52 protein-coding genes (1 of these 52 running past the window's edge) are annotated in these 57,671 nt (G+C 32.7%); 36 read left to right on the forward strand and 16 right to left on the reverse strand.

What is annotated here, in order from left to right; translation table 11 throughout:
• The first annotated feature begins 169 nt into the window (after positions 1-169).
• The gene (locus Q5I06_RS04115; RefSeq protein WP_305516891.1) at positions 170-1,855 is read left to right on the forward strand and encodes an AAA domain-containing protein; all 1,686 of its coding nucleotides are present in this window, start codon (positions 170-172) and stop codon (positions 1,853-1,855) included.
• Here Q5I06_RS04115 and hypD read toward each other — a convergent pair.
• The 4 genes from hypD to pgeF all read right to left on the reverse strand — a co-directional run bounded on the left by hypD (position 1,850) and on the right by pgeF (position 4,810).
• Positions 1,850-2,968 (reverse strand): hydrogenase formation protein HypD, encoded by a 1,119-nt coding sequence (gene hypD, locus Q5I06_RS04120; RefSeq protein WP_370690920.1) that lies wholly within the window; start codon positions 2,966-2,968, stop codon positions 1,850-1,852. The genes Q5I06_RS04115 and hypD overlap by 6 nt on opposite strands.
• Positions 2,969-2,991: 23 nt before the next feature.
• On the reverse strand, positions 2,992-3,252 hold the full coding sequence (locus tag Q5I06_RS04125; protein ID WP_305516889.1) for a HypC/HybG/HupF family hydrogenase formation chaperone: 261 nt from the start codon (positions 3,250-3,252) through the stop codon (positions 2,992-2,994).
• Between the two features lie 12 nt (positions 3,253-3,264).
• Positions 3,265-3,990, reverse strand: coding sequence for a hydrogenase nickel incorporation protein HypB (hypB, locus tag Q5I06_RS04130; protein ID WP_305516888.1), 726 nt, complete (start codon positions 3,988-3,990; stop codon positions 3,265-3,267).
• Positions 3,991-4,051: 61 nt separating this feature from the next.
• On the reverse strand, positions 4,052-4,810 hold the full coding sequence (gene pgeF, locus Q5I06_RS04135; RefSeq protein WP_305516887.1) for a peptidoglycan editing factor PgeF: 759 nt from the start codon (positions 4,808-4,810) through the stop codon (positions 4,052-4,054).
• 191 nt (positions 4,811-5,001) lie between these two features.
• Here pgeF and Q5I06_RS04140 point away from each other — a divergent pair, with 191 nt between their 5' ends.
• From Q5I06_RS04140 to rplT, 9 genes are all read left to right on the forward strand, one after another.
• On the forward strand, positions 5,002-6,078 hold the full coding sequence (locus Q5I06_RS04140) for a hypothetical protein (protein WP_305516886.1): 1,077 nt from the start codon (positions 5,002-5,004) through the stop codon (positions 6,076-6,078).
• Positions 6,065-6,454: a diacylglycerol kinase gene (locus Q5I06_RS04145; protein ID WP_305516885.1), complete on the forward strand. Its 390-nt coding sequence runs from the start codon at positions 6,065-6,067 to the stop codon at positions 6,452-6,454. The genes Q5I06_RS04140 and Q5I06_RS04145 overlap by 14 nt, the downstream gene beginning before the upstream one ends.
• Before the next feature lie 61 nt (positions 6,455-6,515).
• Positions 6,516-8,996 carry a DNA gyrase subunit A gene (gene gyrA / locus Q5I06_RS04150; protein ID WP_305516884.1) on the forward strand — a complete coding sequence of 827 codons (2,481 nt, stop codon included), beginning with the start codon at positions 6,516-6,518 and terminating at the stop codon, positions 8,994-8,996.
• Complete coding sequence (locus Q5I06_RS04155; protein ID WP_305516883.1) at positions 8,996-9,664, forward strand: hypothetical protein; 669 nt, start codon at positions 8,996-8,998, stop codon at positions 9,662-9,664. Before gyrA ends, Q5I06_RS04155 begins: the two co-directional genes overlap by 1 nt.
• Entirely contained in the window at positions 9,661-10,983 is a 1,323-nt protein-coding gene (locus Q5I06_RS04160; RefSeq protein WP_305516882.1) for a sigma-54-dependent transcriptional regulator, read from the forward strand. Before Q5I06_RS04155 ends, Q5I06_RS04160 begins: the two co-directional genes overlap by 4 nt.
• Before the next feature lie 118 nt (positions 10,984-11,101).
• On the forward strand, positions 11,102-12,913 hold the full coding sequence (gene thrS / locus Q5I06_RS04165) for a threonine--tRNA ligase (RefSeq protein WP_305516881.1): 1,812 nt from the start codon (positions 11,102-11,104) through the stop codon (positions 12,911-12,913).
• Positions 12,910-13,425, forward strand: a complete 516-nt coding sequence (gene infC, locus Q5I06_RS04170; RefSeq protein ID WP_305516880.1) for a translation initiation factor IF-3 — start codon at positions 12,910-12,912, stop codon at positions 13,423-13,425. Before thrS ends, infC begins: the two co-directional genes overlap by 4 nt.
• Before the next feature lie 37 nt (positions 13,426-13,462).
• Positions 13,463-13,657, forward strand: coding sequence for a 50S ribosomal protein L35 (gene rpmI / locus Q5I06_RS04175; RefSeq protein ID WP_305516879.1), 195 nt, complete (start codon positions 13,463-13,465; stop codon positions 13,655-13,657).
• Between the two features lie 86 nt (positions 13,658-13,743).
• Entirely contained in the window at positions 13,744-14,094 is a 351-nt protein-coding gene (rplT, locus tag Q5I06_RS04180; protein WP_305516878.1) for a 50S ribosomal protein L20, read from the forward strand.
• Positions 14,095-14,192: 98 nt separating this feature from the next.
• Here the strand turns inward: rplT and Q5I06_RS04185 are convergent, their stop codons facing one another.
• Complete coding sequence (locus Q5I06_RS04185) at positions 14,193-14,738, reverse strand: DUF4149 domain-containing protein (RefSeq protein ID WP_305516877.1); 546 nt, start codon at positions 14,736-14,738, stop codon at positions 14,193-14,195.
• Between the two features lie 47 nt (positions 14,739-14,785).
• Here Q5I06_RS04185 and yaaA point away from each other — a divergent pair, with 47 nt between their 5' ends.
• Positions 14,786-15,532, forward strand: coding sequence for a peroxide stress protein YaaA (yaaA, locus tag Q5I06_RS04190; protein ID WP_305516876.1), 747 nt, complete (start codon positions 14,786-14,788; stop codon positions 15,530-15,532).
• Here yaaA and Q5I06_RS04195 read toward each other — a convergent pair.
• The 5 genes from Q5I06_RS04195 to Q5I06_RS04215 all read right to left on the reverse strand — a co-directional run bounded on the left by Q5I06_RS04195 (position 15,522) and on the right by Q5I06_RS04215 (position 22,439).
• Complete coding sequence (locus Q5I06_RS04195; RefSeq protein ID WP_305516875.1) at positions 15,522-16,418, reverse strand: DMT family transporter; 897 nt, start codon at positions 16,416-16,418, stop codon at positions 15,522-15,524. The genes yaaA and Q5I06_RS04195 overlap by 11 nt on opposite strands.
• A complete protein-coding gene (locus Q5I06_RS04200; RefSeq protein ID WP_305516874.1) occupies positions 16,415-17,245 on the reverse strand; it encodes a ferritin-like domain-containing protein in 831 nt (276 codons plus the stop codon). The genes Q5I06_RS04195 and Q5I06_RS04200 overlap by 4 nt, the downstream gene beginning before the upstream one ends.
• A gap of 66 nt (positions 17,246-17,311) precedes the next feature.
• Positions 17,312-19,342, reverse strand: a complete 2,031-nt coding sequence (locus Q5I06_RS04205; RefSeq protein WP_305516873.1) for a dynamin family protein — start codon at positions 19,340-19,342, stop codon at positions 17,312-17,314.
• Positions 19,339-21,669 (reverse strand): dynamin family protein, encoded by a 2,331-nt coding sequence (locus Q5I06_RS04210; RefSeq protein ID WP_305516872.1) that lies wholly within the window; start codon positions 21,667-21,669, stop codon positions 19,339-19,341. The genes Q5I06_RS04205 and Q5I06_RS04210 overlap by 4 nt, the downstream gene beginning before the upstream one ends.
• Before the next feature lie 266 nt (positions 21,670-21,935).
• Positions 21,936-22,439 carry a peptidylprolyl isomerase gene (locus Q5I06_RS04215; RefSeq protein ID WP_305516871.1) on the reverse strand — a complete coding sequence of 168 codons (504 nt, stop codon included), beginning with the start codon at positions 22,437-22,439 and terminating at the stop codon, positions 21,936-21,938.
• Between the two features lie 111 nt (positions 22,440-22,550).
• Here Q5I06_RS04215 and Q5I06_RS04220 point away from each other — a divergent pair, with 111 nt between their 5' ends.
• Positions 22,551-23,441, forward strand: coding sequence for a hypothetical protein (locus Q5I06_RS04220; RefSeq protein ID WP_305516870.1), 891 nt, complete (start codon positions 22,551-22,553; stop codon positions 23,439-23,441).
• 84 nt (positions 23,442-23,525) lie between these two features.
• Here Q5I06_RS04220 and Q5I06_RS04225 read toward each other — a convergent pair whose 3' ends face one another.
• The 4 genes from Q5I06_RS04225 to thrC form a co-directional block, all read right to left on the reverse strand.
• Entirely contained in the window at positions 23,526-24,575 is a 1,050-nt protein-coding gene (locus tag Q5I06_RS04225; protein WP_305516869.1) for a hypothetical protein, read from the reverse strand.
• Complete coding sequence (gene selB / locus Q5I06_RS04230; RefSeq protein WP_305516868.1) at positions 24,572-26,452, reverse strand: selenocysteine-specific translation elongation factor; 1,881 nt, start codon at positions 26,450-26,452, stop codon at positions 24,572-24,574. Before selB ends, Q5I06_RS04225 begins: the two co-directional genes overlap by 4 nt.
• On the reverse strand, positions 26,442-27,797 hold the full coding sequence (selA, locus tag Q5I06_RS04235) for an L-seryl-tRNA(Sec) selenium transferase (RefSeq protein ID WP_305516867.1): 1,356 nt from the start codon (positions 27,795-27,797) through the stop codon (positions 26,442-26,444). Before selA ends, selB begins: the two co-directional genes overlap by 11 nt.
• 935 nt (positions 27,798-28,732) lie before the next feature.
• On the reverse strand, positions 28,733-30,196 hold the full coding sequence (gene thrC, locus Q5I06_RS04240) for a threonine synthase (protein WP_305516866.1): 1,464 nt from the start codon (positions 30,194-30,196) through the stop codon (positions 28,733-28,735).
• Between the two features lie 92 nt (positions 30,197-30,288).
• Between thrC and Q5I06_RS04245 the strand changes: the two genes are divergently transcribed.
• The 21 genes from Q5I06_RS04245 to Q5I06_RS04345 all read left to right on the forward strand — a co-directional run bounded on the left by Q5I06_RS04245 (position 30,289) and on the right by Q5I06_RS04345 (position 53,563).
• Positions 30,289-30,489: a hypothetical protein gene (locus Q5I06_RS04245; RefSeq protein ID WP_305516865.1), complete on the forward strand. Its 201-nt coding sequence runs from the start codon at positions 30,289-30,291 to the stop codon at positions 30,487-30,489.
• Between the two features lie 8 nt (positions 30,490-30,497).
• Entirely contained in the window at positions 30,498-31,520 is a 1,023-nt protein-coding gene (locus Q5I06_RS04250; RefSeq protein ID WP_305516864.1) for an oxidoreductase, read from the forward strand.
• Positions 31,521-31,627: 107 nt separating this feature from the next.
• The gene (locus Q5I06_RS04255; RefSeq protein ID WP_305516863.1) at positions 31,628-32,005 is read left to right on the forward strand and encodes a hypothetical protein; all 378 of its coding nucleotides are present in this window, start codon (positions 31,628-31,630) and stop codon (positions 32,003-32,005) included.
• A gap of 14 nt (positions 32,006-32,019) precedes the next feature.
• On the forward strand, positions 32,020-32,688 hold the full coding sequence (locus Q5I06_RS04260) for a response regulator transcription factor (RefSeq protein ID WP_305516862.1): 669 nt from the start codon (positions 32,020-32,022) through the stop codon (positions 32,686-32,688).
• A complete protein-coding gene (locus Q5I06_RS04265) occupies positions 32,679-33,887 on the forward strand; it encodes an ArsS family sensor histidine kinase (RefSeq protein WP_305516861.1) in 1,209 nt (402 codons plus the stop codon). The genes Q5I06_RS04260 and Q5I06_RS04265 overlap by 10 nt, the downstream gene beginning before the upstream one ends.
• A gap of 108 nt (positions 33,888-33,995) precedes the next feature.
• The gene (locus Q5I06_RS04270; protein WP_305516860.1) at positions 33,996-36,602 is read left to right on the forward strand and encodes a PAS domain S-box protein; all 2,607 of its coding nucleotides are present in this window, start codon (positions 33,996-33,998) and stop codon (positions 36,600-36,602) included.
• A 4-nt stretch (positions 36,603-36,606) separates the two neighbouring features.
• Positions 36,607-36,984: a winged helix-turn-helix domain-containing protein gene (locus Q5I06_RS04275; protein WP_305516859.1), complete on the forward strand. Its 378-nt coding sequence runs from the start codon at positions 36,607-36,609 to the stop codon at positions 36,982-36,984.
• Between the two features lie 52 nt (positions 36,985-37,036).
• Positions 37,037-37,774, forward strand: coding sequence for a molybdate ABC transporter substrate-binding protein (gene modA / locus Q5I06_RS04280; protein ID WP_305516858.1), 738 nt, complete (start codon positions 37,037-37,039; stop codon positions 37,772-37,774).
• Positions 37,767-38,156: a hypothetical protein gene (locus Q5I06_RS04285; RefSeq protein WP_305516857.1), complete on the forward strand. Its 390-nt coding sequence runs from the start codon at positions 37,767-37,769 to the stop codon at positions 38,154-38,156. The genes modA and Q5I06_RS04285 overlap by 8 nt, the downstream gene beginning before the upstream one ends.
• Positions 38,149-38,832: a molybdate ABC transporter permease subunit gene (gene modB / locus Q5I06_RS04290; protein WP_305516896.1), complete on the forward strand. Its 684-nt coding sequence runs from the start codon at positions 38,149-38,151 to the stop codon at positions 38,830-38,832. Before Q5I06_RS04285 ends, modB begins: the two co-directional genes overlap by 8 nt.
• On the forward strand, positions 38,829-39,695 hold the full coding sequence (locus tag Q5I06_RS04295) for an ATP-binding cassette domain-containing protein (protein WP_305516856.1): 867 nt from the start codon (positions 38,829-38,831) through the stop codon (positions 39,693-39,695). Before modB ends, Q5I06_RS04295 begins: the two co-directional genes overlap by 4 nt.
• 55 nt (positions 39,696-39,750) lie before the next feature.
• A complete protein-coding gene (locus Q5I06_RS04300) occupies positions 39,751-40,401 on the forward strand; it encodes an LPP20 family lipoprotein (protein WP_305516855.1) in 651 nt (216 codons plus the stop codon).
• Positions 40,402-40,403: 2 nt separating this feature from the next.
• A complete protein-coding gene (locus Q5I06_RS04305) occupies positions 40,404-40,991 on the forward strand; it encodes an HP0838 family lipoprotein (protein WP_305516854.1) in 588 nt (195 codons plus the stop codon).
• A gap of 120 nt (positions 40,992-41,111) precedes the next feature.
• Positions 41,112-42,791 carry an OmpP1/FadL family transporter gene (locus tag Q5I06_RS04310; protein WP_305516853.1) on the forward strand — a complete coding sequence of 560 codons (1,680 nt, stop codon included), beginning with the start codon at positions 41,112-41,114 and terminating at the stop codon, positions 42,789-42,791.
• A gap of 17 nt (positions 42,792-42,808) precedes the next feature.
• A complete protein-coding gene (gene pseB, locus Q5I06_RS04315) occupies positions 42,809-43,807 on the forward strand; it encodes a UDP-N-acetylglucosamine 4,6-dehydratase (inverting) (RefSeq protein WP_305516895.1) in 999 nt (332 codons plus the stop codon).
• Between the two features lie 24 nt (positions 43,808-43,831).
• Positions 43,832-45,094 (forward strand): bifunctional phosphopantothenoylcysteine decarboxylase/phosphopantothenate--cysteine ligase CoaBC, encoded by a 1,263-nt coding sequence (gene coaBC / locus Q5I06_RS04320; protein ID WP_305516852.1) that lies wholly within the window; start codon positions 43,832-43,834, stop codon positions 45,092-45,094.
• Positions 45,088-45,843 (forward strand): hypothetical protein, encoded by a 756-nt coding sequence (locus Q5I06_RS04325; protein WP_305516851.1) that lies wholly within the window; start codon positions 45,088-45,090, stop codon positions 45,841-45,843. The genes coaBC and Q5I06_RS04325 overlap by 7 nt, the downstream gene beginning before the upstream one ends.
• A gap of 46 nt (positions 45,844-45,889) precedes the next feature.
• A complete protein-coding gene (locus Q5I06_RS04330) occupies positions 45,890-48,817 on the forward strand; it encodes a restriction endonuclease (protein WP_305516850.1) in 2,928 nt (975 codons plus the stop codon).
• Positions 48,801-50,711: a site-specific DNA-methyltransferase gene (locus tag Q5I06_RS04335; RefSeq protein WP_305516849.1), complete on the forward strand. Its 1,911-nt coding sequence runs from the start codon at positions 48,801-48,803 to the stop codon at positions 50,709-50,711. Before Q5I06_RS04330 ends, Q5I06_RS04335 begins: the two co-directional genes overlap by 17 nt.
• A gap of 167 nt (positions 50,712-50,878) precedes the next feature.
• Complete coding sequence (locus Q5I06_RS04340) at positions 50,879-52,219, forward strand: sodium-dependent transporter (RefSeq protein WP_305516848.1); 1,341 nt, start codon at positions 50,879-50,881, stop codon at positions 52,217-52,219.
• Positions 52,220-52,228: 9 nt separating this feature from the next.
• Entirely contained in the window at positions 52,229-53,563 is a 1,335-nt protein-coding gene (locus tag Q5I06_RS04345) for a sodium-dependent transporter (RefSeq protein WP_305516847.1), read from the forward strand.
• 7 nt (positions 53,564-53,570) lie between these two features.
• On the opposite strand, the gene Q5I06_RS04350 is transcribed toward Q5I06_RS04345, so the two are convergent.
• Both Q5I06_RS04350 and Q5I06_RS04355 read right to left on the reverse strand, forming a co-directional pair.
• On the reverse strand, positions 53,571-54,320 hold the full coding sequence (locus Q5I06_RS04350) for an SDR family oxidoreductase (RefSeq protein WP_305516846.1): 750 nt from the start codon (positions 54,318-54,320) through the stop codon (positions 53,571-53,573).
• 189 nt (positions 54,321-54,509) lie between these two features.
• Positions 54,510-55,340 carry a CvfB family protein gene (locus tag Q5I06_RS04355; protein WP_305516845.1) on the reverse strand — a complete coding sequence of 277 codons (831 nt, stop codon included), beginning with the start codon at positions 55,338-55,340 and terminating at the stop codon, positions 54,510-54,512.
• 91 nt (positions 55,341-55,431) lie between these two features.
• Between Q5I06_RS04355 and Q5I06_RS04360 the strand changes: the two genes are divergently transcribed.
• The 3 genes from Q5I06_RS04360 to Q5I06_RS04370 all read left to right on the forward strand — a co-directional run.
• A complete protein-coding gene (locus Q5I06_RS04360) occupies positions 55,432-56,634 on the forward strand; it encodes an EpsG family protein (RefSeq protein WP_305516844.1) in 1,203 nt (400 codons plus the stop codon).
• A 10-nt stretch (positions 56,635-56,644) separates the two neighbouring features.
• The gene (locus Q5I06_RS04365; protein WP_305516843.1) at positions 56,645-57,400 is read left to right on the forward strand and encodes a GumC domain-containing protein; all 756 of its coding nucleotides are present in this window, start codon (positions 56,645-56,647) and stop codon (positions 57,398-57,400) included.
• Between the two features lie 128 nt (positions 57,401-57,528).
• Positions 57,529-57,671: the 5' portion of a motility associated factor glycosyltransferase family protein gene (locus Q5I06_RS04370; protein WP_305516842.1), read on the forward strand. The gene runs 1,804 nt beyond the window's last position; the window shows 143 of its 1,947 coding nt (coding positions 1-143); it begins with the start codon at positions 57,529-57,531; the stop codon falls past the right edge of the window.

The raw sequence follows: 57,671 nt of genomic DNA on the forward strand, positions 1-57,671 counted from the left end.
ATATTTAGAATATTATTTTAGATATAAATACAGATAGAACAGCTATTGATAGGTAGTTTTTGGAGATTTGATAGGATAGTTTTTATCACAATCTTTATTTTGATGTATTTTTATCTCTAATATACTTCCTTTGTTTTTATGGAAGATTTGGGATAAATTGGGTATCTTTATGATAAAAAAAGATGTAGCAATGAGAGATATTCTAATAAAATCTAGTCAGATTTATTACCAATTTTTAGCCCAAAATGATCTAGGACTTGAAAATATAAAGATTGTAGATTTTAGTATTTCTGGAAACGAAGTTTATTTTTCTCTAAAAAGCAAATTGTTTAATGTTGAAAGTCTCATTTTAAGGATTGGTAAGAGTGATTTTTTTATAGGAAATGATAATGTAGGAGCGAAATATTATGATGAAAAATTAAATATTTTGTGTCTAGAGGTTGATGAAAGCATATGTGCTAACCTTAAAAAAATAAAAAAACAAGAAATCTCTCTTTTAAGTGATTTAAAATTTTTAGTTAAAAGTGTAGAGGATTTTTTTTCGCAAGGCAGTAAAATTTCACTACCAAATCAAATCAATGAACTTAAGCCTAGTATTTCAAAAGAAGCAACTTTGGAGCAGGGTTTTGCGATTGAGAATATTTTTTCTCATCCTATTTCCTACGTTTGGGGACCTCCAGGTAGTGGTAAAACGCAAGTTGTTTTATTTGAATCTCTTTTAAATTTTATTTATGCTGGAAAAAAGATCTGTGTTCTTGCTCCTACAAATAATGCGTTAGAACAGGTTTTGAAAACTCTCATCAAAAAATTTGACAAACTTGGGTTAAATCGAGAAAAAATATTACGTTTAGGGATGCCAACAAACTCATTTTTGACTGATTATATAGAGGTTTGTGATCCAAATATTTTGAAAAAAACCACCCCATCGAATCTTTTTAACTTTGATATTAATACGAAAGATAGACTCAAGGAATCTTTGCTTGTTGGAATGACTGTAGATGGTTTTATCCGTAAATACAGAGCATTAGATATAAAATTTGAGCATATTTTCTTAGATGAATGTGCTTTTACTCCTCTTATCAAAGCTTGTGCATTGTGTGTAGATAATACGCCACTTACATTTTTAGGAGATCATAAGCAATTGAGTCCAATTTGCGAAATGCCACAAAAAGATATCGCTATAGGAGATAATTTTTATGCTAATTTGTGGAATTTATCCGCTCTTAATCTAGAAGAATTTATTTCAGGTGATGCTTTAGATAAGAGTAATCCAATTTTTAGTAAAACACAATATCAAGAAGTTTTTTTTAAAAATATCTGCGTTCTTAAATTGACTAAAACTCATCGGTATGGAGATAATCTAGCAAAAATCTTAGATGAATATATTTATAAAAATGGACTAAGAGGAACTGATGAACATACTGAACTCTTTTATATAGATAGTAAGTCTAGCACAAAAGATGAAAAGCATACTAATATTTCTGAAGCTAGGAGCATATTAGAACTATCTAGGCTTCTTCGAGGTACAGATTACGCTATTCTTACACCATTTGTTAGGCAAAGAAAATATATGATTGAGATCGGGATACCTAGAGATAGAGTTTGGACAATTCATGGTTCGCAAGGTCAAGAGTTTGATACAGTTGTTTTCTCTCCTGTTGGTTTGCATTACCATCTTACCGATTCTTATAATTTCAAAGCATTACATGCATTGAATGTTGCTGTGAGTAGAATCAAAAAACGATTGATTATTGTGTGTGATTATGAATTTTGGAAAATGCAGCAAGGACAATTTCTGAAAAATATTCTTGATATTTCTAAACCATTTGATAAGGTAATACGTTTAAGTTTATGAACTGATTTCGCCATATTTATAATAAGCTGCACAAGCACCCTCTGAACTCACCATGCAGCTTCCTAGAGGATTTGTAGGTGTGCAAGATCTTCCAAACACTTTGCATTCAGGAGGTCTAGCAATTCCTCTTAGAATATCACCGCAGCGACAGGCTTTGTTGTCTTGGACTGAAGTTTTACTTAAGATACCATCAAATAGTATTTCGGCGTCAAAATACGCATATTCTTCTTTTAGCTTTAGAGCAGAATGTGGAATATTCCCCAATCCTCGCCATTGGAACTCCTCTCTTGGAGTCATAAATTTTTCTATTAGTTTTTGAGCCTTTGTATTACCTTCCATATTTACAATACGAGAATATTGTATCTCAATTTTAGGTTCATTATGGATGACCTGCAGAACTAGTTTTAAAATGCTTTCCATCATATCCACAGGCTCAAAACCGCTTACGACGGTGGGAATTTGGTGGTGTTCTAAAATAGGTTGATAAATTTTAGCTCCGGCGATAACGCTGACATGAGAGGGTGCAATCAAGGCATTGATTTGACAATCCTTGTGTGAAAGAATTGCTTCTAAGGGAGGAGGAACTAAAACATGATTGATATGAAAAAAAAGATTTTTTATTTTCAGATCATAAACCCGTTGCAATAAAGAAGCAGTCATTGGAGTGGTCGTTTCAAATCCAATTGCAAAAAAAACTATTTTTTTGTTAGGATTTTTAGATGCAATTTCTATGGCTTGTAATGGAGAATAAATAAAACGAACATCCTTTCCATTAGAACGAGCATCTTGAAGGCTTCCCCTTGAGCCTGGAACCTTCATCATATCTCCAAGTGTAAGCAAAATCGTATCTTGAGCACATGCGATATCATATGCTTGATCAATTCTATTCTTGGGCATAATACATACAGGACATCCTGGACCGTGTATAAATTCTATATTTTTGGGCAATAATCTGCCCAATCCATAACGCATCAATGTGTGTGTATGTCCTCCACAAACTTCCATGATATGAAGTTTATTTGGCAACTTAGAAGCTATATTTTTAATTTGTCGAGACAGTGCTAAGATAGTTTGTTTATCCCTAAAGGAGTCGATAAATAAGGAGTCATTAATCATGATGATTTCTTTTTGTATATTTATACTCGATATTCTTCATCAACATATTCATCTTCCATTGATTCTATCATTTGTTGGTATAGTTTGATAGATTCCAAAGCATCTTCTTCATCTATTTTGCTCATTATATAACCAATATGCAGAAGAACATATTCTCCAATACTAACTTCTTCATCCATTAGATCCAAACTCGCCTCACGTTGAACGCCTAGTGTTTCTAATGTTGCTGAATTGGTTTCTTTATTGATAGCAACAACCTTGGAGGGAATAGCTAAACACATTTTATCTTCCTTTTAAAACGAGTGTTTGGAATAATATCCTTGTTTTTTATTGTTTATAATAAAATCTTTGAATTTTTCAAGACTTTTTTTGTCTTTGCTATTAGTTAGAAAGATTGGAACATCGGGTTTAAGTTTTGCCATATCTTCTTGAACTTGTGAAACTCTAAAGCCAAAGTAATCAATCATATCGGATTTGCTGATAACCACAACATCTGCACATAAAAACATAGTAGGATATTTCAGAACTTTATCATCACCTTCAGGAACAGAAAGCAAAACAATATTAAGTGCTGCTCCTAAATCATAACTAGCTGGACAAACCAAGTTTCCAACATTTTCGATTACGAGATAATCTGCATTCTGTGTTGCTCCTTTATTTTTGAGTTTTTCGTAAGCTTTTTCGACCATACTTGCTTCAAGATGACAAGCTTCCCCCGTAGCGATTTGTTCGGCAAAAACCCCTTTTTTTATAAGCCTATCTGCATCACGATTTGTTTGAAGATCTCCTTCTACAACACAGAATTTGAAATCATTAAATTCAGATAAACTTTCTAATAAAGTTGTTTTTCCACTTCCTGGAGAACTCATTAAATTGATGGTATAAAGCCCCTCATTTTTGTATTTTTCTCGTAATTGTTTTGCTTTGAGATCGTTTTTGCTTAAAATCTTTTCTACGATCTGAACATTTTTTTTATTTAAATTTGGATTATTTTGCAGTGATTGCTCTCGTGTATTCATTTATGCCACCTTCTGTCAGTTTATAATGCCTATTATACTTTTTGCATTTAAATATTTAGAATCACACCAAAGTTGCAAGAAGTCCAAATCTCCCTGTAGTATGATCTCTTCGATAGGAAAATAAGTCCATCTCACAACAAGAGCAGATTGGTAAAACCTCTATATTCTTAGATGAAATATTAGATTGTGTGAGTTGATCATTGAGTAATGCAATCAAGTCAAGTCTGTATTTTGAGTTATCTTTAATGATATAAGATTTTTTGAAAGACATAGCAAGATTTTCACTGACCTCATAGCAACATTTTCTAATGGAAGCCCCCACAAATACAAGCATATTTTTGGTTGTTGCTCCATATGTTTGAATCATCTTATCAATAGTTTTAGGAATAATAGATTTTACTAGACCTTCTCTTCCTGCGTGGATTAATCCAAAACATCGGATGTTTTGATCATAGATTAATATAGGATTGCAATCTGCTATCATAACCATACAAGTTACATTTTCATTTGCACATATCATCGCATCTGCAGTTCCCACAAAACCATGCTTATAATCTTTTTTCTCTATATCTAGGATAATATCACTATGTATTTGATCTATCCACAAAAGCTTTTTATCACTGTGGAAGATATTTTGAATAATTTTTCTATTTTTATGGACATGAGATATTTTATCTCCTACATGATAGGCAAGATTCAAGCTATCATAAGGTTGAAGACTTTTGCCTCCATATCTTGAGGTTAGGGCAAAATTAATATTTGTATTTTTAAACAAGGGGCTGTTTGCACTTGAATAAAAGATGGCTTGATTGTCAGACATTTAGAAATTCCTTTAAAATGGATGATTTATTTAGATTTATTTTAGCATCAAAACAATAAGTGCAAAACCAATAGAGCAAAAAGTTTTAAAACCAAACAAGACTTGAAGTTTGGGTATTTTGGATATTTGACAAGAAAAACTCTTATAATTTGCTATAATTTTTTTAGATAATACTTAGATCAAGGATGTTTATGAAAAAAATCGTAGTTATTTTACTGTCTTTAGGGGCTTTGCTTATCTTGATATTACTTGGTGTGGGGTATAAGCTTAGCTCTGAGTTTAGATCTAAATTGCAGATGAGCTTGAATGATTCGATGATAAAAATAAATGATGAATTCAGTAAAAATAATACCGAAGTTAAATTTCAACCTTTTGTATGTTCTGGTCTAATAGGCTATGAGTGTGTGAGTAAGAATATTGAGATTATCCAAAAAAATACTCAAGAAAAATTGATTGGGTTCAGTGAAGCCACATTAAGCTTAGAAGGTCTCAGAAGGGATAGCCTAGAGTTTTCTCTTAGTTTTCCTAACCTTTCTTTGGATTTTATTGATAAAGAGCTTAAAGAAGACGATAAACATAAAGTTTATGATATTTTTAAACCAAGATCTTTGGTTTGTAATCAGAAAAATAGAGTTTTGGACAAAAAAACTGGAGAAATACAAGCACAAACAAAATGTAATATTACAACTAGCGTTGCTTCCTATGAGATAAATGGTATTGAGAGGATAAAGAGTGAAAAGTTTGTTGATAAGGCGATTCTAAAATCACTTCTTCAATACTATTCATTCGCATTTGATCTAAAAAAAGAATCCATAAGAAAACCACCCATGTTTTATGAGGCTATTGATAGCATCTCCTATCAGATCAATTCCAAAAATCTTAAAGAATTTTTATATCCAATTGTCCAGCAGTATTATCAACAAAAACATCAAAGTTCCCATGAGGAATTTAGTGATAAAACTTATGAGTTTGTAATTGAAAACTTTAAAAATCTCACAGGTTTAATACTGGGAGCTACGGGATTTTTGGGTAGTCCTTATCAAGATGGCATACTTCAGTTTGTTGATGGCATTGGGAGGATGGCTACAGGAAATGCTTCAGGGGTAAAGATATCACTAGTTCCAAAACAAGAAAAAGCACCTTATTTTAATTTGTCTTCAGATATGTTGCTTAACATTGAGCATCAAGGGACGCAACAAAAAATATTTGCAAAAATATTTAACAACTATGATTTAAAAACACAAATCATTCCTTATGAAACAAAATAGAAATAGTAAAAAAGGCAGAGGCGGTCTAAAAAGAGTTTTAAATGCTTTATTTTATTCTAGAGACGGTTTTTTGAGTGCTTGGATAGATGAAGCTGCTTTCAGACAAGTTTTTATTTTGGCAATTTTTTGTATTTTTGGAACTTTTTTTATTTCTTCATCTTGGGAAGATAGAATGTTGTTAATTATACCACCTGTGCTTTCTGTTGTGGTAGAACTCATAAATACCGCGATTGAAAATGCGATTGATTTTACAAGCTTAAAATCTCACCCTCTAGCAAAAAAGGCTAAGGATATGGGAAGTACCGCACAATTTGTAGTGTTGGTTTTTTGGGTCTGTGTTTGGGGGAGTTTCTTGTGGTGTAAATATGTCGTTTGAGAGATTAAGCAAAAATAAGTTAAAATGTCTAGGAAGTAATCAGAAATAAAACGGAGTAGTGATGGATAATTTGTTGGATAATACAAGCGTAGTGGATGTAAAGATTGATGATTCTGTCAAGGAGAGTTACCTTGATTATTCAATGAGTGTTATTATCGGACGTGCCTTGCCTGATGCAAAAGATGGATTAAAACCTGTTCATAGGCGAATTCTTTATGCGATGAGTGAGCTTGGATTAACCTCAAGAGTGGCTTATAAAAAAAGTGCAAGGATTGTAGGGGATGTTATTGGTAAATATCATCCGCATGGAGATACTGCTGTATATGATGCACTCGTAAGAATGGCGCAGGATTTTTCAATGAGGCTTGAGCTTGTTGATGGACAGGGAAACTTTGGTTCTATTGATGGCGATAATGCTGCTGCGATGAGATATACAGAAGCTAGAATGACTCAAGCAAGTGAAGAGATTTTGAGAGATATAGATAAAGATACTGTGGATTTTGTTCCAAATTACGATGACACACTAAAAGAACCCGACGTTTTACCCAGTCGTATTCCAAATCTTTTGGTTAATGGATCAAGTGGCATCGCAGTTGGTATGGCAACTTCAATACCCCCTCATCGGATAGATGAAATCATTGATGCACTCATTTGTGTGATTGACACTCCTGATGCCTCCTTGGAGGAACTGATGGGTTTTGTCAATGGTCCTGATTTTCCAACAGGTGGAATCATATTTGGAAAACAAGGAATTATAGAGGCTTATAGAACAGGGCGAGGCAGGATAAAGGTAAGGGCAAAAGTCCATATTGAAAAAACAAAGACCAAAGATGTGATTGTTATAGATGAAGTTCCTTATCAAACCAATAAGGCAAAGCTAGTTGAGCAAATAAGCGAACTTGCCAAGGATAAAATCATCGAAGGTATTTCAGAAGTCAGAGATGAATCTGATCGCGAGGGAATAAGGGTTGTTATTGAACTAAAAAAAGAAGCAATGAGCGAAATTGTACTTAATCATCTGTATAAATCTACTACAATGGAATCAACTTTTGGAATCATTCTTTTGGCAATCAACAATAAAGAACCAAAAATATTCAGTCTTTCTGAATTGCTCAATCTGTTTATATCTCATCGAAAAACTGTTGTGATCCGCAGGACGATTTTTGAATTGGAAAAAGCCAAGGCAAGAGCTCACATTCTCGAAGGACTCAAAATCGCACTTGATCATATTGAAGAAGTTATTAAACTTATTCGTGCAAGTAAAGATGGTGATGAGGCAAAAAATGGCTTGATGGAAAAGTTTGGACTCTCTGAACTTCAAAGTAAGGCCATTTTAGAAATGAGATTGCAGCGTCTTACAGGTCTTGAAAGAGATAAAATTGAACAAGAGTATGCTGAATTATTGGCACAGATTGAAAAACTTAATGCAATTCTAAAAAGTGAAGATGAGCTCAAACGAATTATAAAAGCTGAACTTTTGGAGGTTAGAGAAAAATTTAGCTCACCTAGAAAGACACAAATAGAAGAAGATTACGATGCAATTGACATAGAAGATTTGATTCCAAATGAGCCAGTGGTAGTAACAATGAGCCATCGTGGCTATGTTAAACGCGTACAGCTTAAAACATATGAAAAACAAAATCGTGGAGGTAAGGGTAAAATATCTGGAAATACTCACGATGATGATTTTATTGAATCGTTTTTTATTGCAAATACTCATGATACGATTATGTTTGTAACAGATAAAGGACAATTGTATTGGCTTAAGGTTTATAGAATACCAGAAGCAGGTAGAACAGCTATAGGAAAGGCTGTTGTGAATCTTATCAATCTCTCAGCAGATGAGAAAATTATGGCAACGATAACAACAACAGACTTTAATAGCGATAAGTCTTTAGTATTTTTTACTAAAAATGGTATTGTAAAACGAACAAATCTCAGTGAATATAGCAATATTAGAAGTGTAGGAGTACGTGCCATCAATCTTGATGATGGAGACGAGCTTGTAACGGCAAAAATAGTAGATAAGGATGTCAAAGAATTATTTATTGCAACATATCAAGGAATGTGTATTCGTTTTGATGTTAATGATGTTAGAGAGATTGGCAGGGTTTCTAGAGGTGTTACTGGTATTCGATTTAAGGCAAATGAAGATTTTGTTATTGGTGCGACAACTATTACTTCAGATACTGATAAACTTCTCACTGTTAGCGAACAAGGTATCGGTAAACAAACTTTAGCGGGTGCATATCGTTTGCAAAGTCGTGGAGGCAAGGGGGTTATTGTTATGAAACTTACCTCAAAAACAGGAAAACTCGTAAGCGTTGTGAATGTTAATGATGAAAATATGGATTTGATGGTGCTCACGACAAGTGGTAAAATGATACGCGTTGCTATTGAAGCTATCAGAGAGGCAGGAAGAAATACTAGTGGAGTAAAAATCATCAATGTTGGGGCTGAAAAAGTTGCTTATGTGAGTCGCTGTCCTAAAGAACTTGTAGATGAAGAAGATATTAACGAGGATAGTTTGGAAACAGAGTAATGCCAAAAAAGTTGGTTTTGTTTGTGATAGGAATGTTAGTTGCAGGTTTGTATGGTTATGATTTACAGACTTGGAAGACTAATCCACCTCCCTTATCACTCGATTCTTTTCCTTTTTTGCCCCAAATATATTCTTTTTCTAGTCCCCAAGAGCCATTTAATCCGCCATTTTTGCCTCCATTGAAAACCTATAATAATGATTATTTGGAGGGAGTTTTACCTCAAGTTTTACCCACAGATTTCTTATCTCCTGAAGCTCTGAATGCGGAAATATCTCCAAAAACTGAAAAAAAGGAATTTTTAATTTCTTATGAGTTATACATAAAAGATGGGATTGCTAAAGGTGAGCGTTATAATATTTCAGAGCCTATCAAAAGTCGTATAAATAGCACTAGATACGAATTTGATTATCAATGCAGAATTGATACTTATATTGGAGATTTTTTGGGAGATGATGATGAGAGTTATGCTTTAAAAGTTATTTTAGAAGCAAAAAAAGATGCTGTCTTAGAGTGTCTTTATAAAAGTGGAGTGAAGGTCAGGGATGATAGTTTTATTAATCATTTACAAGCCACTAGCAAAACAACACTCTTTCTTCCTGCTAGATCGGTTCAAGCATATTTGGATAATAGCTTTTTGATATTAGAAGTTTATAAGGAGAAAAAATGAAGGTTGCCATTGTTGAAGATGATATTAATATGCGCAAAAGCTTGGAATTATTTTTTAGCGATAATGAAGATATTCAGATAGTTAGTTTCAAAAATCCCAAAGATGCCCTAAAAGTGCTTGATGATAGTTTTAATTTAGTGATTACTGATATCAATATGCCACAAATGGATGGATTAGAGTTTTTAAGAACACTTAATGGTCGATATGAAGCGATAGTGATTACAGGAAATGCAACATTAAACAAAGCAATTGATTCTATTAGATTAGGAGTGAAGGATTTTTTCCAAAAACCATTTGAGCCTGAACTTTTATTAGAAGCCATCTATCGAAGTAAAAAACTCATCGAATTTCAAAAAAATCATCAAGAGAGTCCAAATACGATTCAAATTAAAGATAAATCAAAACAAACCACTGATTTTATAGCAACCTCAGAAGCATTGCAAGGGGTCATAAAGGTAGCTCAAAAAGTTTCACTCACTGATGCGAGTGTCTTGCTTTTAGGGCAAAGTGGGGTAGGAAAGGAAGTATTTGCTAAATTTATTCATAAGAATTCTCCAAGAAAACAAGCTCCATTTATAGCTATCAATATGGCAGCAATACCTGATCATTTGTTAGAATCAGAACTTTTTGGTTATGAGAAAGGAGCTTTTACTGACGCAAGCACATCAAAAGCAGGTCTTTTTGAATGTGCAAATGGTGGGAGTGTATTTTTAGATGAAATAGGAGAGATGCCATTGGTTCTTCAAAGTAAATTGCTCAGAGCAATTCAAGAAAAGGAAATTACAAGGCTTGGAAGTGCAAAAAACATAAAAATAGATGTCAGATTTATTTCTGCTACTAATGCAAATCTTGAACAAAAAGTCCAAGACGGTGATTTTCGAGAAGATCTTTTTTTTAGACTTCAAACCGTTCCCATCCATATTCCTCCGCTTAAAGACAGAAAAGAAGAAATTCTTCCTCTTGCGGAATGGAAGCTTAAAAATGTGCTAGAACAATATAATTTTCCAAAGAAAACTTTTTCTCCTGGAGCAAAAAACAAAATGTTAGAATATGAGTGGTATGGAAATATTAGAGAGCTTTTATCTGTAGTTGAGAGGGCTACAATATTAAGCGAAGGAAAGTTTATAGAAGAAGAGGATTTATTTTTAGAAAGCAGAAATCCCAAAAAAAACTCTTCTAAAATAGCTACCCTTGAGATTGATTTAATCAAAGAGGTATATAAAGACTGCCAAGGCGACCTTGTAAAGAGTGCTGAAATATTGGGAATGAATTTGGATATGCTCAAACATAAGATTGCTAAATATGGATTGAATTTTTAGAAATATGTAGATTTGTGGGGATAAAATTCATAAAATTATGTTTAATTTATGTTATAATTAGCGTTTTTTAGAGTTCTCAAATTACTATATAACCCATATCTAGAAGGTAATATTAAATATGTCCGAAGTTATAGGCATAAAACATGATAATAAAATTTTTGATACCCAGACTGCGAAGCAAGAAGGCATTAAAGGTCAAGAGATATACTTTGATAACTCCGCAGATGCACTGTCTATAATCAGGCATTCTTGTGCCCATCTGATGGCACAAGCCATTAAAGAACTCTATAGTGATGCGAAATTTTTCGTCGGTCCTGTTGTAGATGAAGGGTTTTATTATGATTTTAAAACTAGCTCAAAAATTACCGAAGAAGATTTGAATGTTATTGAAAAGAAAATGAAAGAGATTGCAAAAAAAGCTCTTCCAATAACAAAAGAGACTATCACCAAACAAGAAGCGATCCAAAAGTTTTTGGGTGATGAACTTAAGCAGGTGGTAATGAGTAAGATACCCGGAGATAAGTTTGGCGTTTATAGACAAGGTAATTTTGAGGATTTATGTCGTGGGCCACATTTACCAAATACAAAACTCTTGCATAGTTTTAAGCTAACTAAGCTTGCAGGTGCGTATTTGGGTGGTGATGAAAAAGCTGAGATGCTTACTCGGATATATGGTGTAGCATTTGCAGATAAAGAAAACTTAAATACCTATATTCATCAGCTTGAAGAAGCTAAAAAAAGAGATCATAGAAAGCTTGGTCTTGAAATGGGTCTTTTTGGATTTGATGAAGAGATTGGTGCAGGACTTCCAATATGGCTTCCTAAAGGTGCAAGATTGCGTAGGAGAATTGAGGAGTTACTCACTAGGGCATTAATTGTAAGGGAATATGAGCCTGTAAGGGGTCCTGAGATACTCAAGAGTAGTGTCTGGAAAGTTAGTGGTCATTATGATAATTATAAAGAAAATATGTATTTTACCGTGATAGATGATGTGGAGTATGGTATAAAACCTATGAATTGCGTGGGGCATATTAAAGTCTATCAAAGTTCAATAAGAAGTTATCGTGAGCTTCCATTGCGGTTTTATGAATATGGAGTGGTTCATCGCCATGAAAAAAGCGGAGTATTGCACGGACTTTTAAGGGTAAGGGAATTCACTCAAGATGATGCACATATCTTTTGCCAACCTTCTCAAATCAAAGATGAGGTGAGTAATATTATCGATTTTACTCGTAAGATTATGGGAGCATTTGGTTTTAACTATGAAATGGAACTTTCGACCAAACCCTCAAAATCTATCGGTAGTGATGAAGTGTGGCAAGTAGCGACTAATGCCCTAGAAGATGCACTTAAGAGTAATGGTATTGATTATAAAATAGATGTTGGTGGAGGGGCTTTTTATGGTCCTAAGATAGATATTAAAATCACAGATGCTATTGGCAGGAAGTGGCAATGTGGTACGGTGCAGATTGATATGAATTTGCCTGAAAGATTTAATTTGCAATATACCGATAAAGATAATACTTATCGACAGCCAGTTATGATTCACAGGGCTATTTTAGGTTCTTTTGAGCGATTTGTAGCAATTTTGACAGAGCATTTTGGAGGAGAGTTTCCATTTTTTATTGCACCTACTCAGATTGTCTTGATACCTATTTCTGAAGAACAGATTCCTTATGCACAAGAAATTAAGAAGCAGCTTTTAAGCATAGGGGCATATGCTGAAATAATGGATAAGAATGAAACTTTGAATAAAAAAATAAGAAATGCGGAAAAACAAAGGGTTCCTATGATAGCAGTTATAGGAGCTAAAGAGGTTGAAGAGAGAATATTGTCTATTAGAGATAGGCAGTCAAAAACTCAATACCAGATACAAGAAAAGGAGTTTTTAAATATGGTAGAAATCAAAATGAAAGAGGTTAGCTTTTGAGTAAAGAAGAATTATTACTGAACGAAGAGATTGATTTTTCGGAAGTTAGATGTATAGGAGATGATGGAGAGATATTTGGGGTGATTTCTTCATCAGAGGCTCAAAAAATTGCGAATTCTAGAGGTCTTGATCTTGTCTTGATTTCACCCAATGCAACTCCACCTGTATGCAAGGTGATGGATTATGGTAAATACCGTTATCAGGCAGAAAAAAAACTCAAGGAAGCAAAGAAAAAGCAAAAGCAAATTGATATTAAAGAGATAAAACTCTCTACTCAAATTGCTCAAAATGATATCAATTATAAAGTTAAACATGCTAGAGAATTCATAGAAGAAGGCAAACATGTGAAATTCAAGGTAGTTTTAAAGGGTCGTGAAAATAGCGATCCAAAAGTTGGTTTGGTTGTTTTAGATCGGGTTAATGCAATGATGGAAGATATTGCTACACCTGAAAAAGAACCAAAGACTGAAGGTAGATATGTATCTTGGCTTTTTGTGCCTAAGAAAAAATAAACGTAATAGAATTTAATCTTATGAAAGGAGAAAAACAATGCCAAAGATGAAAACAAATCGTGGTGCAGCCAAAAGATTCAAACTAAAAAAGAATCTTATAAAACGTGGAAGTGCTTTTAAAAGTCATATTTTGACAAAAAAAAGTCCGCAACGTAAAGCTAATTTGAATGCACCCAAGTATGTTCATAGTGCGAACATTGATTCTGTAAAAAATATGCTTTGCAAAGCATAAATAATACAGGAAAGTGGCTCTCCTCTTAATAGAGGGAAAGTTTAGTCGATAAGACTTGCACCTAGTAATAGGTTAAGGAGAAAAATATGAGAGTAAAAACAGGTGTTGTTAGAAGAAGAAGACACAAAAAGATTTTAAAACTCGCTAGAGGTTTTTATAGCGGTAGAAGAAAGCATTTTAGGAAAGCCAAAGAACAACTTGAAAGAAGTATGTATTATGCTTTTCGCGACAGAAAACAGAAAAAAAGAGATTTTCGAAGTTTGTGGATTGTAAGAATTAATGCAGCTTGCAGAATTAATGACATCAGTTATTCTAAATTTATGCATGGTCTTAAGTTAGCAAACATTGATTTAGACAGAAAGATTCTTGCAGATATGGCAATGAATGATCCGACTGCATTTGCTAAAATTGTGCAGAGTGCAAAAAAATCCCTCTAATCCCTACAGATGACTATGATTAAATCATAGTCCTTTTTCTTTATATAAGACTTATTATTGTGTGGTATAGATAAGTAAAAGCAAGAATCTAGGAGAATTCAAGCTGTTTTCTTACGTGTCCTTGGCGTAGATACTTTTGTTGTGGTGGGAGACTTTTTGGACAATAAGACAATTCTCCATACAAAAGAAATACTTAATGTAACAAGCAAGATCTTAAAGAGCATTTCGCTTTGGGTATGAATACTTTCAAATTCTGGAGTAGCAGTATAAGCGGCCCCCATATTTTGTGCCTCGAGAATAGCAGGAGTGTAATAAAGTGAAAAAAGAAATATAAGCAAAATACTCAAAATATTGATTCCTAAAAGAATAATGGAGGGTTTAATTGTAGATTTAAATACCGATAATTCATAAATGATAATAATGATCGCTGTAAAATTCAACAAATAATTAAGTTTAATAAAAATTTGTGTCATCAAGATGCCAGAATCATATTGGGTGATACCTAAGCTAGGGAGATAACTGTAAGCATTAAAGATAATAGGGGCAACAACAGCTCCAGAAATTATCATCGCACCAATACAAGCACCTATTAACCAAAGATATATAGCACTGATTAATTGAATAAGGGAAGTCAATTTATTCATTAAAACTCCTGTAAAAATAAGTATAATCATACCAAAAGGAGCATAAAATGAAAATATTATTCAGTCCTTCTGAAGGAAAAAATCTTACAAAAATTATTTCAACAAAAGATAACTTTGAATTTTTAGACGCTTTGCCACTATCCACAGATATTGTAAAAGATAATTTTTTGCAATATTTAGAAATTCTCAAAGAAGATGATAATGTTATTTCTAAACTTTTTGGTACTAAAAGTCTCAAATCAAAATCACTACTTGATGAAATGACTTTATGTTTAAATATCGCAAAATCCAGCACACAGGAAGCGATTAGACTATATCAAGGAGTTGCTTATAAGGCTCTAGATTTTCCAACACTCCCAGATAATGCGCAAAAATACATTCTTGAAAATGTATTAATTTTTAGTAATCTTTTTGGAATGATTAGAGCAGGGGACAAATTGCCTTTTTATAAATATAATCAAAATTTTAAATATGGTGGATTTGGAGTTGCCCAATTCTATAAAAAACTTGCCCCGATGATTGATATATATTTAGAAAATCAAAAAGTACTTGATTTGAGAGCAGAAATTTATATAAAAGCCTATCCTCTCAAATATGAGCATACCCAGATAGAGTTCTTAAAAAATGGTAAAAAAGTGAGCCATTATGCAAAATATTACCGTGGTATTTATCTAAAAGAAATAAGTCAAAAACAATGCGATAAGTTTGAGGATATAGAGATTGAAGGATTGAAATTTGTTGACACAAAACATCATAAGAATACCACGATTTTAAGTTATGAGATTATTTCTTGACTTTTTTGAAATGATTTGGTTCAAATAGATTGATAAAATAGATGCCCAACATCGCAATTCCCCCTCCGATAATAGTATGGAGACTTGGGGTTTCGCCAAGTATAGCCCAAGAAAATAATAATGCAAAAACAGGAACTAGAAGCGTAAAACTCCCACCTCTGTTGATTCCTAATATATGCACACCTTTATAGAAAATAGTGGTAGCAAAAGTAGTAGAAAGTAATCCAACAATAAGCATACATATCCAGAATATATTCCCAAGATTTTTTGCTTCAGAAAAACCAAATATAAAAAATGATGGAAAAAAGACTATGAAGCTAAAAACTGAAGAATAAAAATTTAACGCAATAGCATTCATGTAAGATGTAGCACTTTTTGATGAAAGGGTAATCGATCCCCACAACAGTGCTGCAATGAGAAAAATCACATTAAATTGTGTAAATAAAGAAGAAATATGATTAAGTCCGAGTAAAAACCCGCCAGAGAGCAGACCCAAAAAAAGACCCACTTTTTCTCGCCTCAATAAAGTGCTATGGTGGATAAAAGTACCTACAATGGAGGCAAGTATGGGTGCTAGAGTGGTTACAATAACTCCTGCACTTCCTGCATCACCCAAAGATAACCCAACAAAAAAAAGTATTGAGTAAGAAGCATTAAATACTGAAGTGAGAAAAACTCCCTTAAAACTCTTTTTTGGTATTTTGAACGGAATTTTGAGATAAATCATTATGGGAATAAAAGAAAGTGCAACCAGTCCAAATCTTATGGAAGCGGTTTCATACGGAGATAAATATTCAACCATTATTTTAGATAGAGGCCAAGAAAGACCCCAGAATGCCATAGCAATGAGCAATAGTAATGAAAAAATAAGTTCTTTATTTTTCAATAGATTACCTTTTGTTTTGTGGCATTGATAATATCCAGAATTTCATTTTCTTCAAAACCAGCTATTATTCTTGCCTCAATATTTGGTATTTTGCCTATGATAGAAAAATTTGAAAATCTTTTTACAAATGTATTAAAAGATAGATTTGTTGTATTGGTATATTTCCACCATTTGTTTCCCTTATTTACATGTGAAATTTCATCTCTTAGAATAATTTCAAGAACTTGAATGATTTTAGATTTGATAGGATGTGAAGAGGTTTTTATTTTTTCAACTACGAAGGGATTGGCATCTAATCCCATCGCTTCAAGACCTTTATGAACTAAGCCCATGCGATCAAAAACAGAAGAGCTAGTCAATACCATTGCTTCATATAGATTATTATGAACATCAAAATCCCCATAACTAAACCCCAAATCATTGAGAATATTTTGCAACAATTTAAAGTGATTTATTTCCTGATTTGCGACTTCTAGCCAGTCTTTGTAATATTGTGTGGGGAGATTTTGAAATCTATAAGCAGCATCGAGTGCCAAATCGATAGCACTGTATTCAATATGGGCTAGAGAGTGGATTATTTTAGCTAGATTTTGGTTGCTTTGAAGCATCTTTGGACGAGATATTTTTGTAGGATGAACAATATTACAAAAACCTGCATAGGACGGATTTTTTTGATTTTTTGGCAAGTAATTATGATCCATATGATTTTTTTGATCTAAAAAATTTGAATAAAAATCTTCAAATAAGGTAAATTTATCTAATGGGTTAGGGCAAAATAAAACATTCTCAAGAGAAGAAAAAAATTCATTCATTTTTTTAGTTTCCATCGATATATCCAAAAAATTATCATTAGTATTAAAAATACCAATGTTTCATAGAGAAAATTTTTTATATCAGGCATTGGACTTCTCTGGGGGCACGGACATGTCTTGGTGGATTTTAGCAATCATTTTTTCAAGCAATTCTAGGTCATATATTTTTTTTTCAATAAGGTTATATTTTTGATTTCCAAGTTGAATTATTTCTTTGTTGAGCATTTCAAATATTTCTATGAGTGCCCCATCTTTATTTAAGGTCTGCAAGTATTCTTCCATAGAAAAGTTTTTATCGATAATTATGTTGAGATATTCTTTTGTTAGAGCTGTGGAGGTCTTTGCTGTATTGAGACTAGCCTCATTGAGTTCTTTGTGAAAATGTTGTAGTAGTAGTGAAATGGTATGTTTTATGAGGAGTTCTCGTCTTGCCTGTAGTTGTGTGCTTATTTTACAAAATAAAACTTGGAGTTCTTTGTCGGTTTCTGAAATAATTTCTACAAAATCTAGCACAATATTTTCATAGATATTGGAAGCAAAAATGCGCAAATTGTTATAACTAAAATCACTTAAAATATCATCTTTTTTCTTGATAAGCTCATTTTTTGTTTGCCATTTTTTGAGCTCAGCGATGAACTCATTAAGGGAGTTTTCAAACATAGAACTAACATTGAGGGTGAATTTTGTGAATTTATAATAGAGTGCCTTGTATGTTCTGTATGGTCTTGATTTTTGATTAAGTAGTTCTTGATATATTGTTTCAGAGTCAATCTCATAAGACTTGAAAGTTTTCTTTTTTCCTTTTAATATTTGGAAAAAATTTGGATTTTGTAGAAAAACCTTTGTTTTGTATGGATATGTGTTTTTTAAAATACTCTCAATAATGTTATTTCGATCAAAATCCAAACTTGTAAAAAAGAAATTTAATTCTTCTGTAATCTTATTCTTAATAATTTCCATTTCTTTAGAAAGGTTTTCTATACTCAAACGAAGTAGAATTTTGAATTTAGCATAGATATTGGCAATATCAGAGTAATTTTTTTTGATTTTTCCAATAGTAATAATAAGTTCATTTTTGATAATTTCTTCTTTTTTTCTTCTAGCTGTTGGAATAATATATGAATTTAGACGTTCAAAAATAGCATTGAGGTTTGTTTTTTGTTCCTGTAGATCTTTTGGGATTGGTGCTCGGTTTTTATAAAATATCTTGATGCTTTCTTGAGTATCTGCAAATGCTTGTGTTAATAATTTCTGATGTATTTTGAAAGTTTCAGATTTGATATTTGAGTATTCTTGAAAGAGTCTTTGAAGTTCTTTTTGAACAAATAGCTGTTCATCAATGGCAAGTTCTTTGTATAAGATAATAGGAGATATAGGTAAAATATCTCTAAATATTTCTCCAAAATGATCTTTGATAAAGCTTAATGAGGGAATAATATCCTCTGGTTTTTCAAGCACATCAATATGACTTAGAATACACAAAGAAGTATCCATCTTCTTTTGAATATGGGATTTGAAGGTATTTAATTCTTCCATATTCGCTAGATCGTCGATGCGATTTATCCATATAAGTATATCGCTTTGACTGATTTTTTCAGTAGTGAGTTTGATGCTCTTTTCGTCACTTAGATCAATATCTGGATATTTGTAAATAACCAAATCTTTGAGAATGGGAATGGGAAAATTAATCTCAAAATAGGCAATTTTATCAAGTTCTTCCTTGGTGAGGGCACTTAAGGATAAAGTGTTTAGCCCTGTGTTTGTATGATCTTTGTGATATGCGATGATAGATCTTGTATGCCCATAACCGATGATGTAAGTTTTTTTCGCGTGAGTTGGATCACTAGGAATGATGTGGCTTTGTAAAATGGTATTGATAAAGGTTGATTTACCGCTATGTTTGGACCCAAAGATAGAAACTTTTAATGGCTCTTTGCAATTTTGGTCTAGTTTTTTTGTAAGATTTTTTAGCTCAATAGAAGGGGAAAACTTATCTTGAGTTAGTTTATAGCCAACTTCCTTTATCAAGCCTTTTATTCCTGACTCGAATTTTGGTGAAAGGTTGTTTTGAATATTTTGATACTCTTTAATAAAACTTGAAATGCAACTCATTGAATCAACCTTAGCTCTTTGATATACGAAGAAATTTTTTCTTCAATGTTTTTGATTTCTTGAAGTTGTGAGATTTTTTCTTTTGGATTTGGAGAAATAAAAGGTTTAGAATTATTTTTGATTACAAATTCCATAGATTCAATCATCTGAGATATTTTGTCTAAAAAATTCTTTTTCTTGCGGTCAATTTTTTGATCCAGATATGTGAGGATATTTTCATAGCTTAATTCAAAAGCCATATCCATTGTCTTTTTAATATCCCTTAGCTTTGCTCCATCACGGAGAATGTGATTGATGTATTTTTTTAGCTCATTGGTATAAAGGTTAAGATCTCCTTCTGTGTATTGATATTTTGTGATTTCTCTCAAGTTATTTTCATAAAATCTCAATAATTCAGTTTCGAATTTATCTGGATTAATGAGGCTATAAACCAAATGTATATTTTCGATAAAAGTTTCAAGTCTTTTATCGAAATGACTCTGGGTTTTTTCTATAAGGTATCTCAGATTATCTTTGAGATTGGTTGTGATAATATTCTCTAGTTTAGAGGCGTTGATATAGTTGTTTTTTGAACTTTCATAGTTAATATAATCTAGTAAGTAGCCCTTGAGGTTGAGTCCTAGATTTTTTATTTTTATTTTGGTTCCTTCTGTTGTACTCTCAACTGTTTGCAACATTTCTTGTGCAAAATCTAATATCTTATTTTTTATATCTGAAAGCTTTTCATCTAAATCTATAATATTTTTTTGAGTATTTGATTGTTCTAATATAGAGAGGCTTTTTTTGAAGATTTTTTCAAGGTTTGTATAGGTATTTAAAAGGAGCTTTTGGGTATATTGGGTAGGGTGTTTGAATATAATATTTTCAATATAATCTTCAAGTGCAATAATACCCGTATCTTCAATATCATATCCACGTAAAAGTGCATCATCTTGATGATTTGTCCGATGGAGTAGGGCTAGAGTACTCGCAATTGGGATGAAGTCTATTTTTGATATGTTTTTGTTAATATTTCCCGAAGAAGTTTTTTTAATATCATCAATAATACTGCTGCTCAAGTTTTTTAGATCAGGTAGGCTCACTAAATCAGATCGTGTAAATACAATGAGGACTTTTTCCAAATTTTCATAAGCAATGATATTGGATAAAAAATCAATATCTTTTTGCGAATGTGGCTTTGAAGCATTGATGAGGTATAAAACGGCGATGCTCTTTGAGATACAGGTTTCTATTTGATGGGCTTTGTAATTAAATATAGTGTTGATATTGGGAGTGTTGATGAGAGTCAGATTATTTTTTAGCAATTCTACTGGAGATTGTATAATGATTTCTTTTACTAGGTAGGATATTTTCGAATAATGCTTACTGCTTGTGTAGTTTTTAATATCATCAGTTTTCATATCCAATTCTAAGCCATCATCAGTAATATATAAATCCGTAAGATTGCGAAAAGATTCCTTATTTTCTTTCATAAGTGTATTAAGCTCATCATCAAAATATAGATTTTCGATAAATTTTTTCCACTCTTTTTTATTGAGGAATTTTACAATTCCCTTAGGCTCCTTTGCGTAAGATACCTTTATTTTATTTGTGGATTCTGGAATTGCAGATATTTCTAGCACATCCTGAGATAATAATGCGTTTAGAAGGGTAGATTTTCCAGATTTTGCGATCCCGCAAATAGAGATATGAAATTTTGCTTGTTTTAGATTATTGATTTGTATATCTGCAAATTTTGCCAACCATATGGGCATAAAACTAAGTTTTTTTGCATCTTCTAGTATCTCTTCAATGTGGGAAATATTTTGATAAAACCAGCTATTTTTCACATTAAAAGCCTTTGGTTTTTGTCTTTTTGGAATTTTCTTGAGTTTTTGTTTGCTCGTTAGCTGGTGTATATAGTGTTTGAAGCTTGTTTTGATACATTGCTCTTCTTCATAGAGGATAATACCTCCAACTTTGAGAGTGCTTAGATGTTCAAAAATTTCATAAATGATATTTATGTTATCTTGTTTTTGTATATATTCAAGTACTTGTATTTGAAGTGCTTGAATATCTCGTTGATTTGATTGTAACCCTAGTTTTTTCAAAAGATTTTCAAAAAAAGGCATATTTAAAAAAATATTTTTGTTTCTATTATTGCAAGAAAGAATGATTGCGAATAACTCTGTTGTGTTTTTGTCCTCTAGTGGTAATATATTAGCTTTAGGAAATTCTTCCAAAAAGGATTTTTCATCTTCAGAAATGTTTTCGATATGGAACTCTGAATAGGTTTCTGGATAAACTAATGAAAAGAAGTATTCTGCAATATCATTTTTTATATCCATTTTGCCTCTTTTTTGAGCTAAAAATTTATTAAAATAGTATCATATTTTTTATGTATAAATAGTGCATAAATTATATATATTACTTGTAAATCCAGTATCGAACTAATATATAAAATATACACAGAGGCTATCAACAAACAAATTAATACAAGAAATATTTTATTTTTGCTTCACTACCCTTTATTTCAGAAGGAATAGGGCAGTGATATTTTTCTGTATTCTATAAAATTTTTAAAATACAACCCAACAAAAAGATCATGATGGATTTATTTGTGAGGCGGATTTTCTAGTATTTTTATGTTAATAATCTTATCGTTAGGGGAAATAGAATCCAATATCTTCAAACTTTCTTTATCATTAGGTGAAATTCTTCCAAATACGGTATGTTCGCCATCAAGATGGGGAAGTTCCACAAAGCAGAGAAAAAATTGACTCCCGCCAGTGTCTCTTCCAGCGTGAGCCATAGAAATAGACCCTTTTTTATGTTTGTTGGGATTGTTGCTTAATTCGCATTTGATACGGTAACCTGGTCCTCCAGTTCCAGTTCCATGCGGGCAACCTCCTTGTGCTACAAATCCATCAATAACACGATGAAAAATCAATCCATCATAAAAACCATTTTTTGATAAATTTGCAAAATTCATCACTGTTTGGGGGGCATCTTCAGGAAATAATTTTATCAACATATCTCCTTTTTGGGTCGATATTATAGCGTATTGAAGCTTTTGGAGTTCTTCTTGTTTGATGTCGTATGTTTTTAATTCTTCCATAATGTTTCCTTTTTTTGGGTTTAAATTAAATAAAACACAAATTCTACCGATTTTAGACTATCAAGTCTATTAAGTTGGCAAAAATAGTTTTCAAGGAAGCGGATAAACAAGATGTATAAAAGAATATTTTCATTTTTGGCTTGTTTTGTTTTTTTAGCAAATGCTTTTGTGTTTGCTTCAGAAGATGTACTTGAAGATGAAGAATCCACAAACTTGGAAGGACGTTTTCAAAAAACACAGTTTGATTCTTTGGATTCTTTCAAATGGGTTTATGGTACAGCTGTAATCACCGCTTATTTCAAAGATGGAAGCTTTAAGCAAGGGTTTGCACTATTGTTGCAAAATGGTCTCTATTTAACATCTTCTCAGCTTACTTATCATTTAGGTTTATATCCTCAAAAAATTGTTGCAAAAATGCAAGATGACAGTGCAGATCCACTCATCTGTGTTGCCGAGCTTCAGCTCAAAGCTATGGATAGCAATAAAGGTCTATCATTGCTCAAAACATCTGCTTTTACTGATGATTATTGTAATGTCAGAACTGAAAGCTATTATCATAAACGCATATATGATAAATATGCACAAAAAATATTTTCTAAAAAGCCTACAAAAGATCTTATTCAAAATGGTTTGTATTTCCCGGTCATTAAAGAAGCTGATACTTTTGGCGTACAGAGGACTTATCCTATTAGAGAAGAGACTTATTATAACGAAAAGCTAGAAAAAGAAGTTTCTTATGGTTATTCATTGCCTTTTAATTCTTATGAAAAATTTACATTTGGAAAACCATATTTTGATAAAAACGGAGATTTTTTAGGAATTTTTAGCATTATTGAAGATTCCTATTTGCCTGTTTTGATAAAAAAAGAAATTGTACAGCAATTTATCTGTGAAACAGAAGAAAAAAAGATTCTCAAAGGTGAAATTTCAGATAGCGTTTGCAAAAATGCTACTTATAACTCAAGCTCCCCTACCAAAATAGCAAACAACATCCAAAAATAAAAACAAGCTAAATCAGTTAAAAATAAAATCACAAAATATTTTTTTTGATAACAATGCAGATAATTGATTTAATTTAAAATAAATTCAAATTCCGATCGAGCGGATTTGAAAATAAACACGACTCAAAATTTCACTGATTTTATCAATATTTTGAATTTCTGCATAACTTATGCTTACAAGCTCCCTTGCTTGAGATTCGCTATAACCCATTTCTTGAAGCACAAATGAAGGTTTTGAAAAGCCAAATAAACATTCCTGACCGTTGATAGCATGAATATCTTCAATTAATAAATTCTGCAGAAATACCCTAGCTTTGATAGAGTGAAACCTTAGCGGAAGTGCATTAGGAAGAGTATATTCTAGCGGTGCAAATAGGGATAGATTTTCTTTTAAGATTGTTTTTAGCTTCTCATAAAAGATGGTTTTTGTATCTTCTGTGATGTTTATGGTAGGATTTTTGATAGCATGAAGTAATGCATCAAAAAGTTTTATATTACCTAGAGTGTCACAAAGTAATTCAGGGTCAAAAAAATCCTTTGTGATTGAAACGCCATTTCCCCTTAAAATACCTAAAGATTCGGAGTTGAGTAAAAAAATTGTGTTTTTATCTAGTATTTTTGGGATGGGTATCATCGAGCTTTGTGCATAAGATATATCTATGATGAGTATAAAATCTTTAAGTTTTTCTTGTAATATTTTTGAGATAGTGCTGATGTCATTGATTGTTAGTATGTCTTGATTTATAAAAGGAATGATAAAGCAATTGCAGTTTTGATGGATTGCCTCGTTGATGGATTTGATTTCTAATACTCCACTTTTAGGATTAATGATCAGTTTTTTTGGCTTCTTTTGGAGATGCTTACTTGCTTGGTTTGCTTGTTGGTGATTGGAGATGGCATAGGCGATTTGATGGGACTTTGAGATTTGGGAGAACAATGTAAACCAATCACAAAAGCCAAAACCAAAAGAATTTACAGAATTCCCTCCAAATATTTGAGCGAGTTCTTTTGCTTTTTGTTTTAAATTTGTATTTTCTTGAGGAATGATGGGCGAGATATTGGGATGAGAATAATCCATTAGGATTTGATTAGATTTTGAGTTCAGGGGGTAGTTTTGTAAAAAATCCAGTCTCATTTGCTATCTTTGTACTTGAAGGTGCGTTTGCCTTGCGTGTTTGTAATATCTTCAAAATGATCCAAATAGTCCAAATAAGCTATCAAATACTTGCGACTCAAACCTATTTTTTCTTTTAAGATAAAAATATCTATATAGCCATTTTCTTTAATAAGCTGACGTAATGTTTTTTGAATATCAGTTAATGTGTCAGTGCCAATGAAGAGATTGTGTTGAAGACGAACAATTTTTTGAGCTTTACTCAGAGCTTTTAAGGCATTATCCCCGCTCTTTCTATCAATGTCAAGTTCATTATAAATATCATAAGGTGCTGATGGAGAGTATCCTTGTGATATTATTTTATTATAAAGTGTTTCTTCTAGGTATTGTGAAATATTTTTAATATTGTTCTGCCTAGATAAATAAAACCCTTCTTTTTTGTATATCTTTCCTTCGTCCAACAATTCATCTAGTGCATTTTGCGTGATCATTAAAGAAGCCCATTTGAATTTTACATTCAGACTTGAAGCAGAAAGGAGAGCATTTTTGTTTTTGGCAAAAATTTTTAAGATTTCTTCTTTTATAATTTTTAATGTATCAGGATGGTAGATAATAAGATTTTTTTCGTCTAAAAATAATTGAGGAAGGGATTTTGCGATTTTGAGTGCTTCTGCATGGGTTAGATTGAAACGTTGCATAGAACTAACTAGACCAAATCCTTTTTTATGCACATAACAACAAAGTAAAAAGGCATTTTGAAAATCTTTTTTTGATATATAATCTAAATAAAGCAGTTTTTGCTTTTTTTTCATTGGGTCTGTGATAGGGCAGAGAATTTTTCCTCCAGCGATGGTATCTTCAGAATTTCTTAAAATAAATCTTTCTCCAAAAATCCCAAAGATTTTTTCTTCGGTTTTTATGGTTGCAAAGCAATAATCCTGATCTTCTGTTGGAGTGTTTAGCAGATGGATTCTTGCACTGCATTTTTTTGATCCAATAAAAAAATGCACATTGCTATTATGTGTAGAGACTATATTTTTAAGGGGATAAATCACCACATCAAATTCATCAAATCCGCGCAAATAACCTTTTTTGCTCAGTAAGTATCCTCGTTTTAGACTAGATGAATTTATCGAACGTAGATTAAAGGCAATTCTCTGTCCTGCTCTAGCCTCTTCTAGTTCGGTATTGTGGTTTTTGATTGTTTTGATATTCGCTTCACTATTTAGTTCGCAAATATATAGTTTTTCTTCTCGTTTTATCATTCCACTTAGGATGGTTCCACTTAGGATGGTTCCTTTTCCTGAAATACTAAATACTCTATCAATATAATATCGGAACAACGATTCATCTTCTTTTTTGCGTGGTTGTGTGATTGTTAATAGTTCTAGTAGGTGATAATGAGTGTTTTTGTTATAAATACTAAATGTTGAAATCATTTTGAGTTTTATGTGTTTGAGCTTAGAAAATAATTCATTAATTTGTTTTTTCAGATCAACAAATTCTGTATTTGGAGGGTATAAATCTACTTTAGTGATGATGCAAATCGCCTCTTTAATTCCTAATATATCAGCGATTTGAAGGTGTTCTAGGGTTTGAGGCATTATTCCATCATTACAAGCAATCACTAGCAATAAAATATCGATTCCAAAAGCTCCTGCAATCATATTTTTAATAAGTCTTTCGTGTCCTGGCACATCAATAAATGAAATATTTTTTCCATTTGGTGCAGAAGGTGTTGGTGGCAATACGAGATTGGAAAAACTAATATCTAAGGTGATACCTCTTTGTTTTTCATCTTCTCTTTGATCTCCATCAAAACCATTGAGGGATTTTATCAAGCTCGTTTTGCCATGATCAATATGTCCAGCTAAGCCTACGATGAGATTATTTTCCATATTCACTATCGATTTGTAGAAAAATATTTTGGATTTTTTTGAAGGCAGTAGGCGAAATACATCGCACATCTAATAGGATTTCATCATTTTGTACTCTGGCAACCAGACCTTTTTGACGTATTTCTTCATTTAGGGTTTGTGTTTTTATGTTTCTATGATGAAGTGCTATGCCATAAGATGGAAATTCTTCTTGTGGCAAACTTCCAGCACCTGCTTTTGAAAATAATGAAATGATACGGCATTGAAGGTTTGAAATATCTTTTAGTAACTCTAAAAGAGTTTGAGATTTATTGATGAGTTCTTCTTTTGACTGCTTGAACATGGCGATTGTAGGAATAGCTTTTAGATTATTTTGCAAATATGCTCTAAGGGTAGCTTCTAGTGCAAAGATTGTAAATTTATCTACACGAAGAGCTCGTAAGAGATGATTTTTTTTCAGCTTATCTATCAAATCTTTTTTTCCAAATATAATCCCTGCTTGTGGTCCTCCTAAGAGTTTATCCCCACTAAAACTTACTAGACTAGGCTTATTTTTGGAAATATCTATCAAAGAAGGCTCATTTTTTGTTGGAATACCATTAATGTATCCACTTCCTACATCGTAGTAATCGATCAGATTATGATCCTTAGCTAGTTTTGATAGCTCTTCAAATTCTATTTGTTGAGTAAAGCCAATTTGTTTAAAATTACTTTGATGAATTTTTATTATCATAGAGCTTTCTTCGCAGATCGCATTTTTGTAGTCGATTAAATGTGTCTTATTTGTGCTACCAATTTCTTTTAGTATTCCTCCTGCTGAGGAAATGACTTCAGGTATGCGAAAACTCCCTCCAATTTCTATGAGTTCTCCACGTGATATGATGACCTCTTTTTCTTTGGCAAAAGTATTGACGATAAGTAAAACTGCACTCGCGTTATTATTAACCACGATAGAATCTTCACAATCAAAAATAGCAGAAATAAGCTTTGAAATATGCTGGTATCTCTCGCCCCTTTGACCTTTTTGTAAATCGTATTCTAAGTTATTATATTCACAGAGCAGGGGGGTAATCTCTTCTAGTAGTTCGCGTGAAAAAATACTTCTACCCAAGTTTGTTTGCGTGATAACACCTGTTGCGTTTATGAGTGTACGCAGATTAGAAGATAGAGTATCTTTATAGATGAGTGCTATTTCATTAACAATGGCTTCATAGCATGGTATTTGTATTCCATTGATAGCATCTTGACGAAGTTTTTCTATATGAGATTGAGTGATTTTTTTTAACAATAACATATTGTGATAAGAAAATATCTTCTCTTTGAGGATTTTATCTGTTTTAGGAAGTTTGGATAATAACTCTCTCAAAAAACCCCTTTTAAGCGATTTTAAATCGATATGATTATATGATAATGTTGTTTAAAACGCTATAAAATAATTTTATAAATGGGGGGCAAGTATAACTGGTGTATGCCTTGGGCTTCAAACCCATAGAGTGTCTAGGTGTCTAGATGCTGGGGAGTTCGATTCTTCCGCCCTCTCGCTTTTATTCTATAATAATTCTTTTTATGATATTTAAACTCTCATTTTTACACAAAAAAATATGCTAAATACAAACATGTTAGTAATTGTATATATAAATGAAAATATTAATTTATTTAATCAAAGAATCAACCATTAATATTGGATAAATCCCATGAGATATTCGATTTGTTTATAATAAAGTTAAGATTTATGATATAATTGGACATGAAAAAAATAACGATTACAATCAAGGAATCCTATGAAAGATATAATACACATAACTGCAATAACTTCGTAAATAACTCACAACTCATCAGAGGGTGAAAACAACCATCTCTTCTTGTCTTTTTGTGTGCTGCATATTTATAGTAAGGTAAGCCTACTTGGTTGCCATATTTGAAAATTGCATGTAGTTTGGAACTTTTTACAATATTTTAATACAGCATAGAAAGCTTATAGGTGTTATGGTGTTTTTCTCACTCTAGTCTTAAGTAAGCCCCGTTAGCACCCAACTTAGTTGTCATTATTTTTCGCAGAATAATGGGGAGGGGCAATTAACAATAACTAAAATTTAGAGTTTAATAAACATACTAGATGTCAAAGTCCAATTTTGTGATATTTTTTGTATAGATATTTCCAAAAAAAACAAACCATAATCAAAAAAATTTGATTATGGTTTAGAATAAATCTTCTCATCAAGGGTTTATTTCAAAGGAATGATCGATCGATACTGTGATAATCTTTTAAGCATTTTTGTAAGAGTTCGGTATTATTTTAAACTACTTGTCAAGCCATTTTAATATTTCAGATTTTATGTTGTTTTGTTGCAAGATTTGCGAATGGATAATGGGTTTGGAAAAGAGATTTTTTATAGAATCTGGGATTTTAAGTTGTTTTTGCTCACACATAAATGTGATGGCCTCTTTGTCGTTTAGCCGTTTGCTAAAAATAGCTTCTATTACATTTGGTGCAAACTTTGTCCATTCGGCAGTAGAACATATCACAGTAGGGGTATTCTTGCAAAATTCATCTACTCCTTTTAGCGTTGTGGCTGTGTGAGGATCTAGCAAATACCCCATATCAAAGGATTTTTTTATATATTCTAAACATTCTCTGTCACTACAAAATGTCGCTGAAAAATAAGTTTGTAATTTTTCTAGCTCATCAGGAAGAAGTTCATAAGAGAAATATTGCTCAAGATTATTCATTAGCTCATAGGTACGTTTTGATCCAAAAAGTGCAAACAATACTCTTTCTACATTTGAGCTTTTGAGAATATCCATCGCTGGAGAATAACTTTTGATAAGGGTCTTGTCTTTAATATTGTAGATACCTGTTTGAATGAATTCTGTTAAAATGTTGTTAGGATTTGAAGAAATGATAATTTTTTTGATAGGCAAACCCATTTTTTTTGCATAAAAAGCCCCAAGTGCATTTCCAAAATTTCCACTTGGAATGATGATATAAATTTCCTCTCCAAACTTAATTTGAGTATTTTTTACTAAATTGAGATAACCCCATATGTGATAGATAATTTGAAAGGCAATTCGTCCAAAATTCACAGAATTTGCAGCAGATAAATAGATGCTTTTTTTTTCTAATTTTGTTTTAAAATCCTCATCTGATAGGAGATTTTTGAGTGTGCTTTGTGCATCATCAAAATTTCCATTTATTCCGAATATTTTTAGATTTTTTGCATTTTGTGTAATCATTTGAAGTTCTTGCACATCGCTAGTCCCACCTTTTGGATACAGGCAAACTACACAGATGTTGTCTTGGTTGGCAAAGCTTTGTAATGTTGCAGGACCTGTATCGCCACTTGTAGCAGCGAGTATAAGGTATTTTTTATTTTTCTTCTTTGCAAGATTGGAAAAAATAACTCCAAACGGTTGCAATGCCATATCTTTGAATGCCCTTGTAGGACCGTGATATAACTCTTGAGAATAGAGATTTTCTTTTATTTGCACCAAAGGAGCAGGATTTTTAGGATTGTCAAAATTTTCATAGCTATGGAGGGCTTGTTTTAAAACATCACGATCTAAAGAAAATCCTAACTCAGAAAAAATTGCTTCAGTAAGTTCGTTATATTGGAGATCTGTAAATTCTTCAAAATTTATTTTAGGGATATTTTCAAGCGTATAAAGTCCTCCTAATGGGGCACTTGGATTTAAGATTGCCTCTTGAAAGTCTATTTTCTTGATCTGGTTGTCAGTGTTTGAGCGAGTTTGAGTAAAAACATTCATAAAAATCCTTGTTAAATATTTATATGTAATGGGATTATAATATTTTTGTGATAAAGTATAGTAGATTTTGATGAACTTTATAGAGGTAGAAAATGGATTTTGAATATAAACTAATGATGTTTGGTTTTTCAGCTTTGTGTGAAGATATGGAGGAAGTCCAGCAAAGATTAAGGCAAATACCTATTGAAAGGGCATTAGCTGAAACAATCGAACAGTGTTATTTGATTGATTTAAAAAGTGGCGAAAAATTTGATATAACTTACAATGAAAAGGGATTTTATATCAAAAATTAGGAGCAAAAATGAGCAATACACTTTTTTCAAATTGGAAAATCAAGAATCTTGAGATTAAAAATCGGGTCGTGATGGCTCCAATGGATCAATATAGTGCCACCCCTGATGGAAAGGTAACACAATGGCATTATCAACATTATTTGAGTAGAGCTATCGGTCAAGTAGGGCTAATTATAGTAGAGTGTAGTGCTATTTCTAAGGATGGAAGAATATCAGATCAGGATTTAGGTATATGGTCTGATGAACATATAGAAGGATTGAGATCGATTGCACAAGCTTCTCATCAGTATGGTTCAAAGATAATTATTCAAATAGGGCATTCAGGAAGAAAATGCGAATGTTCTGCAGGGGAAATTATTGCACCTTCAAGTATTCCTTTTTCTGAAAAATCTAAAATACCAAGAGAGATGAATATTGAAGATATTAAAACCATCATAGAAGACTTTAAACAAGCAGGAATTCGAGCTCTAAAAGCAGGTTTTGACGGTATTGAGGTGCATGGTGCACACGGCTATCTCATCAGTGAATTTTTATCCCCACTTGCCAATACTAGAAGTGATGAATACGGTAAAGATAGATCGAGATTCCTAAAAGAGATATTAGAAGCTCTAAGATCGGTTTTGCCTCAGGATTTTTTGATATCTCTAAGAATTTCAGCTAGAGACTATCATCAAAATGGAAATGACATAGAAGATTTTGTGTCTTTGCTAAAACCTATCAAGCATCTTTTTGATGTACTAAATGTTAGTACAGGGGGCGTTGTTGAGGCTGATATTAAAGTTTATTGGGGATATCAAATAGAGTGTGCTAGGATACTTAGGGAAAAATTGTCCATGCCTTGCATAGGTGGAGGATTTATTAGAGATGCTTTAATGGCAAATAAGCTTATTACATCCGATGTGGTTGATGGTGTATTTTTGGCTAGAGAGCTACTTATTAATCCATATTGGCCAATTCAAGCTGCTCTTGAGTTGAAGCAAAAGATTGATTTACCTAGTCAATATGAACGTGGAAAATATCTTTATTATTAGTTTTGACAAAAATAAATATTGATAGGTGGATTCTTGGCTTTTGAAATAATTGACAAAAACTACAACCTTGAAGACTATAATTTGATAAAAATTTTTCAAGGTATAAGATGAAAAAATATTTTGTTTGCTTGTTTTTGCTTTTTGCTACTGTGTGCGTGGCTGATAACTGGCGAGATCTTAATGAATTGCACAAGGATCTTAAAAATGTTGGGCTAGATGATGTTCAGGAAAAGGCTGTAAAAAAACTTTTTAAACAATATCACCATCAACTTAAAGATTGGTGGAAGGCAAATGGCCAAACAGATGCCTTAATAATGAGATTTTTTTCTCAAGAGGGGTTTAATATCGAAGAGATAAAAAATAAGCTCAATAATATACATCACAAAAAAATCAAACTCGATTTGGATTTTTTACAGGAATTGCACTCTATCTTGAATGAAGAACAAAGATGTAAAATATCCAAAGAATTTGGAGAAGATGACTAAAAAAAGGATTGAAAATGGGAAAACTACTGCTAATAGAAGACGATTTAGAAATGCAAGGCTTGATAAAAACCTATTTAGAACAAGCAAGGTTTGATGTATTGGCTACTGATTTGCCAAGCAAGGCAATGGAGTTAATGAAAGAAAATCAAGGAGGCATTGATTTGGTGATTTTAGATCTGACTTTGCCTGAAATGGATGGCTTTGATCTGTGTAAGAAAATTCGCGCCATTTCGCAAGTCCCCATTATTATTTCTACAGCAAGAGGAGATATTTATAATAAAATTCAAGGATTCGAAAAGGGGGCAGATGATTATCTCGCAAAACCTTATGAACCTGCAGAATTAATAGCTAGAATTAATGCAATGCTCAGGAGATTCAAGCCCAAGGAGATGGTTTTTGATAATTTGGTTATTAGTATTGAAAAAAGAGAGGCAAAACTCAATAATCAAGTCCTTGATCTAACTAATACAGAATTTGATATTTTAGTTTTTTTGATAGAAAATAGACTTCATCCAATCTCAAGAGAGGCAATCGCTAACACTATAAATGCAATTCATGAGGACAGCTTGTTAAGAAGTATCGATACTCACGTTAGAAACCTTAGAGTTAAGCTCAATGATAACGCCAAAGAGCCTAAATTTATTCAGTCTGTTTGGGGGATAGGGTATAAGTTTTGTTTATAACGAGCTTAAGGGTTAAATTCAGCATTTTTTTTGGAATGGCTTTTTTGTTTGTTATGGCATTATGGTACCAGAGTGACAAAATTATCACCGAAAAGCAAAATGAAAGGGCAAAAAACGAGACAATGCTTTTTATTCAAAGCATTTTACCTAATTATACGACTGGAAATATCAATGCTGTAACACTTGCTATGAAAAAATTTGGATACATTCGTTTGATTGCTATGCCAAGAAATTATAAAATCATTGATTCAAGAAATGATGATATGTTAGGAGTGAAAATTTTTAGAACAAAAACAACAATAGGTTTTAGTGTGAATTATTTTGGAGATAATTTTATCGTGGCTAAAGATATTGAATCAGATTTTTGGGAAGAAAATAGATTAAAGGTATTTTTCTTTCCCATTATGTTTATTTTAGGTGTTTTATATGTTATTTCTTTTACTCTGCTCAATCCTTTAAATAAGCTTGGATACGCGATTAAGGAGTTTGCAAAAGGAAAATATGATAGAGATTTGAAAACTAACAGGAAAGATGAAATTGGAGATTTGATTCGTGCATTTAACTTTATGGGCGAAAAGATTTTTAAAATGCTAAAAAGTAGAGAGCTTATTTTGAGGAACATTGGACATGAGCTCAAAACACCTTTGGCAAAAATGAAGCTTATTTTAGCACTGGAGAAAAACAAAACACAAGAGTTTAAAAAACTCGAGCGTTATGTCGGCGATATGCAAAAGATATCTGATAATATGCTAGAGTTTGAACGTGTTAATAGTGGAAACATCGTCATCACAAGTGAAGAATTTTTGAGCGAGACCCTGATATTTGAGGCATTATCAAGCTTTTTTGATGAAGAGAGTAATATTTCTGTAAATTTTGGTAAGAATTTTAGTATTTCTGGAGATTTGCGTCTTTTGTCGGTGGCATTAAAAAATCTTGTAGAAAATGGGCTGAAGTATAGTAAAGATGGTAGAGTGTATATTGAATCTATTGAAAATAGAATTATTGTGAAAAATAAAGGTGATAGGCTTGAACATGATATTAATTACTATTTAGAACCTTTTTGTAGAGATTCTTCACATAGTGCGGTGAGTGGTCATGGACTAGGACTTTCTATCGTGAGTGAGATTTTATTTTTGCATCACTATAGACTTGAATATAGTTATGAAAATGATTGCCATATATTCAGTTTGGAATTTTAGACCATCATTTTTTAATCAATAAAAGTTATAATTCAGTCTATTAGAAGAAAAAACATTGTAAAGTTAGGAAAATTATTATTATATCCCTTCTTGTATTAAGGAAAAAATTTGCGATTAGTAAATATTACTTTTAAAGACAAAGCACAGTTAGAGAGTGATTTAAGGCTCTATCAGATAGGATTAGACACTAAAGAAAAGTATTTTATACAAATCTTTGGTTCTTTGGGACGTGAAATTTCTGAATATTTGATTGACACACTTAATCAGTTACTTCCAGGATGTGAGATTCTAGTTGCTTCTAGTTCTCATCAGATCATGGATGCTAAGGTATCTAAGGATGATATCGTATTGGGAATTTCTTGCTTTTTGCACTCAACTATTAGAACAGCACATTTTTCAAGCGATGTTCCCGAAAAGAAGATGGCAGAAGAGCTTGTTTCTTCTTTTACATCTAATACAAAGCTTTTGATTGTTTTTATCGAGTATTTTAGTGTCTCTGGAGAAGAGTTTTTAAATGAAATATATCGTCTTGCTCCGCAAATCATAGTCTCTGGGGGTAAAGCAACAGGTAGTGGATCTAGGGGTGTTAGAACTCTTGTTGGGGATACAAAAGGTATTTATCTTAATGGAATTGTTTGTGCCGTGATTGATTCAGAGATTTTGAATGTTCAAAATAGCTATAGTTTTGGTTGGCGTCCTATAGGACTTGCTCTTGAGGTTACCAAATCTCATAAAAATGTCGTATATGAGATAAATCACACACCTATTAAGGAAATTTATAAGCGATATTTTGGAGATGATATTTTTAAAACAGTTGAACAAGATGGCTGGAATTTTCCTTTTGTATTTGAAAATACAGATGGAAACATGGTAGGTAGGGTTTTGGACAAAGTCCTAGATGATGGTGGTATTGCATTTTTGGGAAATATTCCTGAGGGCAGTAGAGTAAGTTTTTCTTTTGGGTTATTAGAAAATGTCAAAAGAGATCTTTTTGCTGAGAATGAAAAATGTCCGCGTAGAACCCAAGCTATCTATATGTATTCTTGTATTGGAAGGGTATTATTCTTAGGACTTGATGGAATTAATGATTTGTTGGATATTTCTAGTGACGCTGATGCAGTTTGTGGATTTTTTACCTATGGTGAGGTTTATCATTTTAATTCAGAAAATGCTATCTTGAATCTCACAAATACTCGAGTATTGCTTAGTGAAGATAAGTTTGATTTTAGACCTAGAGAAAGCTATTTAGAATTCAATCAGAATAAAGAATCAAGAATCTTAAATGCAATGACCCATTTACTTCAGGTTACTTCTAAAGAACTAGACGCCACAACCAAATCGCTCAAAAGTTATCGAGATATGGTAGATGAGGCAATCCATCATAATATTATCGATAGAGATCTTAATATTACTTATACTAATGAAAAAATGCGTAATATCACAGGTTATACAAAAGAGCAAATCATTGGAAAAAATGTTCTTGATGTTTTAAATGCTGAAATGAAAGATTATGTCCTTAATGAAGTCGTACCCACCCTTAGGAAAAAAGGTGTTTGGAGTGGTAAAATGAGCCATATTAAGGCAGATGGAAGCTTGTTTTATGTAAATACTATTATCAAGGCAGTTTTTGACAGCAATGGAGAAGTTTCTTCGTATATTGTAGGTGAGATTGATAGAACTGATGAGGAGCTCAATCAAAGACAGCTTGAAAAAGATATTAAATTTTTGCAGTATTCAGATGACGAAAAACGTTATCTATTGAAGCAGTATGAAGAACTTATTGATAGAAATCAAAGTCTTTTTAGATTAGATCTGAATCGAAATTTTACTTATGCGAACTCTACTTTTTTAAGCATCTCAGGTTTTAAACTAGCAGATATTATAGGTAAAAATATTTATGAGTTTTTAGATGATGAACAAAAACATCAGTTTATGCAAATTGGTAAAGCTCTCAATGAAAAAGGTGTCTATAAAGGTATCATTAGACATACTCGTTATGATGGCACTCATTTTTATGTTAATAGTGTTGGGGTTTATATTAAAGATCTTGATGGAAAACCTATTGAAATTATGGCAGTGGGAACAGATATTACCAAGATTGTCGAGTCGCAACAAGAAATAGAAAATGTTCAAAAAGATGTTATTATCGCGATGGGAACTATTTGTGAGGGTAAAAGTAGAGAAACGGGCAATCATATCAAAAGAGTAGCAAAATATTCTAGCCTTCTTGCAAAACTTTATGGATGCTCTCAAGAAGAACAATCTTTAATAGAGATTGCTTCTCCAATGCATGATATAGGGAAAATAGGTATTCCAGATGCTATTTTAAATAAGCCTGGAAAACTCACTCCAGAAGAATTTGAAGTGATGAAAACACATACTACATTAGGTTTTGAAATGCTTAAAGGTTCTAATCGTATCATTCTGGAAACTTCTGCACAGATTGCAAAAACTCATCATGAATGGTGGTCAGGAGGTGGATATCCATGCAATCTAAAGGGCGATGAAATACCTCTTTTTGGAAGAATCACAGCTGTGGCAGATGTTTTTGATGCTATTGGAAATGATAGATGTTACAAGAAGGCTTGGCCTCTTCCTGAGGTTATAGAACATATAAGAAGTCTCAAAGGCAAACAATTTCAACCTGAACTTGTAGATTTGTTTTTGGAACATATAGACGAGTTTTTGGTTATTAGCGAGAAATACAAGGATTAGATATATGAAGGTTTTTTTGCGTTTTTGGATCAAAAAAGAGGATAAGAATTTTTTGGGAAAAGGCAAAATTGAGTTACTTGAGCAGATCAAAGCAACGGGTTCTATATCAAAAGCAGCAAAAAAAATGAAAATGAGCTACAAGGCTGCTTGGGATGATATTGATAGTATGAATCATCTATCAGAAAATACTCTAGTACAGAGTGTTAGTGGTGGCAGAGGAGGTGGGGGAACTATTATCACTGCAGAAGCTGAGAGAGTGATTACGATTTTTAAAAGATTTGAAGCTTTGATGAATAAAATTGAGTCAAAACTAGGGGACTCTCAAAATTTTGATGAATTTGAGAAAAAATTATCTTATTTGGAGACCAACTTTCCTCTTTAGATCATCGTTATATATAAATATATATAATGTATAAAAAACAAGGAGTTTTGTGATGAAAAAGATAATTTTGTGTTCGATCTTAGTGCTAGGGATGTTGTTTGCAAAAGAGGCAAATATAGCAGCAGCTGCGAATTTACAATATGTTTTACAAGAGATTTCTAAAGAGTTTTTACTTACGCATAAAAACGATAAGCTTAACATTAGTTACTCTTCTTCAGGAAAGGCTTATGCCCAGATATCTCAATCAGCACCAGTTGATCTATTTGTTTCTGCAGATGAGGAGTTTCCACAAAAACTCTATATGGAAAAAAAAACTCTCGATAAACCACAAATTTATGCACAAGGTGTGCTGGTGTTATGGAGTGCGAATCCAAAAATAAAAATCCATACTTTAGAAGATTTAGATCAAAAAGATATTTTTCATATAGCTATTCCAAATCCAGAACTTGCACCCTATGGAAGGGCAGCAAAGGAAGTTTTACAAAAAACAAAACTTTATGATTTGGTAAAATCTAAACTCATCAATGCAAGTTCAATATCACAAGCTCATCAGTTTGTTTCTAGCGGAAATGCTGAGGTTGGATTTGGAGCGTTATCTTTGATAGATAAAAAAGATAAAAAAATAAGTTATATTATCGTGGATAAATCTTTTTATGCTCCTATAAATCAGGCCTTAGTATTGACAAACTATGGCAAAAATAACTCTTTAGCAAAGGAATTTAAGGAATTTATCTTAAGCACTAAGGCAAAAAAAATATTTCAGAAATATGGCTATATTGTAAATGAATAAAATCCCCTGCACTATTAGTGAGATTGTTTCTGATGAATATATAACATTGGTATTTATGCACTTTAAGGAGCATTGTTTTGTATCAATGCTCCTTAAAAATGATGGTCTTAAAATAGGGATGAAAGTAAATGCTGTTTTTAAAGAAAGTGAAGTGATGATTTGCGATTATTCTTATTCGAAAATCAGTGCTAGAAATCGATTTGTCTCAAGAGTGTTTAGTGTGGAAAAAACTGATACCATTGCACGTGTTGTCTTTGAGTTTGAAAGAGTAAAAATCTCTTCTTTGGTAACCATACAGGCCTGTGAAGATTTAGAAATCTCAGAAGGAAAGCTTTTTGGATGGTTTGTAAAGTCCTCAGAAGTGATGCTTGAATATGTTTGATGTGGAGTTTTGGCAAACAATTCGTTTGAGTCTTATGTTGGCTTTTTTTACAACATTGATTTTATTACCCATTGGAATTTTTGTAGGTAATTATCTTGCTTTTGGTAGGGGTATTTTGAAGATCGTTTTAGAAACTCTTACTTGGATGCCATTAGTATTACCCCCTACGGTTTTGGGATTTTATTTGCTTTTGGCTTTTTCTCCAAATCATTTTTTTGGGGCATTTTTGCAAGATAGATTTGGTATAAAATTGGTTTTTAGTTTTTATGGATTAATTATAGGGAGCGTGATTTTTTCTTTGCCATTTATGATAAATCCTATCAAAAATGCCTTATCTTCACTGCCTTTATCATTAAAAGAAGCGAGTTATACGCTTGGAAAGGGGAGATTTTACACACTCTTTTTTGTACTTTTACCAAATATTAAATCTAGCATTTTAATGGCGATGGTGACTACCTTTGCTCATACTATTGGAGAATTTGGGGTTGTGATGATGATAGGAGGGGATATTCCTGGTGTTACAAGGGTAGTGAGTATCGCTATTTATACTCAATCAGAAGCGACTAATTATGCTATTGCCAATCAATATGCCTTGTGTCTTTGTATTATTAGTTTTGTATTGCTCTTTTTGGTATTGTTTATTAACGCAAGATCAAACAATAAGGGCATTATATGATTGAGCTTCAAGTACAAAAACATCTTTATGGTGTCAAAGGAGAGTTTGTTTTAGAGCTTGACATAAGAGTTCCTATAGGTAGATTTGTATCTATTTTTGGAAAATCAGGTGCGGGTAAAAGCACTATTTTAAGAATGTTAAGCGGATTACAAAAACCAGATAGTGGAAGGATTATGCTTGGAAATAAAGTCTTTTTTGATTCTGAAAAAAATATCAATCTTCCCATTAAAGACAGGAAAGTGGGGTTTGTATTTCAAGACTACGCACTTTTTCCCCATCTGAATGTGTATAAAAATATTATTTTTGGCAACAATAAAGACAAAAATCGTATTGATGAAGTGATTTCTTTGATGGAATTAGAATCATTTTGTGATAAAAAAATATGCACCCTCTCTGGCGGTCAGGCTCAAAGAGTTGCTATAGCTAGAGCTTTTGTGAGTTCTCCAGAGGTTTTATTACTTGATGAACCTTTGAGTGCTTTGGATAGAGGGATGAAACACAAGATTCAAGAAGAACTCAAAAGTTTAAGTAAGCATTTTAATATCAGTAGTTTTTTTGTCAGTCACGATCTAGGGGAAGTTTTTAGGCTTTCAGATTATGTTATTTCCATCGAAGATGGCAAGATATTAAAATTTGGAACACCTCAAGAAGTATTTTTAAACCAAAAATATAGTGGCAAAATGCAAATAAACGGGGAAATCTTAAATATTACAAAAACAAATGTGGTTTGTATCGCAGATGTTCTTGTTGATCATTCTATTGTAAAAATAACTTTAGATCCGAGCGAAGCTAGGGAATTTAAGGTAGGTGATAGGGTTGTAATTATTGCTAAGGCATTCAACCCTTCTATGGTTTTATTATAAAATTGGCACGGCTTTTGCTTTAGCTAAGGAACATAATTTTTAAAAGGATGTTTTTATGACAAGAAGGTTATTTAATAATTCGGCTTTTTTAGCAGTAGCTGTAGGGTTGGCAGGATGCAATTCTATGATGAACCCCTCTTCGGATGATACAAGTCTGATACCTCCATCAGCGGTGTATCAGCCAGGTGGAATTCAAGCTCCTGTATATCCTCCAACAGGTTTTGCAAATCCTAATTTGAATGCAGGAAATAACATTGGTAGCAGACGTCCTGCTCCAGAGCCATTACCAGATACTAGATTTGATGATTCTAGTGACTCTATAGCAGCTCCAAAGAGTGATCCAATGATTCAAAACACTCCTGTGCTAACTCCGAGTAATGTAATTGAGCTAAGTGCAGTTGGAATGGGGGTGGCTCCAGAATCTACAATCTCTCCTTCACAAGCTTTGGCTTTGGCAAAACGAGCAGCGATTGTTGATGCTTATAGACAATTGGGTGAAAAAATGTATGGTATTCGTGTCAATGCTCAAGATACTGTTAGAGATATGGTGTTACAAAACTCCACAGTAAAAACAAAGGTTCAGGCTTTGATTCGAAATGCTGAAATCACAGAGACTGTTTATAAAGATGGTCTATGCCAAGTGAGTATGGAACTCAAACTTGATGGTAGAGTATGGTATCGTGCCTTAACAGGTGGTCGTGGTTAAAAATGTGCCTTCATAAAACATTCACAGGAAAACTTCCTCATATATTTTTGGGGATGTTTGCCTGTTTATTTCTAGTTTCCTGTGCGTCTTTGCAAAATTTTTTCTTGCCAAAAGACCCCGGTGAAACAACTTCCAAAAAATCTGAAAATATTCAAAAAGCTCCGCAATTCAAACTCGTATATATCAAAACAGCAATGTTTCGATTCTATGATTATGGGATTTTAGATATTGAACCCAAAGAAATTAAACTAGAACTTTTCAAGCTCGGCAAAAGCATAGGAAGCATTTCTGTAAAAAGAAAAGAAATCTGTTTTCTTAATGATTGTGCCCCAAAATGGCCAGCAGCGAAAAATTTCTTTGGCAAGGTGAGTTATGGAGATTTGTTTGATGATATTTTGTTATCAAAAGATATTTTTAATGGAATTGGCAAACAAATCATTGCTGGAGGGGGAATTGTGCAGAGGTTTCAAAAGAGTGGAGAGATTTTTTTCTATGAGCGAAAACCTGGACATACTCTTTTTAGAAACATGAGTACGGGAGTGACAATATCTATTGATGATTATGTTGATCCGAGCTTGGAATCTCAATAGTATTTTTTGATTTTGCGAAAGTTTTGACAATCTTTTTTTAAATTATTTGTATTTTTAGCAATCATTAGGTACAATAGAATATTTTAAGTTTGGTTGTATATTCAACTAATTGGACAGAGAATGACAAAAAAGATTTTGGGATTTTTGCTACTATCATCATCTTTTGCTTTTGCAAATGGATTTAAGATCCAAGAGCAGAGTCTTAATGGCACTGCACTCTCTTCTGCTTATGTCGCTGGAGCTAGAGGTGCAGATGCAAGTTATTACAACCCTGCAAATATGGGATTTACAAATGATTGGGGCGAAAATAAAAGTGAGTTCGAACTCGCCACTTCGCTCATTACCATACCTGGATTTAAGTTCAATGTACCTACAACCAATCAAGGTTTGTATTCTGAAACGAATTTGAAGTTTAATTCCACTATAGGTGGATTGATAAATAATCCCATCATTAAAGGGATATTGTCTTCTTTAGGCGATCTTGCAAAACCTATCAAGCTTTACCATACTTCGCCTGATCAGCAGGTAGTGCCTGGATCTACTGGAGATACGAATTTTATCCTTCCTAAGCTCTTTTATAAATCGCGCACTCATAATGGCTTTACCTTTGGGGCGAGTTTTATCGCTCCTTCGGGCTTAGCGATGAACTGGGTAGGTAAGGGGGGAGAGTTTCTCCAAGATGTATTTATTATGATGATAGAGTTCGCTCCTAGTGTGAGCTATACGATTGGGAATCGATTCTCTATAGGGTTCGCTCCTAGAATCCTTTACGCAATGGGAAGCTTTAATAATGTCGTGTATGTACCCCTAGATAAAAATAAAACCGGCATTTCGCTAGATCCTAGTCAAATAGCTAATCTCACTAATGATGAGGTCGCAGGACTGATACCTGAAAGTATAAAAAAACAAATAGGTCCTATTTTATCAAACTCTTTTGTTTCAACAATTGTGCCAAATCTTAAAATACCGGGTTGTACTGCTACAAATCCTATTGATTGTGTGAACTGGACATCTCTAATGAGCGGAGTTACCTCTGAAACCACCAATCTATTTGGTACTGCACAAGTGTATCAAAAATCTGATGGCAAGGCTCTTTCTGCAGGATATCGCGTAGCGGCTTCTTTGCGAGTGTTTGACAATGGAATGCTCTCTGTTGTGTATAACTCTCCAGTAAAATTCAATATGCAGGGAAATCTCTCTGCTACGACTTATATCGGCGGTGCCATAGGAGATGTGCTTACTACAGGAAATCTAAACATTGCTGTAACGATGCCTGAAATTTTAACCCTAGCTTACGCTCAAAACTTCTTTAAAAATCATCTACGTGTAGAAGGTGTGTATGAGCGAACCTTTTGGAGCAGGGGGAGCAAGTTTCTTGTAACACCTGACTTTGAAAATGCCACTTATAAAGGACTTAGTGGAATGGTGGCTAATACCAATGTTTTTAATAGCGACACACTCAAAGGAATGGTAGGACTTGCTGATTTTGCTGGAGTAATGAATATGGGTGCAGGATGGCGTGATACGAACACTTATCGATTAGGGGTTACTTATATGGGGAAATCTCTTCGCTTGATGGGTTCTTTGGCTTATGATGAAGCTCCAAGCCCGCAAGATAAAATTGGAATCCCAGATTCTGATGGATATATGGTGGGTGCAGGTGTGAAATACAATTTTAGAGGATTTGATTTGGGACTTGCCTATTCTGTAACTTTCAAGGATAATCGTAGAAGTATGTATCAATCTGATGGTTTAGGTCAGCTGAAAATTGCTACGATGAGTTTGGGTTACAGATGGTAGGAGAAAAAATGGGGCATATAATTGATGGGAAAAGCATTCTTATCACAGGAGGGACAGGAAGTTTTGGAAAGAAATTCGTTCAAACCATTCTAAAATTTCATAACCCTAAAAAAATTATTATCTATAGTCGTGATGAGCTTAAACAATATGAGATGGCACAGGTTTTTACAGATACAAGAATGCGTTATTTTATCGGTGATGTAAGAGATAAACATAGACTTCAAATAGCTCTTAGAGGAGTGGATATTTGTATTCATGCTGCAGCACTCAAGCATGTGCCTATCGCTGAATACAATCCGATGGAATGTATCAAAACTAATATTGAAGGTGCTAGTAATGTAATAGATGGATGCTTGGAAAATGGAGTGAGTTCTATTATTGCCCTAAGCACTGATAAAGCTGCCAATCCTATTAATCTCTATGGTGCGACAAAGCTTTGTAGCGATAAACTTTTTGTTACAGCTAATAATATCAAAGGGGCTCAGAATTCAAAATTTGGTGTTGTGCGATATGGTAATGTTGTAGGAAGTAGAGGAAGCGTGATACCCTTTTTCAAACATTTGATAAAAGAAGGTGCTAGAGAGATTCCTATTACCGATGAGCGTATGACACGTTTTTGGATCACTTTAGAAGATGGTGTAAAATTCGTGCTAGATTGCCTAGAGAGAATGCAGGGTGGAGAGATATTTGTGCCTAAGATCCCAAGTATGAAAATCACTGATTTGGCTCTTGCATTGGCTCCAAATATCCCTATGAAAGTGATTGGAATTAGACCTGGTGAAAAACTCCACGAAGTGATGATTCCAAAAGATGATTCACATTTGGCATTAGAATTTGACAATTTTTTTATTCTCACACCCACCATAAATTTTCAAACCCCCATTAATTATGCTAAAACATTGAAAAATGAGATAGGAAAAAGTGTTCAAGAAGGTTTTGAATACAGCAGTGATAAGAATGACAAATGGCTTAGTAAAGAAGAAATATTAAAAATGAGTGAGGTTGTTTCAGGATAAAATCTCAAGGAATGGGGTATTACAATGAAAGGTTTTGAAGCGATTATGCAGCAAATGGATTTGCTTAAAGACAAAAAGATATTATTGCTCGTTACGGGCTCAATCGCTGCTTACAAATCTATTGAACTCGCAAGTATGCTCAAAAAACTTGGAGCTTCTCTAAGAGTAGTGATGAGCGATGAGGCAAAAAAATTTATTTCACCACTTTCATTTGAAGCTATTATTCATACGCTAGTTTTGCACACTCAAAGTGAAGACTGGACACATCAGGACATAGAAATAGCTTGCAATCATATCTCTTATGCTACTTGGGCAGATGTGGCTATTTTGGCCCCTGCCACGGCCAATACCATCGCAAAAATAGCTTGTGGAGTGAGTGATAATCTTATTTTGAGCACATTACTAGCCTGTGATAAACCTAAGTTAATAGCTCCTGCAATGAACACAAAGATGTTTGAAGCTATTCAAACTCAAGATGCCATTCACAAACTTAAGGATTTGGGTTTTGAAATCATTGATCCTAGAGTTTCTATACTTGCTTGTGATACTTATGGAAAAGGTGCTATGGAAGAGATATTAGAGATTGTTTTTAGGATTCTTAGATCCATAGGACAGAACTCTTTTTGGAAGGATAAAGAAGTTATTATCACAGGAGGAGGGAGTATCGAAAGTATTGACTCTGTGAGATATATCTCAAATCATTCTAGCGGACTTCAGGCGAGTTATCTAGCTATTGCTCTTTATGTTTTAGGAGCTAGGGTGAGTCTTATTTCTTCGATTTTTCCTATTGAACTGCCTTCAAAAATAGAATGCTTAAAAGTAAAAACAGCAACTTCTTATCTACAAGCTATTGATGCTAAAACTCCTTCTAATGGACGAGCTTTTTTGTTTATGGCAGCTGCTATTAGCGACTATACTCCTTGTAATCCTTCGGATGCAAAACTAAAAAAAGACACAATAGGGGATTTTTGGGAGATACAATGTCAAAAAAATCTTGATATTCTCAAAGAAATCAACTCCCCAAATCTTTTTAAAATAGGCTTTAAGGCCGAATCTGACGAGAAAAATGCTATTTCTTGTGCAAAAAAACTTTTAAATTCTCCAGAGGATGGTGGCAAGGGCTGCGAAGTAGTGTGTTTGAATCTCATTGGAAAATATAATCCTTTTGGTTCTGAAGAGAATGAGATGATATTTTTCTCAAAAAATACAACTTATCATACGGGATTTAAAACCAAGCTCAATATCAGCTTTGAGATAGCTGATTTTGTTCAAAATCTCTTATGTTAGAACATGTCAAATCTCTAGCTCAACTTTCAAAAGTTGGCACGGAGATTAAAAATATTACCGAATTCAACGCCACATTGCCTATATTGCTCAAGGTACTTTCAAAAGCAAAAAATGGAGAATTTTTGCTAAAAATGGGCAATACGACCATTACCACCAAAAGTCAAAAAGAACTCCTTGTGGGTCAGAAATACTGGGCAAATATGTCCAAAAGCTCCGTAGGGGCGATTATTCTCTCAAACCTTGTGCGTCCCCCTAAAATGCTCGAAATGATAGAAAAAAGTCCTTTGAAATTTAGCATTCAAGATTTAGATAAAATCTTTAAAGAATCTAAGTTGGAGAGTTTTGGAGAATATAAAGATTTTTTATTAGATAAGTTGCTTTTAGCTCAAAATAGATCAGAATTCTTAAATCTAGGTAATTTACTTCTTTCGCTTCATAATGAGGTGGTTTCTCTAGTGATTTCTGATGAACATAAAGATGGGCTTGTGCAAGTGAAAAAAAGTAAGAACAAAAAGCAAAGTTTGGAATTTTATGCTCTCTATCCGCATTTGGGAGCACTTAATGGCAGGGTTTATTTGCTAGAAGATGGGGTTGGGCTAGAAATATGGGTGTTATATGAGAGTGTGAAAAAAATCCTAGAAGCAAATAAAGATAAGCTCAAAGGTTTTCAATCCATTGCAATTTATCAAGAAAAAGATATAAGGCCTTTATTTGAGTTTGAAGAAGGAGTTTTGGATATTAGGGCGTGAAGCTTTGGTATAATGGGTTTTTAAAATTTATAAATATGGGGCATTGATGCAGTTTGAAAAACAAGAATATCAACAAGATTGTATTGATAATATTATCAGTCTTTTAAAGGATTTTGATTTTAAAAAACACGATGCAGTTAATTTGAAAAAATGCTTTGAAGATTTTTATAATTCTACTGAAGGCAAAAATACACCGTTTAAAAATCTAAATTTTGATTTGAATGTTGATGTTTTGATGGAGACAGGTACCGGGAAGACTTTTACCTATCTAAATCTAATTTTTGAACTCAATAAGGTTTATAGACAAAATAAATTTATTATTTTTGTCCCTCGCAAGGCTATTTTAGAATCTGTAAAGCAAAATATCAAGCTCACAAAAGATTATTTTTATATGCAATATGCCAAACATTTGAAAACCTATTATTACAATGATTCTAAAAGTTTATCAAATATTATCAATCATTATATTAAGAATACTGACGAGTTTTCAGTGTTAGTATTGACCAATAGCTCTATTGATAAAGGTAAAAAAAATCTCTTAAACCAGCAGAATGAATCGCTTTTTAGCGATAGGAGTATTCTTCAAGAAATCATTTCTCTTAATCCTATCTCTATTATTGATGAACCACATTTGCTAAAGGGGGAGAAATTTTATAACGCATTTAAAGAATTGAAAACACTTTATTTTCGTTTTGGTGCAACTTTTCCAAAAGAGGAAAAGCATAAACTTAGTAATCTTGTTTATACTTTGGATTCTATTAGTGCATTCAATACATTTCTTGTCAAGCAAATCTATGTTCATACTCTTTGTGCTGAAAATCAAATCCCATCTTTAATTAATATGGATTCTAAGAATAAAAAAGGAACATTTTCTTATTTTCTTGATGGCATTGAGTATAAAAAAGATGTTTTTTATGGAGAAGATTTGGGAGTCAGGCTTCATTACCCAGCTTTTAATGGCGTTGAATTGCTAAAGATCACATCTAAAGATGGTGCGATTTTGAGTAATCAAACAAACATTCCTTTATCCAAAAATAGCTATAGACTTAATGAATATCAAATTAGAGAACTCATCTCTTTGAGTATTGATTTGCATTTTAAAAAAGAACAAATGCTTTTTAAAAAAAATATCAAGGCCTTGTCGTTATTTTTTATTCCCGATATTGAATCTTTTCGCGGAGAGAATCCATTTATCAAAAATGAATTTGAACGCATTTATAAACAAAAAAGGATGGAGATATTAAAGAAAAATTTATCACTGAGCTATCGTGAATATTTGCAAAGAGATTTTGATGATAAGGGTGATTTGCGTGTTCATCAGGGTTATTTTAGTGGTGATATAAAAGGCAATAATGAAGAAAAAGAAGCACAAGGCGTTCGTTTGATTTTGGAAGAAAAAGAAAAATTATTGAACTTAAATGAACCTTTGAGATTTATTTTTAGCGTGTGGGCGTTGCAAGAAGGTTGGGATAATCCAAATATTTTCACTCTCACAAAACTCGCAAGTTCAAGTTCTGAAATATCAGCTCATCAGCAGATCGGTCGTGGTCTGAGATTGTGTGTAAATAACGAAGGTAGAAGAGTTTCGCATAATTACTTAGAGTATCAAACAGATATGTTTTATAATATTAATCATCTTGATGTCCTTGTGAGTGGTGAGGAAAAGGGGTTTATTGAAGGACTCCAAAAAGAGATTCAAGATTCTAGCTTTGAATTCAAAAAGGATTTTTTAGATTCAGATACGCTTAAACAACTTGGATTAAATGAACGTCAAGTTAGCAAAATTTTAACAAGATTGGAAGATTTAAAAGTGATTGTGTTTGATGAAAATACTAATAGTTATAATATCATCGCTCCCATTTATGATTTTATAGCTCAAGATCCCCAATTAAAAGAGCTTTTAGGTGATAGAATGGATAATATCTTAGAAGTCTTTAAGCCAAATGAGAATAAATATTCTCAAACTAATAATGCTAATAAAAAGAAACTAGAAATCCCCATAAAATCAAATCTTGCTAAGGAGTTCAAAAAACTCTGGGACGCTATCAATGCTAAGGCTAAAATTAAGTATGAAAATATTCAGATGGAAGATTTGATTAAAAGCATTGCATTAGCATTCAATCAAACTCAAATTCCAAAAGAACATATGTTGGTAGAAAGCAAATATTATGATTCTCAAAAGAATAAAATCATTACAAAAGAACAAAAAATTCTTTCGCAAAATAATACCCACCAAGATCAAAAATCTTTTATCACTCAAAATCTTTTAGAATTTGCCAAAAAAGAAAATCTGCCTCTAAGTTTTATGATAAAACTTTACAATTCACTTGATACTAGTCATTTTATAAATAATCCCAAAGAGGCTTTTAAAACCCTAAAGACCATTATCAAAGAAGAAATACATAAAAGTATTCTTCATTGCGTTTCTTATCATTTTGAAACAGAAACAAAAATCAGCAATGATGATTTGCTTTTTGATAAAAATGGAGAACCTAGAAGCAGTATTGAATCCACAAAATTGGGCAAGTTTGTGGATGGAGAAGTAAAACCTCAAGATCATTATTTGTATGAAACCTGTGTTTATGATAGTAATATCGAAAAAGAGGTTATCACAAAAGATACTGTAAAAATAGGGTTTGAAGACACAAAAAAGCAGATAAAAGTGTTTGCCAAGCTTCCAAAGTTTTCTATCCCCACACCATATAAGGAATATTATCCTGATTTTGCCTACCTGATAGAAGATACAAAGGGAAGCAAAATCTTTTTTGTTTGTGAAACCAAAGGCTATGATAGCTTGAATGATATTTCAATTCAAGAAAAATATAAGATTGACTACGCTAGGAAATTTTTCGAAGATATAGATAAGCATTTGAAAGATATAAGGGTTGTTTTTGAGCCAAGAATCAACAAACAAAATTTGATTGATGTAATAGCACAAGCATTGCAAAGGAGAGATAATGATAGACAAAGATAAAATCAAAGAACAAAATATAAAAATAATAGATACCACAGAATCTATAAATCCATTTTTTGAACATCTCAAAAAGAATTTTCCAGATGTTATAGATTCAGACAATCAAGTGAGCTTTAAGAAAATCGCTACATTACTAGGTATGAACGAAAATAGCAATATGCAGGGCTATGAACTTACTTTTCCGGGCAAGGGACTTGCAAATGCGATGTATTCTACACCTATTTCAAAAGAACTAAGGTTTGAGGTAACTCAAAGTAAATTCACGCCCCCCCCCCCCCAGAATGTAGGTGCTAAAGAAAATATTGCTGAAACTAAAAACACCATTATCAGAGGAGATAATTTAGATGTTCTTAAGCTTTTAAAGTCTGCTTATAGTGATAAGATCAAGATGATTTATATCGATCCTCCTTATAATACAAAAAATGAGGATTTTATTTATCCAGATAATTTTAGAGAGGATTATAAAAAAATACTAATAGAGACAGGACTGTTAAGCTTTAGCGAAGATGGTGAAGAGATTTCTAGTGATACATTGAAATTTTTCAGAAATATCACAGGCACTAGAAGTCATAGCGGGTGGCTCTCTTTTATGCTCCCTAGACTCAAACTCGCAAGGGATTTGCTTCGTGAAGATGGAGTGATATTTATTTCCATCGATGATAACGAACAGGCAAATCTCAAATTACTCTGCGATGAGATTTTTGGCGAGGAGAATTTTGTCGGAGATTTTATTTGGCATAACAAATATACAACCTCAAATGATACAGATGTTTCATATCAACACGAACATATTCTTTGTTATTCAAAACAAAGAGAAATTTTTTCTATAGGGTTATTGCCACGAACATATAAACAGGACAAAGATTATAAAAATAGAGATAATGACCCTAAAGGATTATGGAAGGCAACACCAATTCACGCCAGAAGTGGAAGTGTAAAATCTATTTATAAAATTATTTTTCCAAATGGTATTGAGTGGGAGGCTCCTTCAGGTAGATATCCTAGATATTCGAAAGAAAAACTTTTAGAGCTTTACAATAAGAATGAACTTTATTTTAATTCTAATGGTGGAGTTGATAAAAAAACATATTTAAGTGAAGTCAGACAAGGTGTTACTTGTGGAACAGTATGGAGCTATGAAGAAGTCGGTCATTCTCATGGTAATAATGAAGAGTTATCAGAGATTCTCAAAAAGGGACTTTTTAGCGATCCAAAAGGAACAAAACTATTAAGGAAGATACTTCAAATCTCTACAAGTCCAAACGACATTATTCTCGATTTCTTCGCTGGATCTGGCACAACTGCACAGGCAGTGATGGAGCTTAATGCTGAAGATGGAGGGAATCGGGAGTTTATTTTGGTTCAAATTGATCAAGAAATTGATAAGGATAAAAATAAAAATTCCTATGATTTTTGCAAAAATGAACTAGGTTCTCAAGTCCCTGTTATCAGTGATATTACCATAGAGCGGGTGAATCGTGCAGGAGAGAAGATAAAAAATACTTTTAAGCAAGATCTGACAAAAAGCAATCAAGATTTAGACATCGGCTATAAAGTCTATAGCCTTTGTGATAAACCAAGCATTATTAGCGATGAAATGGGAGGCTTCAAGCTTATTTCTAGCCGAGACAAACTGAGTTCTTTTGATATAGCTAGAAATCTAGCTTTAAATAGTGGCAAAATTCTAAGTCTTCCTTTGGAAGAGATTATTAAAGACAAGCTTTATTTTTGCGAGGATTGCTATTATCTTTTGGCTATAGATGAGCAGGTGAAGACTAAATTAGAAACCATCAAAGATTTTGAAATTTATATTGATGGCTATAGTGATATTGATTTGGAGAATTTTTTGAATTTAGGTGTTGTCAATAAAGATCAAATAAATGTGATATATTGATAAAAAAGGTTAAATGAAAGGATTCAATACTCTTACAACAGATATTTTTGTTTATAGTTGAGACTTTCTTATTTTTCTTTGAATTTCTATGCCCAAATAATGCAAAATTAAATGAATTTTCAGTATATTTTTGTCTTTAATATTTTGGAAGCAAAAAGGGCGTAAGAATGGGCAATTTTTCAAAACTTGGTTTTATTTTAGCAACTTTAGGGAGTTCGATAGGATTAGGTCATATATGGAGATTTCCTTATATGGCAGGAGTGAGTGGAGGCGGGGGATTTGTGCTCTTGTTTTTATTTCTCTCTTTGAGTATTGGTATTTCTATGTTGGTTGGCGAAATGCTCATCGGATATACTACCAATAAAAATACCACAGAAGCCTTCAAAGAACTTGATCCAAGTCCAAAAAAAAGATGGGGTTATGCAGGTATTACACTTATTGGCGGTCCTTTTATATTGACTTTTTATTCCATAGTTCTAGGATGGGTAGCGTATTATTTGTTTGTTGTGAGCTTCAATCTTCCAACAGATGTTGGAGCTTCAGAAGCGGAATTTAACTATTTGCTCACTCAATCCATTTTGCCACAAATTTTGGGTTTTACTGCTGTATTAGGTATCACTGGATGGGTAGTTTCCAAGGGAATCAAAAATGGCATAGAAAAGCTAAATTTTGTTTTGATGCCACTTTTATTTATTATTTTTATCGGTCTATTGATTTATGCAATGACTATGCCATCTTTTTCAAAGGCATTTGATTTTATGTTTGCATTCAAGCTCAAAGACATCACACCAAATGTTCTTGTTGCCTCACTTGGACAGGTATTTTTCTCACTTAGTTTAGGCGTAGGCATTATCATCACCTATTCAGCCTCTGCTTCAGAAAAGCAAAATCTTCTTAAAAGTGCTTTTTGGGTAGTGATACCTGGAATTTTGATTTCTTTGATTGCAGGATTGATGATATTTACTTTTGTTTTTGAATATGGGGCGAAGGTTTCTGAAGGTGCTGGTCTTGTATTTGTTTCTTTGCCTTTGATTTTTGGTCAAATGGGGATTGTGGGCAATGTTATTTCTGTTTTGTTTTTGGTAGCGTTGGGGTTTGCCGGGATTACTTCTACGATTTCTCTTTTAGAGCCATCAGTGAAATATATTATCGATAGATTTGCTTTGAGTCGTTTTGTTGCTACCTGGATCATCGCTTTAGCTATTTATATCGTGGGTATTGTAATGATATTTTCACTGAATGTAGATTATAAAAATGATTTGACATTTTTTGGAAAAAGTCTTTTTGATTGGGCGGATTTTTCTTCTTCAGCTATTGTGATGCCGCTAGGTGGATTTTTGTCAGTTATTTTTGTGGGCTGGATTGTAGGAAAACAGAGGGTTTATGAATTTAGCAAACATTTTTTATCCAAAAAGATGTTTGAAGTATGGTTTTTTATATTACGTTATATTGCCCCATTGGTGGTTATTGTGATATGGGTTGCTAAATTCATAGAATTATTCTCATAAGGATTACTTTTGGCTAATTTTTCAAAATTTGGATTTATTTTAGCGACTCTAGGTAGTTCTATTGGATTAGGACACATATGGAGATTTCCCTATATGACTGGGAGTAATGGTGGAAGTGCCTTTGTGGTGCTTTATTTGTTTTTGACCCTCACCATTGGTATTTCGATGCTCTTATCAGATATGATTATAGGCAATAGAGGCAGGAAAAATATGGTTTCTTGCTTTGAGGGTTTGTATAAAAAAAATCTATTTATCAAGTTTAGCGGAGTATTTCTTTTAGGTGGTCCTATTATTATGTCTTTTTACTCAGTCGTACTTGGTTGGGTGTTGTATTATTTATTTGTAGTGAGTTTTGATCTCCCTAAAACTCTTTTGCAATCTCAACAGATGTTTTTAGAACTTAAAGAAAGTAGCATTTATTGGCAATTTTTGGGTTTTAGTTTTTGTTTGATTTTGACTTCTTGGATTGTTTGTTTTGGTATCAAAAAAGGCATAGAAAAGCTAAATTTTGTTTTGATGCCACTTTTATTTATTATTTTTATCGGTCTATTGATTTATGCAATGAGTATGCCTTCTTTTGATCAAGCATTTAGGTTTATGTTTGATTTTGCACCTCAAAAAATTACCCTGAAGGTTGTTATAGAATCTTTAGGTCAAGTATTTTTTTCGCTTAGTTTAGGGGTGGGGACTATTATTACTTATGCAGCATTCACTCACAAGAGTGAAAATTTGCTTAAAAGCTCTCTTTGGGTAGTGATACCTGGAATTTTGATTTCTTTGATTGCGGGATTGATGATATTTACTTTTATTTTTGAATATGGTGGGAGTGCACAGCAAGGAGATGGTTTAGTATTTATCTCTCTTCCTTTAGTGTTTGGACAGATGGGGCTTAGTGGTGAAGTTATTTCGATTTTATTTTTGATTGCTTTAATGTTTGCTGGTATCACTTCGACAGTTTCACTATTAGAGCCTTCTGTAGTTTATTTGATAGAAAGATTTCAAATCAGACGTTTTTTTGCTACTTTTATTGTGAGCGTTTGTGTATTTATACTTGGAGTTTTGATTATATTTTCCTTGAATGTAGATTATGCACAAACACTCACTTTTTTGAATAAAAATATTTTTATGTGGGCAGATTTTCTAACTTCTTCGGTTCTCATGCCTTTGGGAGGATTATTTTCTATCGTTTTTGTTGGGTATGTTGTAGGGAGAAAAAAAGCATATGAATACACTAAACACTTTTTGCCCCGCAAAATGTTTGGAGTATGGTTTTTCTTGGTACGCTATGTGATACCGTTAGTGATTGTTATCATTTTAGTTTCGCAAATTCTGCATTCTTTTTGAGTGAATATTACTTTGATTTTGCTACATTTAGGGCTGCTGGAGCTTGAGTGGTAGGCATTAGTTCTATGCGATTAATATTGACATGATTGGGTAGGCTAGTGCACCAAAATACTGCTTCAGCTACATCTTCAGGTAATAAGGGTGTGGTGTTTTCATAAACTTGTTTTGCCTTTGTCTTATCACCGCGAAATCGAACTATTGAAAATTCGCTTCCGCCACATAGACCGGGTTCTATGTTGGTAACACGGATATTTTTATCATATAAATCTGCACGAAGGTTGAGACTGAATTGTTTTACAAATGCCTTTGTTCCACCATACACATTTCCACCAGGATAGGGATAACTCCCTGCAATTGATCCTATGTTGATTATATGACCTTTTTTGCGTTCAACCATTTTTGGGAGTAGTAGATGAGTGAGTTTTATTAGGGCTGTAATATTGGTATTTATCATCATTTCCCAATCTTCAATATTTGCCTTATCTGCAGATTCTAATCCAAGAGCGAGGCCAGCATTATTTATAAGTACATCAATATTTCTAAATCCTTCAGGTAGATTTTTTAAATCATTTTTGATTTTTTCTACATTATTAACATCACAAGCAATAAACTGATAATTTTCTCCAAGTTCATTTTGAAGTTTTTGAAGTTTTTCTTCTCTTCTGGCTAGAGCAATAACTTTATGTCCTTCTTTGATAAATCTTTTGGAAATAGCTTCTCCAAACCCCGCAGAAGCTCCTGTGATAAAAATGATCATTTGTTATCCTTTGATTGTTTTACTGATCTAGTATATAACAAAAACTAAAGAAATCGTAAATGCAAAAATTTAATATTGCTCTTATTTGGATTTGGAGATACAGATCAAACTTTAGCTTTAAAAAGTGCGATTAATATGGCAAAATTTGCATTAATGAAATACTTATATAAATACCTATGAATAGTTACTTTAAGCAATATGGACAGCTTTTTTTCCTGCATGTTTAGAACTATCAAGGATTTTTATTTTTGATTCTTTTAGTAAGATGCTTATAAGTGTCTTGAAACTTTTTTTGCTCATTTGGCAGGTTTTTTGTATTTCTTCAGGAGGAGAATCAAAATCAAGCTCTAAAATTTTGTGTTCAGCGATAATCTTTAATAGACGGATTTTATCTTCACTTTTATCCCCGATCGGTTTTAAGGATAAATCAACTTTACCATCAGATCTTATTTTTGAAATATAAGCAATATTTTTTTCTCCTATTTGCACAGGTGAAAAGATTTGATTTTTATATAAAAGCCCATAATATTCTTCATTTACTACACAACCTATACCAAGAGGGGTTTTTTCAAATGGTAGAATTTCTACTTTCACATAAGGAATATTGAACTTATAGGGCTTGAGATGCTCTTTGATGCCAAGTCTAGCAATCAATCTCCCTTGTTTATCTAACGTAATTCTAACAGCAACAAATTCGCCTATTTTAAAACGTTTTGGAGCTTTTGTTGGCATAAAAATATCTTTGTCAATTCCTATATCTAAGAAACAACCTTTTTCCTCTATGGAGATGATTTTTAGGGTAAGGATTTCATCTACGACTCCATAAGGTTTTTGTGTTGTGGCAACAGGTCTATCAAGCGAATCAGTATATAGAAATACTTCAATAAAATCTCCGATTTTCAAATCCTGCGAGACAAATTTATTAGGAAGCAAGACCTCCTCCTCAAAAGAATCCTTTAGATAAGCTCCATTATCGCTAAAACGAGAGATTTGAAGTTTTTGAATTTTTCCTGGTTGCATTCTATTCCTTGTGAATTTCAGAGTGTTATTGTAGCAGAGATTGATCTTTGGGTTTATAAAAATATAATAAAATTACGCTTTTGGAGAATAAATGAGAAGTATTCAAAACTACCTTCAACAAGCAAAACATTCAAGCAAGAGCGTTTTGTATGTAGTCGCTTTTTTACCTTGCTTTATTCTGCCATTTTCTCCACTTTTGTCTTATTTTTCTGCAATGTTTATGCTATTGCTTTTTACACGTTTTAATGATTATATTATATTATATATACTGGGTTTTAACATCGCTGTTTCAGGAAGCTTGATATGGGCATCAAGGGTTTATTTTGATAGTGATGCGGATGATTTTTTACGCTATTTTGATACATATAAAGAAATTTTCTCAGGGCATTATGGGGCATTTTTTTCTTATGGTGGGGGATTTGAAATTGGATTCCCATCATTTTATCTACTCTTAAATACGATTTTTGGTCGCTTGTATCCTAGTGAAATTTTATTTTTTACTATTCTTGTTCCAAGTCTTTTGATGGTGGTATGGGTGATTAAATATGGTATTTTTTCTTTGAATGTTTCTCACAGAGCATTGTGTTTATTTTTTGTCTTTTTGTTTTTTAATTTTTATGCTCCTAGTGAGTGGAGCAGACAGAGTTTTGCGTGTGTTTTTATACTTTTTGCATTTTCGCAACAAAAATATCATTGGAAATTCTTTTTTTTGCTCATTGCTTGTTTGTTTCATCTTACATCTCTTCCTATATTTTTTATTTTAGAATTTTTGAAGCATCGACCTAAACTAACTTTGAGTCTTGTTGTTTTAGGATCATTGAGTTTTGTTTTTTCTTTTGAATTTATTTTGATGGCATATAAGATTGGAATTATTCCCCATATTGGCATACTTGAGAAATTAAATTTCTATAGCATTTATCAAGAAAGAGGGATTTTTATGAATCTCAATCTTTCTTTTATGTTTGTATTATTTTGTATGGGGCTATTGTTTTCTGTGAGGATATGGAATGATGAAATGAAAAAATATTGGGTGTATTTTTATATCGTCTTTCTATGGTGTTATATTGTGTTTCTTCCATTTTCGTATGCTTCTAATAGATTGACTTTGATATTTAATTCATTTTTATTAGGCTATATGTTTTTTGTTTGTATTAGAAATTTTTCTATTTTAGCTTATGGTGTAGGGTTTTTGTTGCTTTTAGGAAAATTTGCTTATTGGATTTTTGATCCTGCTTCTAAGCTTTGGTTTTCTTATCCTTATTATGGAAATTTTCTGTATTATTTTAGTTTTTGAAAGGGGTTTTATGAAAGAGAATAATGAGTCTAAAGAGATACTTTATTTGTTTATGAGGAATTACAAGATAGTGTTGGTTGTTTTTATCATTGTTATGGCTTTAGGTGTAGGGTTTATCAAATATGAGGATGTTCAGAATGCAAAAAAATCCAATTTCAAAGAAACGACAGATCATTATTTGTTTTCTATTCAGTCAAAAAATCTTACCAATCCTATGAGCGATACTAAAGCTTTGTTATCTAATCGTGCTATTACGCAAAATCTAAATCTCCTGAAGCAAAATATTAAATCTACAAATTTAGATCCTAAAGCCATAGAGTCTATCCAAAATATGGATGTCACTATACCCCCATCTCCTCAAAGTCCAGATATTTTTTGGATTAATATCCAAGCACCTGATAAACCTACGGCTCAAAAATATGCAGATATGATTGTGTGGTATGTTCAGAATTCTCCTCAAGCCAATAGTGTAAAAAACTACCTTAAAGAGATTTATGATGATTATTATAAAAATAACTCTAAAGCAAGTAATTTTGGATTTTTGCAATCTCAAATTCAAGAGATTTTAAAAAATGGCGTGATTATTTCAAGTGAGTTGAGTAAAAAATATAATAGTGATATTGAGGATATGGTCGTATGGACAAATGTTTCCTCTCAGCTCACACAGGGTAAAATGTGGGTTTTTTTGGTTGTCTCTGCATTGATGATATCAATCTTTAGTGCTTTTGTAGCGGACTTTTTTAGAAATTTTAGATCAAGAAATTGATGATGGGGGGGGGGGGGGCAGATGCTATTATATAAAAACCTTGTATTTTATCAATAAAAGACTAGATGTGAAGATTTAAAAAAATATGGAATCATTCCTATAAAGATTAGAATATTAAAAGGAAAAAAATGACATTTTTAGAGGTTTTAAAGAGCCAAAATAAGGAGAAAATAGAACAAGAAATTTCACAAAGATTCATCAGAAATATGGAATATTTTCGTCGTACTTCCCCGGATCTTTTTGATGTGCTGAAATCTGAACCTATAGATTA

Source organism: Helicobacter cappadocius, from assembly GCF_030688855.1.
GTDB classification, from domain to species: Bacteria; Campylobacterota; Campylobacteria; order Campylobacterales; family Helicobacteraceae; genus Helicobacter_J; species Helicobacter_J cappadocius.

Excerpts from the sequence above, each read along its gene's own strand:
- thrC (WP_305516866.1), bottom strand. The coding sequence starts at position 30,196 with ATGAATGTTTTTACTCAAACTCGCTCAAACACTGACAACCAGATCAAG.
- Q5I06_RS04185 (WP_305516877.1), bottom strand. The coding sequence starts at position 14,738 with ATGAATAAATTGACTTCCCTTATTCAATTAATCAGTGCTATATATCTT.
- selB (WP_305516868.1), bottom strand. The coding sequence starts at position 26,452 with ATGGAAAATAATCTCATCGTAGGCTTAGCTGGACATATTGATCATGGC.
- Q5I06_RS04200 (WP_305516874.1), bottom strand. The coding sequence starts at position 17,245 with ATGGAAACTAAAAAAATGAATGAATTTTTTTCTTCTCTTGAGAATGTT.
- yaaA (WP_305516876.1), top strand. The coding sequence starts at position 14,786 with ATGAAAATATTATTCAGTCCTTCTGAAGGAAAAAATCTTACAAAAATT.
- Q5I06_RS04215 (WP_305516871.1), bottom strand. The coding sequence starts at position 22,439 with ATGGAAGAATTAAAAACATACGACATCAAACAAGAAGAACTCCAAAAG.
- Q5I06_RS04255 (WP_305516863.1), top strand. The coding sequence starts at position 31,628 with ATGAAAAAATATTTTGTTTGCTTGTTTTTGCTTTTTGCTACTGTGTGC.
- rpmI (WP_305516879.1), top strand. The coding sequence starts at position 13,463 with ATGCCAAAGATGAAAACAAATCGTGGTGCAGCCAAAAGATTCAAACTA.
- Q5I06_RS04295 (WP_305516856.1), top strand. The coding sequence starts at position 38,829 with ATGATTGAGCTTCAAGTACAAAAACATCTTTATGGTGTCAAAGGAGAG.
- gyrA (WP_305516884.1), top strand. The coding sequence starts at position 6,516 with ATGGATAATTTGTTGGATAATACAAGCGTAGTGGATGTAAAGATTGAT.
- Q5I06_RS04325 (WP_305516851.1), top strand. The coding sequence starts at position 45,088 with ATGTTAGAACATGTCAAATCTCTAGCTCAACTTTCAAAAGTTGGCACG.
- Q5I06_RS04225 (WP_305516869.1), bottom strand. The coding sequence starts at position 24,575 with ATGAGACTGGATTTTTTACAAAACTACCCCCTGAACTCAAAATCTAAT.
- Q5I06_RS04275 (WP_305516859.1), top strand. The coding sequence starts at position 36,607 with ATGAAGGTTTTTTTGCGTTTTTGGATCAAAAAAGAGGATAAGAATTTT.
- modA (WP_305516858.1), top strand. The coding sequence starts at position 37,037 with ATGAAAAAGATAATTTTGTGTTCGATCTTAGTGCTAGGGATGTTGTTT.
- Q5I06_RS04245 (WP_305516865.1), top strand. The coding sequence starts at position 30,289 with ATGGATTTTGAATATAAACTAATGATGTTTGGTTTTTCAGCTTTGTGT.
- rplT (WP_305516878.1), top strand. The coding sequence starts at position 13,744 with ATGAGAGTAAAAACAGGTGTTGTTAGAAGAAGAAGACACAAAAAGATT.
- coaBC (WP_305516852.1), top strand. The coding sequence starts at position 43,832 with ATGAAAGGTTTTGAAGCGATTATGCAGCAAATGGATTTGCTTAAAGAC.
- Q5I06_RS04335 (WP_305516849.1), top strand. The coding sequence starts at position 48,801 with ATGATAGACAAAGATAAAATCAAAGAACAAAATATAAAAATAATAGAT.
- Q5I06_RS04350 (WP_305516846.1), bottom strand. The coding sequence starts at position 54,320 with ATGATCATTTTTATCACAGGAGCTTCTGCGGGGTTTGGAGAAGCTATT.
- Q5I06_RS04360 (WP_305516844.1), top strand. The coding sequence starts at position 55,432 with ATGAGAAGTATTCAAAACTACCTTCAACAAGCAAAACATTCAAGCAAG.
- Q5I06_RS04310 (WP_305516853.1), top strand. The coding sequence starts at position 41,112 with ATGACAAAAAAGATTTTGGGATTTTTGCTACTATCATCATCTTTTGCT.
- Q5I06_RS04285 (WP_305516857.1), top strand. The coding sequence starts at position 37,767 with ATGAATAAAATCCCCTGCACTATTAGTGAGATTGTTTCTGATGAATAT.
- Q5I06_RS04220 (WP_305516870.1), top strand. The coding sequence starts at position 22,551 with ATGTATAAAAGAATATTTTCATTTTTGGCTTGTTTTGTTTTTTTAGCA.
- Q5I06_RS04250 (WP_305516864.1), top strand. The coding sequence starts at position 30,498 with ATGAGCAATACACTTTTTTCAAATTGGAAAATCAAGAATCTTGAGATT.
- Q5I06_RS04125 (WP_305516889.1), bottom strand. The coding sequence starts at position 3,252 with ATGTGTTTAGCTATTCCCTCCAAGGTTGTTGCTATCAATAAAGAAACC.
- Q5I06_RS04260 (WP_305516862.1), top strand. The coding sequence starts at position 32,020 with ATGGGAAAACTACTGCTAATAGAAGACGATTTAGAAATGCAAGGCTTG.
- Q5I06_RS04340 (WP_305516848.1), top strand. The coding sequence starts at position 50,879 with ATGGGCAATTTTTCAAAACTTGGTTTTATTTTAGCAACTTTAGGGAGT.
- Q5I06_RS04355 (WP_305516845.1), bottom strand. The coding sequence starts at position 55,340 with ATGCAACCAGGAAAAATTCAAAAACTTCAAATCTCTCGTTTTAGCGAT.
- Q5I06_RS04140 (WP_305516886.1), top strand. The coding sequence starts at position 5,002 with ATGAAAAAAATCGTAGTTATTTTACTGTCTTTAGGGGCTTTGCTTATC.
- modB (WP_305516896.1), top strand. The coding sequence starts at position 38,149 with ATGTTTGATGTGGAGTTTTGGCAAACAATTCGTTTGAGTCTTATGTTG.
- Q5I06_RS04145 (WP_305516885.1), top strand. The coding sequence starts at position 6,065 with ATGAAACAAAATAGAAATAGTAAAAAAGGCAGAGGCGGTCTAAAAAGA.
- hypB (WP_305516888.1), bottom strand. The coding sequence starts at position 3,990 with ATGAATACACGAGAGCAATCACTGCAAAATAATCCAAATTTAAATAAA.
- Q5I06_RS04300 (WP_305516855.1), top strand. The coding sequence starts at position 39,751 with ATGACAAGAAGGTTATTTAATAATTCGGCTTTTTTAGCAGTAGCTGTA.
- Q5I06_RS04365 (WP_305516843.1), top strand. The coding sequence starts at position 56,645 with ATGAAAGAGAATAATGAGTCTAAAGAGATACTTTATTTGTTTATGAGG.
- Q5I06_RS04155 (WP_305516883.1), top strand. The coding sequence starts at position 8,996 with ATGCCAAAAAAGTTGGTTTTGTTTGTGATAGGAATGTTAGTTGCAGGT.
- Q5I06_RS04115 (WP_305516891.1), top strand. The coding sequence starts at position 170 with ATGATAAAAAAAGATGTAGCAATGAGAGATATTCTAATAAAATCTAGT.
- thrS (WP_305516881.1), top strand. The coding sequence starts at position 11,102 with ATGTCCGAAGTTATAGGCATAAAACATGATAATAAAATTTTTGATACC.
- Q5I06_RS04210 (WP_305516872.1), bottom strand. The coding sequence starts at position 21,669 with ATGGATATAAAAAATGATATTGCAGAATACTTCTTTTCATTAGTTTAT.
- Q5I06_RS04330 (WP_305516850.1), top strand. The coding sequence starts at position 45,890 with ATGCAGTTTGAAAAACAAGAATATCAACAAGATTGTATTGATAATATT.
- pgeF (WP_305516887.1), bottom strand. The coding sequence starts at position 4,810 with ATGTCTGACAATCAAGCCATCTTTTATTCAAGTGCAAACAGCCCCTTG.
- Q5I06_RS04160 (WP_305516882.1), top strand. The coding sequence starts at position 9,661 with ATGAAGGTTGCCATTGTTGAAGATGATATTAATATGCGCAAAAGCTTG.
- Q5I06_RS04205 (WP_305516873.1), bottom strand. The coding sequence starts at position 19,342 with ATGAGTTGCATTTCAAGTTTTATTAAAGAGTATCAAAATATTCAAAAC.
- Q5I06_RS04305 (WP_305516854.1), top strand. The coding sequence starts at position 40,404 with ATGTGCCTTCATAAAACATTCACAGGAAAACTTCCTCATATATTTTTG.